This window comes from Salinisphaera sp. SWV1, from assembly GCF_052044155.1.
Classification (GTDB): domain Bacteria; phylum Pseudomonadota; class Gammaproteobacteria; order Nevskiales; family Salinisphaeraceae; genus Salinisphaera.
Genome location: NZ_JBQDYE010000007.1, coordinates 1 through 57,671 on the forward strand (window position 1 = coordinate 1; position 57,671 = coordinate 57,671).

The 57,671-nt window shown below is 65.0% G+C and carries 47 protein-coding genes, 1 pseudogene and 2 riboswitches (1 of these 50 running past the window's edge); of the genes and pseudogenes, 30 read left to right on the forward strand and 18 right to left on the reverse strand.

What is annotated here, in order from left to right; translation table 11 throughout:
* The 6 genes from ACS8YF_RS04775 to ACS8YF_RS04800 all read left to right on the forward strand — a co-directional run.
* On the forward strand, positions 1-478 hold a 478-nt coding region (locus ACS8YF_RS04775; protein ID WP_440849078.1), incomplete at its 5' end, for a vWA domain-containing protein.
* Positions 479-506: 28 nt separating this feature from the next.
* Positions 507-1,841, forward strand: a complete 1,335-nt coding sequence (locus ACS8YF_RS04780) for a cobyrinate a,c-diamide synthase (RefSeq protein ID WP_440849079.1) — start codon at positions 507-509, stop codon at positions 1,839-1,841.
* 24 nt (positions 1,842-1,865) lie between these two features.
* Positions 1,866-2,951: a cobalamin biosynthesis protein CobW gene (gene cobW, locus ACS8YF_RS04785; protein WP_440849080.1), complete on the forward strand. Its 1,086-nt coding sequence runs from the start codon at positions 1,866-1,868 to the stop codon at positions 2,949-2,951.
* Positions 2,952-2,974: 23 nt separating this feature from the next.
* Positions 2,975-6,775: a cobaltochelatase subunit CobN gene (gene cobN / locus ACS8YF_RS04790; protein ID WP_440849081.1), complete on the forward strand. Its 3,801-nt coding sequence runs from the start codon at positions 2,975-2,977 to the stop codon at positions 6,773-6,775.
* A 303-nt stretch (positions 6,776-7,078) separates the two neighbouring features.
* Positions 7,079-8,140: a proline racemase family protein gene (locus ACS8YF_RS04795; RefSeq protein ID WP_440849082.1), complete on the forward strand. Its 1,062-nt coding sequence runs from the start codon at positions 7,079-7,081 to the stop codon at positions 8,138-8,140.
* 90 nt (positions 8,141-8,230) lie between these two features.
* Complete coding sequence (locus tag ACS8YF_RS04800) at positions 8,231-9,598, forward strand: MFS transporter (protein WP_440849083.1); 1,368 nt, start codon at positions 8,231-8,233, stop codon at positions 9,596-9,598.
* Positions 9,599-9,778: 180 nt separating this feature from the next.
* Here the strand turns inward: ACS8YF_RS04800 and ACS8YF_RS04805 are convergent, their stop codons facing one another.
* Positions 9,779-10,156 carry a response regulator transcription factor gene (locus tag ACS8YF_RS04805; RefSeq protein WP_440849084.1) on the reverse strand — a complete coding sequence of 126 codons (378 nt, stop codon included), beginning with the start codon at positions 10,154-10,156 and terminating at the stop codon, positions 9,779-9,781.
* A 149-nt stretch (positions 10,157-10,305) separates the two neighbouring features.
* Complete coding sequence (locus tag ACS8YF_RS04810) at positions 10,306-14,379, reverse strand: CheR family methyltransferase (RefSeq protein WP_440849085.1); 4,074 nt, start codon at positions 14,377-14,379, stop codon at positions 10,306-10,308.
* Positions 14,380-15,355: 976 nt separating this feature from the next.
* On the opposite strand from ACS8YF_RS04810, the gene ACS8YF_RS04815 reads away from it, so the two are divergent.
* The gene (locus ACS8YF_RS04815; RefSeq protein ID WP_440849086.1) at positions 15,356-15,988 is read left to right on the forward strand and encodes a cation transporter; all 633 of its coding nucleotides are present in this window, start codon (positions 15,356-15,358) and stop codon (positions 15,986-15,988) included.
* A 145-nt stretch (positions 15,989-16,133) separates the two neighbouring features.
* Here the strand turns inward: ACS8YF_RS04815 and ACS8YF_RS04820 are convergent, their stop codons facing one another.
* Positions 16,134-19,178 carry an efflux RND transporter permease subunit gene (locus ACS8YF_RS04820; protein ID WP_440849087.1) on the reverse strand — a complete coding sequence of 1,015 codons (3,045 nt, stop codon included), beginning with the start codon at positions 19,176-19,178 and terminating at the stop codon, positions 16,134-16,136.
* Positions 19,179-19,669: 491 nt separating this feature from the next.
* Here ACS8YF_RS04820 and ACS8YF_RS04825 point away from each other — a divergent pair, with 491 nt between their 5' ends.
* The 8 genes and pseudogenes from ACS8YF_RS04825 (at position 19,670) to ACS8YF_RS04860 (ending at position 29,553) form a co-directional block, all read left to right on the forward strand.
* Positions 19,670-20,350, forward strand: coding sequence for a response regulator (locus ACS8YF_RS04825; protein WP_440849088.1), 681 nt, complete (start codon positions 19,670-19,672; stop codon positions 20,348-20,350).
* Positions 20,351-21,757 (forward strand): heavy metal sensor histidine kinase, encoded by a 1,407-nt coding sequence (locus ACS8YF_RS04830; protein ID WP_440849089.1) that lies wholly within the window; start codon positions 20,351-20,353, stop codon positions 21,755-21,757.
* A gap of 176 nt (positions 21,758-21,933) precedes the next feature.
* Complete coding sequence (locus ACS8YF_RS04835) at positions 21,934-22,989, forward strand: efflux RND transporter periplasmic adaptor subunit (protein WP_440849090.1); 1,056 nt, start codon at positions 21,934-21,936, stop codon at positions 22,987-22,989.
* Positions 22,990-26,037 (forward strand): efflux RND transporter permease subunit, encoded by a 3,048-nt coding sequence (locus ACS8YF_RS04840; protein WP_440849091.1) that lies wholly within the window; start codon positions 22,990-22,992, stop codon positions 26,035-26,037.
* Positions 26,038-26,253: 216 nt separating this feature from the next.
* Positions 26,254-26,856 carry a DedA family protein gene (locus ACS8YF_RS04845; protein ID WP_440849092.1) on the forward strand — a complete coding sequence of 201 codons (603 nt, stop codon included), beginning with the start codon at positions 26,254-26,256 and terminating at the stop codon, positions 26,854-26,856.
* Positions 26,857-27,037: 181 nt separating this feature from the next.
* Positions 27,038-27,310, forward strand: coding sequence for a metal-sensing transcriptional repressor (locus tag ACS8YF_RS04850; protein WP_440849093.1), 273 nt, complete (start codon positions 27,038-27,040; stop codon positions 27,308-27,310).
* Positions 27,307-28,287, forward strand: a pseudogene (locus tag ACS8YF_RS04855) (cation diffusion facilitator family transporter); the annotation flags it as partial. The gene ACS8YF_RS04850 and the pseudogene ACS8YF_RS04855, both read left to right, overlap by 4 nt.
* Positions 28,288-28,353: 66 nt before the next feature.
* Positions 28,354-29,553, forward strand: a complete 1,200-nt coding sequence (locus ACS8YF_RS04860) for an MFS transporter (RefSeq protein ID WP_440849094.1) — start codon at positions 28,354-28,356, stop codon at positions 29,551-29,553.
* A gap of 132 nt (positions 29,554-29,685) precedes the next feature.
* Here the strand turns inward: ACS8YF_RS04860 and ACS8YF_RS04865 are convergent, their stop codons facing one another.
* The 4 genes from ACS8YF_RS04865 to ACS8YF_RS04880 form a co-directional block, all read right to left on the reverse strand.
* Positions 29,686-29,997 (reverse strand): P-II family nitrogen regulator, encoded by a 312-nt coding sequence (locus ACS8YF_RS04865; RefSeq protein WP_440849095.1) that lies wholly within the window; start codon positions 29,995-29,997, stop codon positions 29,686-29,688.
* A 209-nt stretch (positions 29,998-30,206) separates the two neighbouring features.
* Entirely contained in the window at positions 30,207-33,311 is a 3,105-nt protein-coding gene (locus ACS8YF_RS04870) for an efflux RND transporter permease subunit (RefSeq protein WP_440849096.1), read from the reverse strand.
* A 13-nt stretch (positions 33,312-33,324) separates the two neighbouring features.
* Entirely contained in the window at positions 33,325-34,587 is a 1,263-nt protein-coding gene (locus tag ACS8YF_RS04875; protein ID WP_440849097.1) for an efflux RND transporter periplasmic adaptor subunit, read from the reverse strand.
* A gap of 3 nt (positions 34,588-34,590) precedes the next feature.
* On the reverse strand, positions 34,591-35,907 hold the full coding sequence (locus tag ACS8YF_RS04880) for a TolC family protein (protein ID WP_440849098.1): 1,317 nt from the start codon (positions 35,905-35,907) through the stop codon (positions 34,591-34,593).
* Here ACS8YF_RS04880 and ACS8YF_RS04885 point away from each other — a divergent pair.
* From ACS8YF_RS04885 to ACS8YF_RS04905, 5 genes are all read left to right on the forward strand, one after another.
* A complete protein-coding gene (locus tag ACS8YF_RS04885; RefSeq protein WP_440849099.1) occupies positions 35,906-36,319 on the forward strand; it encodes a hypothetical protein in 414 nt (137 codons plus the stop codon). The genes ACS8YF_RS04880 and ACS8YF_RS04885 overlap by 2 nt on opposite strands.
* A 300-nt stretch (positions 36,320-36,619) precedes the next feature.
* Positions 36,620-36,961, forward strand: a complete 342-nt coding sequence (locus ACS8YF_RS04890) for a cupredoxin domain-containing protein (protein ID WP_440849100.1) — start codon at positions 36,620-36,622, stop codon at positions 36,959-36,961.
* 20 nt (positions 36,962-36,981) lie between these two features.
* On the forward strand, positions 36,982-37,821 hold the full coding sequence (locus ACS8YF_RS04895) for an FTR1 family iron permease (RefSeq protein ID WP_440849101.1): 840 nt from the start codon (positions 36,982-36,984) through the stop codon (positions 37,819-37,821).
* Positions 37,822-37,842: 21 nt separating this feature from the next.
* Positions 37,843-39,300, forward strand: coding sequence for a 4Fe-4S binding protein (locus ACS8YF_RS04900; protein ID WP_440849102.1), 1,458 nt, complete (start codon positions 37,843-37,845; stop codon positions 39,298-39,300).
* A gap of 255 nt (positions 39,301-39,555) precedes the next feature.
* A complete protein-coding gene (locus ACS8YF_RS04905; protein ID WP_440849103.1) occupies positions 39,556-40,092 on the forward strand; it encodes an iron transporter in 537 nt (178 codons plus the stop codon).
* Between the two features lie 483 nt (positions 40,093-40,575).
* Here ACS8YF_RS04905 and ACS8YF_RS04910 read toward each other — a convergent pair whose 3' ends face one another.
* Complete coding sequence (locus tag ACS8YF_RS04910; RefSeq protein ID WP_440849104.1) at positions 40,576-41,820, reverse strand: S1C family serine protease; 1,245 nt, start codon at positions 41,818-41,820, stop codon at positions 40,576-40,578.
* A 559-nt stretch (positions 41,821-42,379) separates the two neighbouring features.
* On the opposite strand from ACS8YF_RS04910, the gene ACS8YF_RS04915 reads away from it, so the two are divergent.
* The 3 genes from ACS8YF_RS04915 to ACS8YF_RS04925 all read left to right on the forward strand — a co-directional run bounded on the left by ACS8YF_RS04915 (position 42,380) and on the right by ACS8YF_RS04925 (position 43,865).
* Positions 42,380-42,847 (forward strand): DUF302 domain-containing protein, encoded by a 468-nt coding sequence (locus ACS8YF_RS04915; protein WP_440849105.1) that lies wholly within the window; start codon positions 42,380-42,382, stop codon positions 42,845-42,847.
* Positions 42,848-43,070: 223 nt separating this feature from the next.
* A complete protein-coding gene (locus ACS8YF_RS04920; protein ID WP_440849106.1) occupies positions 43,071-43,670 on the forward strand; it encodes a hypothetical protein in 600 nt (199 codons plus the stop codon).
* A gap of 66 nt (positions 43,671-43,736) precedes the next feature.
* Positions 43,737-43,865, forward strand: coding sequence for a hypothetical protein (locus ACS8YF_RS04925; RefSeq protein WP_440849107.1), 129 nt, complete (start codon positions 43,737-43,739; stop codon positions 43,863-43,865).
* Between the two features lie 426 nt (positions 43,866-44,291).
* Here ACS8YF_RS04925 and ACS8YF_RS04930 read toward each other — a convergent pair whose 3' ends face one another.
* From ACS8YF_RS04930 to ACS8YF_RS04970, 9 genes are all read right to left on the reverse strand, one after another.
* Positions 44,292-44,963 (reverse strand): TIGR04282 family arsenosugar biosynthesis glycosyltransferase, encoded by a 672-nt coding sequence (locus tag ACS8YF_RS04930; protein WP_440849108.1) that lies wholly within the window; start codon positions 44,961-44,963, stop codon positions 44,292-44,294.
* A 21-nt stretch (positions 44,964-44,984) separates the two neighbouring features.
* On the reverse strand, positions 44,985-45,692 hold the full coding sequence (locus ACS8YF_RS04935) for a TIGR04283 family arsenosugar biosynthesis glycosyltransferase (protein ID WP_440849109.1): 708 nt from the start codon (positions 45,690-45,692) through the stop codon (positions 44,985-44,987).
* Positions 45,689-47,869 carry an FAD-dependent oxidoreductase gene (locus ACS8YF_RS04940; RefSeq protein ID WP_440849110.1) on the reverse strand — a complete coding sequence of 727 codons (2,181 nt, stop codon included), beginning with the start codon at positions 47,867-47,869 and terminating at the stop codon, positions 45,689-45,691. The genes ACS8YF_RS04935 and ACS8YF_RS04940 overlap by 4 nt, the downstream gene beginning before the upstream one ends.
* A gap of 24 nt (positions 47,870-47,893) precedes the next feature.
* On the reverse strand, positions 47,894-48,469 hold the full coding sequence (locus ACS8YF_RS04945) for a DUF3047 domain-containing protein (protein ID WP_440849111.1): 576 nt from the start codon (positions 48,467-48,469) through the stop codon (positions 47,894-47,896).
* 176 nt (positions 48,470-48,645) lie between these two features.
* Positions 48,646-49,014, reverse strand: coding sequence for a glutaredoxin family protein (locus ACS8YF_RS04950; RefSeq protein WP_440849112.1), 369 nt, complete (start codon positions 49,012-49,014; stop codon positions 48,646-48,648).
* A gap of 30 nt (positions 49,015-49,044) precedes the next feature.
* A complete protein-coding gene (locus ACS8YF_RS04955) occupies positions 49,045-49,170 on the reverse strand; it encodes a GDCCVxC domain-containing (seleno)protein (protein WP_440849113.1) in 126 nt (41 codons plus the stop codon).
* Positions 49,171-49,625: 455 nt separating this feature from the next.
* Entirely contained in the window at positions 49,626-50,597 is a 972-nt protein-coding gene (arsS, locus tag ACS8YF_RS04960; protein WP_440849114.1) for an arsenosugar biosynthesis radical SAM (seleno)protein ArsS, read from the reverse strand.
* A gap of 119 nt (positions 50,598-50,716) precedes the next feature.
* Positions 50,717-50,896 (reverse strand): hypothetical protein, encoded by a 180-nt coding sequence (locus tag ACS8YF_RS04965; RefSeq protein ID WP_440849115.1) that lies wholly within the window; start codon positions 50,894-50,896, stop codon positions 50,717-50,719.
* 83 nt (positions 50,897-50,979) lie between these two features.
* Positions 50,980-51,576, reverse strand: coding sequence for a sigma-70 family RNA polymerase sigma factor (locus tag ACS8YF_RS04970; protein ID WP_440849116.1), 597 nt, complete (start codon positions 51,574-51,576; stop codon positions 50,980-50,982).
* Between the two features lie 124 nt (positions 51,577-51,700).
* Between ACS8YF_RS04970 and ACS8YF_RS04975 the strand changes: the two genes are divergently transcribed.
* Positions 51,701-53,161 (forward strand): Na+/proline symporter, encoded by a 1,461-nt coding sequence (locus ACS8YF_RS04975; protein WP_440849117.1) that lies wholly within the window; start codon positions 51,701-51,703, stop codon positions 53,159-53,161.
* A 113-nt stretch (positions 53,162-53,274) separates the two neighbouring features.
* Here ACS8YF_RS04975 and ACS8YF_RS04980 read toward each other — a convergent pair whose 3' ends face one another.
* Positions 53,275-53,829: a carboxymuconolactone decarboxylase family protein gene (locus tag ACS8YF_RS04980; protein WP_440849118.1), complete on the reverse strand. Its 555-nt coding sequence runs from the start codon at positions 53,827-53,829 to the stop codon at positions 53,275-53,277.
* Between the two features lie 160 nt (positions 53,830-53,989).
* Between ACS8YF_RS04980 and ACS8YF_RS04985 the strand changes: the two genes are divergently transcribed.
* The 6 genes from ACS8YF_RS04985 to ACS8YF_RS05010 form a co-directional block, all read left to right on the forward strand.
* Positions 53,990-54,592: a TetR/AcrR family transcriptional regulator gene (locus tag ACS8YF_RS04985; protein ID WP_440849119.1), complete on the forward strand. Its 603-nt coding sequence runs from the start codon at positions 53,990-53,992 to the stop codon at positions 54,590-54,592.
* A gap of 179 nt (positions 54,593-54,771) precedes the next feature.
* Positions 54,772-54,838, forward strand: a riboswitch (Fluoride riboswitch).
* 275 nt (positions 54,839-55,113) lie between these two features.
* Positions 55,114-55,635: a fluoride efflux transporter CrcB gene (gene crcB, locus ACS8YF_RS04990; protein WP_440849120.1), complete on the forward strand. Its 522-nt coding sequence runs from the start codon at positions 55,114-55,116 to the stop codon at positions 55,633-55,635.
* Positions 55,632-55,946 carry a DUF190 domain-containing protein gene (locus tag ACS8YF_RS04995; RefSeq protein WP_440849121.1) on the forward strand — a complete coding sequence of 105 codons (315 nt, stop codon included), beginning with the start codon at positions 55,632-55,634 and terminating at the stop codon, positions 55,944-55,946. Before crcB ends, ACS8YF_RS04995 begins: the two co-directional genes overlap by 4 nt.
* Positions 55,947-56,014: 68 nt before the next feature.
* A riboswitch (Fluoride riboswitch) is annotated at positions 56,015-56,083 on the forward strand.
* Between the two features lie 179 nt (positions 56,084-56,262).
* Positions 56,263-56,874: a histidine phosphatase family protein gene (locus tag ACS8YF_RS05000; RefSeq protein ID WP_440849122.1), complete on the forward strand. Its 612-nt coding sequence runs from the start codon at positions 56,263-56,265 to the stop codon at positions 56,872-56,874.
* Between the two features lie 102 nt (positions 56,875-56,976).
* Entirely contained in the window at positions 56,977-57,261 is a 285-nt protein-coding gene (locus tag ACS8YF_RS05005) for a DUF211 domain-containing protein (protein WP_440849123.1), read from the forward strand.
* Positions 57,258-57,671: the 5' portion of a hypothetical protein gene (locus ACS8YF_RS05010; RefSeq protein ID WP_440849124.1), read on the forward strand. The gene runs 120 nt beyond the window's last position; 414 of the gene's 534 nt are visible here — the first part of the coding sequence; the start codon lies at positions 57,258-57,260; the stop codon falls past the right edge of the window. Before ACS8YF_RS05005 ends, ACS8YF_RS05010 begins: the two co-directional genes overlap by 4 nt.

The following is a 57,671-nucleotide window of genomic DNA, read 5'->3' on the forward strand; positions in this document are numbered from 1 at the left end:
GGGCGAGGGCGACCCGGCCCCGGCGCGCCGCCCGGGCCGCCCGGCGCGCGCGACCCTCAACTGCGTACTGCTGGATACCTCGGCTTCGACGCTCGGGGCCGACGAACAATCGACGGCCCGTGCCGCGGTCGCCGGGCTGGCCGAACGCGCGCGCCGCCAGCGCGAGCGTCTGGCGGTGCTGGTTTTCGGCGGCGATCGCATTGATTGGCTGGTGCCGCCCGGGCGCGCGCCGCGGGCGATCGAAACCCGGTTGGCGGCGATCCCGGCGGGTGGCGGCACGCCCCTGGCACGGGCCGTTGCCATGGCCGGCCGGCGCCTGCAGACGCTGGCCCGGCGCGAGCCGGGGCTCGGTTTTCGCAGCTATATCTTCACCGACGGGCGCGCTCGCGAGGCGATCGAAGCCCGGGCCTGGCCCGGCGAACTGACCGTGATCGATACCGAGCGCGCCCGGGTGCCGCTGGGCCGTGCCGGCACGTGAAACTGGCCGATTTTCTGGCGGGCCCGGCATGAGCGCCGCCGGCGCGACACGCAGCTGTCCGGCCCTGTGCATCGCGGCGCCGGCCTCGGGCCAGGGCAAGACCACGGTCACGGCCGGCCTGGCGCGGGCAGCCCGCCGGCGCGGGCAGCGTGTGGCGGTGTTCAAGACCGGGCCGGATTATCTCGACCCGGCCATTCTGGCCGCCGCGGCCGGGGCACCGGTCGAGCCGCTCGACCTCTGGATGGCCGAGCCGGATTACTGTGCCCAGCGATTGTATGAAGCCGCCGGCGAAGCCGATCTGATTCTGGTCGAAGGCGCGATGGGGCTCTACGACGGCACCCCCTCGAGTGCCGATTTCGCCGCCGCCTTCGGCCTGCCGGTGGCCCTCGTACTCGATTGCAAGGGCATGGCCCAGACCGCGGGCGCGCTGGTGGCGGGGCTGCAGCAGGCGCGCGCCGATCTGGCCTTCGCCGGGCTGGTGGCCAACAGCGTGGGCAGTACACGGCATGCGGCGCTCGTGGCCGAGGCGCTGCCCGCCGCGACCGCGCTGCTGGCCCGGCTGCCGCGCGATACGGCCATGGCCTTGCCGCATCGCCATCTCGGTCTGGTCTCGCCGGCCGAGCAGGGCGAGACGATCGATACGGCGCTCGAGGCGGTCGCCGATCATATCGACGGCAGCGATCTGCTCGCAGCCGCGCAGCCGGTGGCGTTCGAGGCGCGGCCGGCGGCCGTGCCCGGGCCGTGGCTGGCGGATAAGACAATCGGCATCGCCCGCGATGCCGCCTTCAGCTTTGCCTATGCCTCGAACGAACGATTGCTGACGGCGATGGGGGCGCGGCTGACTTATTTCTCGCCGCTGACCGACCGGGCACTGCCGGCGGTCGATGCGCTCTGGCTGCCGGGCGGCTATCCGGAGCTGCATGCCGCCGAACTGGCCGCGAATACGGCCATGCACGCGGCCCTGAGGGCGTTTCACGCCCGCGGCAAGCCAATGCTCGCCGAATGCGGCGGCATGCTCTATGTCCAGGAATCGCTGACCGAACTGGATGGCCGCCGCCATCGCATGGTCGGGCTGATCGCCGGCGCCGGGCGCATGCGGAACAAGGGGGGCTGCCAGGGCATGCAGACCGCGCCGCTGCCCGAGGGCGGGATTCGTGCCCATGCCCATCATCGCTCGATCACCGAGGGTGGCGCCCAACCCCTGGCCCATGGCCGCCGGCAACGCCATCCCGCGCCCGGCGAGGCGATCGTGCGCGATCGCAGGCTGACCGCGACCTATCTGCATCTGTTCTTCGGTTCGAATCCGGCGGCGATTGCCCGCCTGTTCGGGGCCGAACCGGACGCCACGACTTCGGCGTCCTGATTCACGATTCATCGGAGCTCGCTCATGCAACTCGACAAGATCCATGCCACCGTCGTCACCGGCTTCCTCGGCAGCGGCAAGACCACGCTGCTGTCGAACCTGATCAGGAACGCGACCGACAAGCGCATCGCGGTGATCGTCAACGAATTCGGTGAAATGGATATCGATGCCGAGCTGCTGCGCGGCTGTCCGCTGGCCTGCGACGGCGAGGACGAAGCCGAGGACGGCATCTTCGAGCTGGCCAACGGCTGTATCTGTTGCACGGTCGAGGAAGAGTTCGTGCCGGTGATGAAAAAGCTCATCGAAAAGCGCGACTCGATCGACCATATCGTGATCGAGACCTCCGGCCTGGCCCTGCCCAAGCCATTGGTCCAGGCCTTCAACTGGCCGGAGATCAAGCAGCATTGCACCGTCGATTCGGTGATCGCCGTGCTCGACGGCCCGGCGATCGCGGCCGGCACCTGGGCGGCCGACCCGCAGGCGGTCGCCACCGCGCGTCTGGCCGATACATCGCTGGATCATGATCCGACGCTGGAAGAACTGCTCGACGATCAGCTCGCCGCCGCCGATCTGGTGATCGTGAGCAAGGCCGATCAACTGGACGACCGCAGGCGGGGCGCGGTGCGCGCGTGGTTGACCGCGCGCCTGCCGCGACAGGTCAAGGCCCTGTTCATCGAAAACGGTGAAGCCGATCCGGAGCTGCTGACCGGGCTGGATTCGGCCACCGAGGATCGGATCGAGGCGATCACCACCCATCACGATGCCCACCATGCAGCCGGCGAAGACCACGCCCATGCCCACGACCATTTCGATGCCATGGTCGTGGCCCTCGGCGCGGTCGATAGCCAGCGATTGATCGCCGGCATGCAGCAGTTGATCGGCGAACAGACCATCTATCGCGCCAAGGGCTTCGCGGCGGTCGGCGACAAGCCGATGCGCCAGGTCGTCCAGGCGGTCGGCGAGCGCATCGCGCATTATTTCGATCGCCTCTGGGAGGCCGGCGAGACGCGGGCCACGCGGCTGGTATTCATCGGCCACGATCTGGACCGGGCGCGGATCCGCGAGGTCCTGAGCGCGGCCGAAATCGATGCGGCGGCGACGCCGGCATAGCGGCCCGCTGAGCGCTTCGGCCTGTGCATCTGCTTGCAGCCCAGCCGGGCGGCTTCAGCGACGACGAAGGGATCGTCGATCTCGATCAGTCGCCGGGCGATGTCGTGATCATGGCGGCCGCCGACGGCGTACTGGGCCTGCTGGCCGAAGCCGCCGAGCGTGCCCCGGCCGATAGCCCGAGCCTGCGGCTGGCCAATTGGCGCCACCTGGCCAAGCCGGCGGCGCTGGATCTGTACCGGCACAAGACGCTCGACCGGGCCCGGGTCGTAATCGTGGCCCTGACCGGCGGGCGGTCCTACTGGCCCTACGGCGTCGAGCAGCTCGTCGAATGGGCCGCCGAGGCGCCCGATCGCGAGCTGGTCCTGGTACCCGGTGAGGATGTGCACGACGACGATCTGTTCTCGGCCTCGACCGTCGCCCATGCCCGGGCGCATCGCATCTGGCGCTATCTGCGCGAGGGCGGGGCGGCCAATGCCGATGCGCTGCTGCGCTATGTCGCCGCGGCATTCTTCGACCGGGCATACGACTGGCAGGAGCCGGTGGCTCTGGCCCGGACCGCGGTCTATCACCCCGAGCGCAGCCCGGCGGGATTGGCGGACTGGCAGGGCACCTGGCCGACAGGCTCCGACCGGCCGGTCGCCGTGGTGCTGCTGTATCGCAGCCATCTGCAGAACGGCAACATGGCGGTGTTCGACGGGCTGCTGGATGTGTTGGTGGAGTACGGGCTCAACCCGCTGCCGATCGCCGTGGCCTCGCTCAAGGAAGACGCCTGTCTGGCCGAAGTCGACGCCCTGATTGCGGCGGCGAATGCCCGCGTGGTGCTCAATACCACCGGTTTTGCCCTGCGCGCCGCCACCAATGCTGCGGCCGCTTCCGAGCCGGGCACGGGCCGGGCGATGTTTGCCCGCGATATTCCCGTATTGCAGCTGGTGCTGGCGAGCACGACCGAAGCCGTCTGGCAGGAAACCAATGCAGGGCTGCGCGGGCGCGATCTGGCGATGTATGTGGTGCTGCCGGAACTCGACGGGCGGATCGTCACCCGGGCGATCGGCTTCAAGAGCCGGGCCTTTCGCAGCGATATCTGCCAGATCGATGTCGTGCGTCATGAGCTGATGCCCGAACGGGCGGCCTTCGTGGCCGAATTCGCCCGCCGATGGGCGCTGCTGCAGAGCCGGCCGAATGCGGATAAACGGGTTGCGCTGGTGCTGGCCAACAACCCGGGCAGCGACGGGCGGATCGGCAACGGGGTCGGCCTGGACACACCGGCGGCCACGCTCAACCTGCTGCGCGCCCTGCGGCGCGCGGGTTATGTCACCGGCGAACTGCCGGCCGATACCGACGCCCTCATGCAGGCGCTGCGTGCCGCGTTGTCAAACGACGTCCGTGCCAACCACTTCAAGCCGACCGGGCAGAGCCTGGATATCGCGGTCTATGAACGCTGGTTTGCCAGGCTGCCGGATACGGCCCGGGCCGCGGTGCGCGCCCGCTGGGGCGAGCCGAGCGCCGATCCGCGTTATCGCGACGGGCGGATCGAGATCGCCGGCCTGCGTTTCGGCCATGTTTTCGTCGGGCCGCAGCCGCCGCGGGGCTTCGATATCGACCTCGCGGCCAGTTATCACGATCCGGATCTGGCGCCGCCGCACGGTTATCTCGCGTTCTATGCCTGGCTGCGCGAGGTCTATGCCATCGATGCCCTCGTGCATGTCGGCAAGCACGGCAACCTGGAATGGCTGCCCGGCAAGGCGGTTGCGCTGTCGGACCGTTGCTGGCCGGATATCGTGCTCGGTCCGCTGCCGCAGCTCTACCCGTTCATCGTCAACGATCCGGGCGAGGGGGCCCAGGCCAAGCGGCGCAGCCAGGCGGTGATCATCGATCACATGACGCCGCCGATCGTGCGCGCCGAAAGCCACGGCGCGCTGGCCGAACTGGAAGGCCTGGTGGATGAATACTTCGAGGCGATGGGGCTGGATTCGCGTCGCGAGGATTGGTTGCGCCGCGAGATCCTGGCACTGGCCCGGCGCAGCCATGTGGCCGAGGAGATCGCCGGCACCGACGGCGACGACGACGCGATCCTCAACCAGCTCGATACCTATATCTGCGACCTGAAGGAGGCCCAGATCCGCGGTGGGCTGCATCGCTTCGGCGAAATGCCCGAGACGCGCCAGCTCGCGGAAACGCTGGTGTCGCTGGTGCGCTTGCCGCGCGGCGAGTCAGCCGCCGATCGCGGCATTCTGCATGCGCTGGCCGAGGATCTGGGGCTCGCCGGTTTCGATCCGCTGGCCGTCCGCGGCGAGCCCTGGACCGGCCCGCGACCGGCCGTGCTCGCGGCACTCGATACGACCACCGGCTGGCGTACCGACTGGCACACCCGGACCCGCCTGGAACAGCTTGCCGTGCAACGGGTAGAGCACTCGGTGCTGGGCGATGCGCCCTGCGCGATCGGCCCGGCAACGACGGCGCTGCTGAGCTACATGCGCGAGGTCTTGCTGCCGGCCCTGAAACAGGGCGTGGCCGATGAAATCGAACACACGCTGGCCGGCCTTGCCGGCCGGTTCGTCCCGCCCGGGCCGAGCGGGGCGCCGACCCGCGGCCGGCTGGATACGCTGCCGACCGGGCGCAATTTCTATGCCGTGGACAGTCGCGCGATCCCGACCCGCACCGCCTGGGCGCTCGGCCAGGCCTCGGCCGATTCGCTGGTGCGGCGTCATCTTCAGGACCACGGCGACTACCCGCGCGAGATCGGCCTGTCGGTCTGGGGGACCGCCACCATGCGCACCGGCGGCGACGACATCGCCCAGGCATTCGCGTTGATGGGCGTGCGTCCGATCTGGGCCGCCGGCTCCAACCGGGTGGTGGATTTCGAGATTCTGCCGGCGTTCCAGCTGGGCCGGCCGCGGGTGGATGTGACGCTGCGGGTGTCGGGCTTCTTCCGGGACGCCTTCGCCAATCTCATCCGGTTGTTCGATGCCGCGGTGCAAAAGCTTGCCGTGCTCGATGAGCCGGGCGAGACCAATACCCTTCGGCAACGCATCGAAGCGCGCAGCGCTGAACTGATCGCGCAGGGTGGCGACCGCGACGAGGCCGCGCGCCAGGCGGCCTTTCGCGTGTTCGGTTCCAAACCGGGGGCCTACGGCGCGGGCGTGTCCGAAGTCATCAACGCCGGGCAGTGGCAGGGTTCGCAGGATCTGGCCAATGCCTATATCCAGCGCGGCGGTTACGCCTACGGCCAGCACGTGCATGGCGAACAGGCCCACGAGGCCTTCGTCGACCGGCTGGGCCGGATCGAGGCCGTGGTGCATAACCAGGACAATCGCGAGCACGATATTCTGGATTCGGCCGACTACTACAGCTTTCAGGGCGGGATGGCGAACGCGGCGGGTGCGGCCCGCGGCGGCGCGAGGCCGGCGATCTATCATGCCGACCACAGCAATCCCGCGGCGCCCCGGGTGCGGACCCTGGCCGAGGAGGTCGGCCGGGTGGTGCGCAGCCGGGTGACCAATCCGAAATGGATCGCCGCCATGCAGCGCCATGGTTACAAGGGTGCTTTCGAGATGGCGGCGAGCGTGGATTACCTGTTCGCCTACGGCGCCACTGCGGACGTGGTCAGCGATTACCAGTACGCCGCCGTCGCGGAGGCCCTGATTCTCGACCAGGCCAACCGTGCTTTCGTCGAGCAGCACAATCCGCAGGCCCTGCGCGACATGGCCGAGCGCATGCTCGAGGCCATGCAGCGCGATCTCTGGCAGCAGCCGGGGGATTACCGCCCGGCGCTGGAGGGGGTGCTGCTGGATGCCGAGGCCGGTTTCGAGCGTCCCCTGCAGTAGCAACGCATCCCGAACGGCCGCGGCCGGAGCAGCCCGTCGTGGCCCGGGAGCGGATCATGGCGCGGCGTCTCCTATCAATCCCGGTTGGTAATTCCCCGGATTGGCTTGCCGCTTGAATGCGTTAGCGTAAGAACAGGCGATGCGGCCACTTCCCGGCGCGGCCCCGGCAGCGGTATCGAGGTCTGTGACGACAGACCCGAGCCGGCCCGGCTCAGGCGTCATCGATGCCGTTTCTGCCGCTTGTAACCCGCAGGATGCGCGCGTTCGTTTCGCCGCGGCGAGGTCAGCAACACGGAGTGTGCCATGTCGGATGATCAACCGGACAAGAAACCCAGCCGCGTACGCTCGCTCAGGGTGATCGATATGCAGGCCGGCGGCGATGTCAGCCGTATCGTGCTCAGTGGCGTCGAGGCCTTGCCGGGCAATACCGTGCACGAGCAGCAGCAATATCTGGAAGCCCACGGCGATGGCCTGCGCCGCCTGTTGCTGTCCGAGCCCTACGGCGACCCGGCGATGTCGGTGAACCTGATCGTGCGGCCGTGCCATCCCGACGCCGAGGCCGGCTACATCATCATGGAAGCCATGGGTTACCCCATGTATTCCGGCTCCAACACGATCTGTACCGCGACCGCATTGCTGCAAAGCGGTCGCATCCCGATCGAAGACAGCCAGCAGACGGTTTTGCTGGAGTCGCCGGCCGGCATCGCCCGCGGGCAGGCGCGATGTGCCGACGGCTTCGTCCAATCGGTCACGACCCAGGGCGAGGCGGCCTATGTGGCGGTCCCGGATATGGAAGCCGAGGTGCCTCGCTACGGCAAGGTTCGCTACAACGTCGTCTGGAGCGGCGGGTTTTACGCGATGATCGATGCACAAGCGCTGGGTTTTCAGCTGGTTCGCGACGAGGAACCGGCGCTGGCGGCCTTCGCCGACGCTTTTGTAAAGACCGTGCGTCCGGAGTTCATCGAGAATCATCCCGGGTTCGATGATGTGACGCCGCTGTCGTTCGTGCATTTCATGCGCACGGCCCACGCGGTCGATGGCGGATTTCGCGCCCGCGGCGCCACCTATGTTCACCCGGGGGTGATCTGTCGCAGCCCCACCGGTACCGGCACCTCCGCGCGCATCGCGCTGATGGCGGAACGCGGCCAGATCCGGGACGGGCAGTGGCTGGAAACGCTCTCGCCGCGCGACAGCAGTTTTATCGGCACCCTGCTTGGTCAGACTACGGTGAACGGACAGCGCGCCTGGGACACCCACATCACCGGCCGCGCCTGGACCCTGACCCGGTCCCGGGTCGAAGTCGAGCTCGACGACCCTCTGGTCGATACCGCCGACCTGGAAAATATTCTGGTCGAACCGGGTTAGCGCGGGGTTTCGCGGTCACGGTTTCGCGCATTTTTACGAGTGCTGCGACAGCCCGGCTGTCGCGCAGAATTCGACGACACGAGTTGCACCATGAGTACCCGGGTTGCGGACACAGGCCAAGACAACGAATCCGACGGCGTTGCACTGACCACATCGGGGATTCGCCGATCAGTGGCCGCGGCGGCCATGGGTAATGCCATGGAGTGGTTCGATTTCGGCGTGTACGGCTATCTCGCCACGACGGTCGGCGATCTTTTCTTTCACGGCCAGGGCGGTTCGTTACTCAAGTCCTTCGGCGTATTCGCGATATCTTTTCTGGCACGGCCGTTGGGCGGTCTTTTCTTCGGCCCGCTGGGTGATCGCATCGGGCGCAGCAAGGTGCTGGTGATAACCATTCTCATGATGGCCGCCGGGACCACGGCTGTCGGTGTGCTGCCGACCTACCAGACCATCGGCGTCTGGGCCCCGGTTCTGTTGATCGTCACCCGCCTGGTTCAGGGGTTCTCGACCGGCGGCGAGTACGGTGGCGCGGCGACTTTCATCGTGGAATCGTCCCCCGACGACCGCCGTGGTTTTCTGTCCAGTTTTCTCGAATTCGGCACGTTGGGAGGCTACACCCTCGGCGCCGGGCTGGTGACCGTGATGACCGTCTCGCTACCGGATTCGGCGATGCACAGCTGGGGCTGGCGCGTTCCGTTTCTATGTGCAGCGCCTCTGGGCCTGTTCGGGCTCTATCTGCGACTCAAGCTGGAAGACAGCGCGGCATTTTCATCGGCGGCCGAAAAAGGCGAAACGTCCCGCTCGCCGCTACGCGAGATCTTCACCGAACACTGGCGGCGGATGCTGCAGTGCATCGGTTTGGTGGTGCTGCTGAACGTGGCGTATTACACCGTACTGACCTATCTGCCGAGCTATTTCGAGAAACATCTGAATTTCTCCAGCACGCAATCGCTGGAACTGCTGATCGCGGTGTATATTGGCATGATGCTCGTCATCGCGCTCGTCGGCTGGCTGTCGGACCGCGTGGGCCGCAAGCCGGTGATCATGGCATCGTGCATTGGCTTCCTGTTGCTTGCCTATCCGGCCTTCTGGATGTTTCAGTTGCATGGCATGGTCTATACGGCCGTGGGGCTGGCGATTCTGGCGATTCTGGTGGTGTTGCTATCCGGTACCATGCCCGCCACTTTGCCCGCTATTTTTCCGACCCGTATCCGTTATGGCGGGTTTGCGATCTCGTACAACCTGTCGACATCCGCGATTGGCGGCACGGCGCCTTTCGTGATCACGGCGCTCATCGGCGCGACCGGCAATCTTTATATGCCCGCGTTCTATCTGATGGTCGCCGCTGCGGTTGCGCTGCTGACGTTGTTCACGGTCAAGGAAACGGCTGGCCAGCCACTGGCCGGTTCCGCAAGCCTGCGTAGTGCGCGCGGACATCGGAGGCGGGGCAAACGCTGAGCGCGTGCTGATCCAGCCGCGCAGCCGGCCGCCCAAGCGCCGTTACCAGTCCGCCTGCGACGGGGACGTCGATTCCTTTCCCCGCAGCCCGGGCGTGGCGCCGCGTGAAACCGGAGGTTGGCACATGATGCACGGCCACCGGGCGTGTGGCCGGTCTTTGGCGCCTATTGGCGTGGGCGCTTAGGGCCCGGCGGTCACGCGCGCAATCTGATCGAGCAGCTGATCGGGGTCGACCGGTTTGTGCAGGAATGCAGCGGCCCCGCCGGCCCGGGCCTGACGCGCGTCATCTTCGCGGCCACTGCCCGTCAGGAAGACAATCGGCGGATCCGAGGCCTGCGTGCGCATCATGCGTTGGAGTTCGAGGCCGCTCATGCCCGGCAGCTCGATGTCGAGCAGAATACAGCCGGGCCGACCGGCGGCTGCTCGCTTGAGGTAGGCCTCGGCCGATCCGTAGCTGGCACATACGTAGCCCGCGGCCGCCAGAAGCATTTCCAGGGAGGCACAGAGGCCGGCATCGTCATCGACGACGATGACCGTTGTTTTCGTGTCGTCGAACATCGCCCGCGCTGAATCGGAATATTTATTGCCAATACGTCTATGTCGGCCTCTGAATGCGGCCGCTTGAACCGCCCTGGAAACAGGGGCGCCCCGGCCCGCCCGGCCACGCCGGGCCGGACGGAAAGAAACCGTGCGGCGCGCGAAAAGCCTCAACCCAGTTTACCTTCGACGGCGCAGGTTGGAAGGCGGACGAAGAAGGTGGCGCCGTGGTCGAGCGTCGATTCCGCCCAGATCCGGCCGCCGTGCCCCTCCACGATCGAGCGTGCCAGCGACAGTCCCAGCCCGGTGCCTTCGAGCTTGGAGGTGTAGAACGAATCGAAGATACGCCCGAGCTTCTGGCGGGGAATGCCTTCGCCGGAGTCCGTCAGGCCGAACTCCACCTCATCATCGACCAGACGTGACCGGATCGTCAGGTTCCGGCGTCCCCGATCCACCGACTCCATGGCATCGACTGCATTGACGATCAGATTGATGATCACCTGTTCGATCTGGATCGGGGTGCACTGGATCGCCGGCAGCGGCGAATACAAATCGAGATGGGTATCGATGTGGTTCTTGCGGACCAGGCTTTCGACCAAGGCCAGCGCCTGGTGTATCAGCGTGTTCAAGTCGCTGTTGCTGGTCTCGCGGTCGCCGACGAAATCGCGCGTGACCGTGACGATCTCGCTTGCATGCTGGACTTGTTCCGCAATCTTGCCCAGCGTGGGCGTGACCTGATCGATGGGCCGCCCGGCATGCAGCATGCGCTTGATGGCGCCTGCGTAGTTGTTGATCGAATTCAGCGGCTGCTTGATGTCGTGCACCAGGGTGGTGGTCAATTCGCCGAGCGTCGCCAGTCGCTGCATGTAGACCAGGCTGGCTTGCCGGTCGATATGGTCGAATGCCCGGCGGCCGTCGGCTTCATTTTCGCGTAGAAGAAGACACAGCTCGGGCGCGGTATCGTCGCTGACCCGGTCGTGGCTGAACTGGGGAATGAGGCTGACCGTAAAGCCGTGAACCCGGCCGGCGGTGTCCGTATGGGTCACGTGCGATGTCGCCTCTCGCCCGGCCATGGCGGCCGCCAGGCAGGGGCGAAGCTCGGCGTAGGTGGCCGGGCCAAAGATCTGTTCCAGTTTATGGCCGGTAATGTCCTGCGGCGCGTGCCCGAACAGGGCACTGAATGCCTGATTGGCGAAATGGAATGTTTCGCTCGCATCGGCGTAGGCCACCATCTGCGGTATGGAATCGGCCAGCGATTCCAGCCGCGCCTGGGCCTGTACGACGTACAGGTGGGCCAGTTTTTGTTCGGTGATGTCGCGTTCGATCCCGATCCAGCGTACGGGCCGGTTTTCGTCGTCGCGTATCACGGTGCCGTTGCTGGCGAACCAGCGAATATTGCCGTCGCGATGACGGATACGATAGTGCAGCCCCCCGTCACCGCGGGCCACGCGCCGATCGATCGCGCTGAATCGTTCGCGGTCCGGCGCGATGACGCGTTCCTCCCAGGCCTGCAATGAATTGGGGAATTGTTCGGGCTCGAAACCCAGCAAATGCTTCAACCGGTCCGATATGTAGATGTGGTCGGGCTGGGCATCCTGGGTCATCGGGTCGAGCGCCATATCCCACATGCCGCCGTTGATCGCGCCCATGGCCAGATCCAGGCGCTGTTCGCTCTCGGCCGAGGCCAGAGAAGCCTGCTTGATCTCGGTGATGTCGGCGAAGGTGATCACGACGCCGTTGATGGCGTTGTCCTGCGTGCGGTACGGCACGATACGGCGCAGAAACCACTCGCCATGCCGGGTCTGGACTTCGCGCTCGCGCTGGCTCAGCTCGCGCATGACGTTCTCGGCATCGGCTGCCAGTGCCGGATCGTCGAATTTCAGCGAGATATCGCTCAGTGGGCGGCCGATATCCGATGTGATTAGACTCAGCAACCCCTTGATCGCGGGCGTGAAACGCTTGATGCAGAGCGCCTTGTCGAGAAACAGCGTCGCGACGTTCGTGCCGGCGAACAGGTTTTCCAGGTCATTGTGGGCGGTTTCCAGCTCGGCGACCTTGTTTTCGAGCTCGGTGTTGACTGTGGTCAGCTCCTCGTTGACCGACTGCAATTCCTCCTTCGAGGTTTCGAGCTCCTCGTTGGTCGATTGCAATTCCTCGTTCATGGAGAGGATCTCTTCGTTCGAACCCTTGAGATCCTCGTTCGAGGCCTCCAGCGCCTGAATGGTGGTGTTCAGCTCATTCCGGGTCGCTTCCAGTTCATCGGCCAGTTGCTGCTGCTCGTGGTCGCTGGTGGCGCCCGGTTTGGTGCGCGCCGCTGTCTTGAGGCGTTCGAAGGTGACAAACAGAAGCCCCCGTGCCGAGGCCGGGCGATGCAGCGGGCGGGCGGTGATACGAACCGCGTAGTCGTCGTCGTCATGGGGCACCGCGGTGACGTCGCATTGGCTGTCGTCGCGAAAGGCGCGGTGGATAATGGCGCGCAGATGGCTGCGGTACTCCTCGCGCACCATGTCCATGAGCGATAGCGACGACGGGCCGAACGGCAGCGTGAGAAAATCGCGCGTCGGCCCGTAGCTGCAAAGGATATCGAGTTTGCGGTTGATCAGTACGCAAGCCGGGACGAATTCACGCAGCAGGATCGAGCGCGCGAGTTCCTGGGCGTCGGCGTGCGGGGCGGTGCTCTGGCGTGGGGTGCGCGGTTCATCGCCCGATCGCCCGGGACCGGCGCCCGGAGCGAACGGGAGGTCGGCGCGCGACGCGTATTGCGTGGTGGCGCGCTTGAACAGGCGGCTGGCGGCGTCGAGCGGCTCGAAAAGATCGACCTGGCCGGCGACCGTTTCCGAGGAGCCGAGAAACAGCAACCCGTTGGGTTTGAGAGCGAAATGAAAGGTCGCGATGACCCGTTGCTGCGTCTCCGGGGCCAGATACATGAGCAGATTCCTGCAGCTGATCAGGTCCAGCCGGGAATAGGGGGGATCCTCGATCATGTTCTGGGCGGCGAAGACGACCATCTCGCGCAGGCCGCGCTTGACCCGGTAGTGATCATCGATCTTGTCGAAGTAGGTGCGCAGCTGACGCTGGGTGAGATCGGTACGGATCGACTCCGGGTACACGCCGGCGCGCGCCTGCGCCAGGGCCCGCGTATCGATATCGCTCGCGAACACGATGAAGTTGTACTCGCGGCCGGTCTCGCGTATCGCCTCGTCCAGCGCGAACGCAATGGAATAAGCTTCCTCACCGGTCGCGCAACCGGGAACCCAGGCGCGGATCGTATCCGCCGCGTCGCGATCCTTTAACAAGGCCGACAGCCCGTCGCAGCGCAGTGCGTCATAGGCGGCTGTATCGCGAAAGAAATCGGTCACGCTGATCAGGAAGTCCTGGGTTAGATTGGCGCGTTCGCTGGCATCCTTCTCCAGTCGGGCGAGATACGCCTGTGGGTCGCGCGCGCCCAGCAGCCCCATGCGCCGCCGGATACGACGCTTGAGCATGTTGGGCTTGTACGGGAAAAAATCGCGCCTGTTTTCGTTCCTGCGCAGCAGATCCAGCGCTTGATGCAGGATCCTGTCCCCGATTTCGATATCCGGCGGCCCGGTATCGCCGGGGCGCGGTCGATGGTTGTCGGTGCCGGTCGCGCCGGGCGGTAATGGCGGCATCTTGATGTTATGCCGCAGGTGGTTGCACAGCGGCTCGATGAGCGCGCGCGTTTCCAGCACGTAATCCGGCGATGCCAGTTCCATGGCCGCTCGCGGCATGTGGCCGAATTCCGCGGTTTCCGGGTCCTGCGCCAGGGCCAGGCCGCCGTGCAGCTTGATGGCCTTGAGCCCCAGGGCGCCGTCCTGTCCGCTGCCCGACAGGATGACCCCGACCGCTCGCGAACCCTGTTCCTGCGCCAGTGCGCGCAGAAAACCATCGATTACCGTCGGCGCAGGCTCCTGGTTTTTCGGCAGCAGCCGAAGCTGCGCGCCCTCGATCCCCAGCGCACACCCCTCGGGCATGACATACACATGATCGGGTGTGACCGTCATGCGGTCCTCGATCGTCACCACGGGCAACGCGGTGGCGCGGCCGAGCAGGCTCGGCAGCTGCGAGGTATGCCGGCTCGACAGATGCTGAAGCACCACGAAAGCGGCGCCGGTGCCGGCGGGTATGCCGCCCAGCAACGTGGAGATCTGACGCAGGCCACCGGCGGAAGCGCCGATCGCTACGATGGGTGTCGTGGTGGCGGCCCCGGAGGGCACATTGTCCATAATAGTTCCTTTCGAACGGATACCCGGTCGGGTGTCGCGCCGGGATCGTTCTTGCAGCCGCTCGACCCCGCAGGGCCGACAAGAAGATCATCCCATTCGATTATGCCGCTGAAGCCGACCGCAGTGCGCCGGGCGTCGCCCTGAGGGATCGGCCTCGGCCGGGTCACCGGCTGGCCATCGTCCGGCCCCGACGAAATGCGCGGGCGGCGCGCCTGGGCTGTTGTGACCGTTGTCAACGTGATGAAGCTCGAGTGCGTGCGGCACGATCCTGTCGATGCGGGCAAGAACCGGGTTCGCGGGGCATGAGAAAGACGGCCTCGCCGGACGCGACCCATGCATGACGCGTTGGTGGCAAAAGATGCCTGCAGCGTTCCAATGCAGCTTCCACTGTGCCGCGTGCGCCCCCAGGTTACAATTGTGGTGAAAATGCAATGGACTAGGGTCTGTTGCCGTTTCGTACGCGCCCGCGCCAAGCGCTGTTTTGCGGCAAGACGAGGCATAGCGAACGTAGCGTAGGCGTTCTACGTGAGAGAGCACCAACGCTGGATTGCCGCAAAACAGCGCTTGTCCCTTCGGGTTGGGCCGCCCATAAAATCAACCAGGGCGCCGATACGGCGTTGCGCGTCTTGATCGTGGCACGCCACGACCGGCGACGCGCGCCTTGTCTCGACGGATTTGCGGTCTCCAACGCGGCACGTGTACGAAACGGCAACAGGCCCTAGGCAGTATTCCGCATGGCGGCTCATTGCGGTGTATGTCTGTCGAACGAAGCGCGGGGCTGCGCTCATCGATACGGCGTCCCCCGGTGCCGTGCCGGGCACGAAAAATTGCCGCCAATCCATGGCGCGAGCCCGGCCGGCACGGGGCCATATCCTTGCGCGCCGTACGGCGCGGCGCGTGGGGCTGCTGTTGTTATCAATCGCATTGGCGACTACCGTGTGCACGGCCCCGCCCTCAACGAGCGAGACAGGCAATCATGACCGATAGCTGCTGCGGCTGTAACGCTGGCGACCTGAGCCAGGCGTCCGGCGCCCAACGACGCGCCCTGATTGTGGCGCTGGTCATCAATGCGTTCATGTTCGTCGCCGAGATGAGTGTCGGGCTCTGGGGGCACTCGAGCGCGCTACAGGCCGATTCGGTCGATATGCTGATCGACGCCGTGGGCCTGGGGATCGGATTGTTCGCGCTCAACCGCACGCTTCGTGCCCGTGCCCGCGCCGGGTTCACGAACGCCTTCATCGAACTGGTACTTGCGGCCGGCATCGGTGCCCAATTGATTCACCAGATCGTGATCGGCGCCTTGCCGATCGCGGCTGTCATGGTCGGCATGGGCGCCGTGGCGCTGGTGGCAAATCTGGCCGCCGCCGGTCTGTTGCTGCGCTATCGCCATGAAGATATCAACATGCGGGCGATGTGGCTGTGCACGCGCAACGATGCCATCGGCAATGCCGCGACCATCGGCGCGGGCGTTCTGGTGCTCGTGGTGGGTGTGCCGTGGCCTGATTGGATCGTGGGCGCGTTGGTCGTGCTGTTGTTTGCCTATACGGCCATCGGGATGCTGCGCGAGGCCTGGGTCGAGCTGCAATCGCAATCAGCGACGAACGCATAGCCCGCCACACCTGCCGGGGTTGCAGGCGGTTCACGCGGGGCGGCGCCGCGGCCCAGGCGTGTGTCGGCCGAGGTGCAGGGCGACACCGCATTCGTCGCGCCCCGGCCTCGCGAAAGCGCGGTGCGTGTCGGGCGATGCCGGCCCATCAACGCGACGAACGCCCGGCAAGCAGTTTGTAGAGCACGGGCAGGAATAGCAGCACCAGCGGAATCTGCACCAGCAGACCGGAGATGATGGCGATGGCCAACGGGCGCTGCATGCCCGACCCCTGGCCCAGCCCGAATGCCAGCGGCATCAGCGCCAGCGCGAAGGCCAGCGCGCTCATCACGATCGGCCGCATCCGGTTGCGCCCGGCGCGGATCAGGTTCCAGGCCAGGGGCAGGTCATTCCTGATCAGGCGCAGCTCCGAGAAATAGAAGATCGCGATTTCGGTCACGATGCCGATGACCATGGTCATGCCCATCATGGCCGTGATATTGAGTTCGACGCCGGTGACCCAGAGCCCGATGAATACGGCGCTGGCAGCCAGTAGCGGCTGGATCAGAATCGCCAGCGCCACGCGGAAACGCTCATACAGGAACAGCAGCAGCAGGAATATCAATGCCACCGCGGCCACGAAGACCGTGATCAGGCCCTTGAAGGCCTGTTGCTGCTGCTTGTACAGCCCGCCAAGCTGATAGTAAACGCCGTCGGGAATAAGGCCCGGTTTCTGCAGCACCTGCTTGACATCGGCCACGGTCGAGCCCAGGGAGCGTCCGCTGATGCGGGCGGTCACCGCCACGTCGCTCTTGAGGTTGTAGCGGGTCAGTTGTGGTTGCCCGGAAACGATCCGCACGTTGGCCACCCGTGCCAAGGGGACGAGGTGGCCGTCCGGTGCCCGCAGCAGCATCTTGCCGATTGTGTTCACCTGGTCGCGCTGGTTTTTCGGTATCCAGACCCGCACGCCGACGAACTTGACGCCCTTGCGCACCTGCGTCGTGACGACGCCGCTCAGATAGGCTTGCAACTGCTGGGTGACGGCCCGGGGTGACAATCCCTCGACGGCGGCCTTGATCCGGTCGACGTGAATCGTCAACGCCGCACCGGCGATCACGACCCCGTCCTTGACACCCACAACGCCGTTGACCTTGCCGATGGCCTGCGCCACTCGGCCGGCGACCCGGCGCAGCTGGCTCTCATCGTTGCCGAACAGCCGGATATCGATGGGTTCGGGCACCGAGGTGAGATCGCCGATTTCGTCCTCGATGAGCTGATACAAATCGATGTCCAGGCCCGGCACCTGTTGCTGGATCGCCTGGCGAACCTGGGCCATCACCGCTTCCGTCGAGGGGCGTGGTAACGGCGTGAGCCGTGCGAACAGGTCGCCGGAATTGGTCGTGGTCATGGCGCCGCCCAACTGCGCCCCCTGGCGCCGCGACCAGGTTTGCACATACGGGTTTTTCTTCAATATCTCGGCCACCTGCATCATCAGACGGTTGGTTTCGGCCAGCGATGTACCGGGCGCCGAGCGGTAATCGAGCGTGAACCCGCCTTCGTCCATGGTGGGTATGAAGCCCGACCCGACATTGGAAAACGCGACATAGGCGAGTACCAGCAGCGGTACCAGGCCGGCCAGTACCCATGCGGGGCGCCGCAGCAGCCGCACCATGAGCTTGGTATAGCCGCGGTTGACCCGGCGCGTGATCCAGCCGAGCTTCTCGCGCTCGGTATCCCTGGGGCCCAGCATGAAGTCGGCGAGCAGGGGCACCACCAGCCACGCCACCAGAAACGAGATGAACAGGGCGACCGCCATCGTCAGCGACAGCGCCTTGAAGAATGCGCCGGTCACACCACTTAGAAACGCCAGCGGCAGGAAGATGATGATGGTGGAGGCCGAGGAGCCGATCTGCGGATGGGTGAACTCGCGGGCGGCGGCGAGCACGCGCTCGATGCCGTGTTCGCCTGTTTCCTGCACCCGACGCACCACCTGCTCGATCATCACGATCACGTCGTCAATGATCAGGCCGACCGCAGCCGCCATGCCGCCCAGCGTCATGATATTGAGCGTCATGCCGAGCGTGTACAGCGCCAGCATGGTCGCCGCCAGCACGGCCGGCACCGCAATGATCGCGACCAGCGTGATCTTCCAGCTGCGCAGGAACACCAGCAGCACGACGGCGGCCAGGATGATGCCGATGACAATCGCCTCGACGACGCTGCTTCGGGAAACGCTGACCAGCTGGCTCTGGTCGTACCACTGATGCAGTTTTACCCCCGCCGGGATCTGCGGTTGAAACTGTTTCAATCGCGCCGCGAGGTCGCGCGAGAGTTTGATCACGCTCGCGCCGGGCTGCTGGTAGACATTCACCAGCACGGCCTGTTTGCCGTCGGCGGTAAAACGGGTGTATTTGGGTGCGGTTGCCCGACGCACCCGGGCGACGTCTTCGAGCTGTACCTGGCCGTCACTGCCGCTCCTGAGCACCGTGTGGCGGATTTGTTCCAGGCTCTGGAACCGGGTGTCGGAAACCTCGAGATACAGTTTGTAGTGATCCTGTACACGCCCGACCGCCGTGAGCACGTTCGATGCCGACAGCGCCCGGGCCACATCGCCGATGGAAAGGCCGAGCGCATTGAGCCGCGCCGGCTCCACGTTCACCCGGTATTCCGCCACATCGCCGCCCTGTACGGTGACCTTGGCCACCCCGGACACGCTGGATAGAAAAGGCGCCATCTGATACTTCGCCAGATCGCGCAGTTTGATCTGGCTGACATCGGCCGAGGTCAGGCTATACGCGATAACGCCGGTATAGTTGGACGGGTACATGCGTTTCGCGGTGAAGTGCGTGCCCGCCGGCAGGCCGGACTTGATCTGGTTGATCGCCGATTCCACCTGCAACAGCGCGTTGACCATGTCGTGGCCCCAATCGAAATCGATCGAGATATCGGTGCTGCCGCGGCTGGTCGTCGAGCGCACGGCGCGTACCCCGGGTACGGCGCGAACCGCGCGTTCGACCGGGCGCGTGACGCGCAGCATCATCTCCTGTGCCGGACGCGCGCCGGCATCCAGCGATACCCGGACCCGCGGGAAGGCCACCTGTGGAAACAGCGCCGCCGGCAACTGGAAAAGACTGGCGGCCCCGCCCAGCGTCAACAACGCCAGCAGAAAAAGAACCGAGCGGCGGTGGCTCTGGACCCAAGTAGCGAAATTCATGAAGAGCTCCCCATCTCCCTACCATCCGAGCGCTCGTGATTGCCCTGGATAACGACCGTGGCCCCCTGTCAGATGGCGTTCGACGCGCGCCAGGCGCTTGTTCCCGATCCCGGTCCGAGCATGAATGCGCCGGACCACCCCGCTGGGCCGGGCACGAACATATGATCGCCGCGGCCATCGGCCGCGAAGCCGTCAAAAAACAGCTGATTTTCCGTTGTTTTGTGCTGGGTTAATATCGCGGCGGATGACCGGCCACGGCATGAGCGGCGTCCGACGGCTCACCGCGACCCGGGTATGGTAGCCGCATCGCCGTGTGGCGCGCGTGCTTGCCGGCCTCAAGTGCGGCCGATGGCCGCAATGCCGCACGGCGCGAAAACGCGGGTATCCTGCGGGGGTTGGGGTAACGGCCTGTCCGGACGGCCATCCTGCCCAGTGACAGGCCTGGCTCCGCGTCGCGGGTGGTATGGATGATCGATGGCAGTCAATGACGCATGCGCATACTCATCGCTGAAGACGATGCCAAGACGGGGCACCTCCTGCGGACGGGGCTGTCCGAAGCCGGGCATGTGGTGGATCTTGCCGCGGACGGCGAGCAGGCCCTGGAATGGCTGTTCAGTGAGGAATACGACGCGGCCATTCTGGATTTGATGCTGCCGCGTCGCGATGGCTGGTCCGTGCTCGCGGCGTTGCGCGATGCGAATGACCATCTGCCGGTGTTGTTGCTGACCGCGCGCGACGAGGTATCGGACCGGGTCCGCGGCCTGGATCTGGGCGCCGACGACTATCTGGTCAAACCCTTTGCCTTCAGCGAACTCGTGGCACGGCTGCGTGCCATTGCCCGGCGCGGCGACCAGATCAAGCCGGAGCGTTTCGTCATCGGCGACCTGGTGGTCGACCCGATACGCCGGCATGCGGCCCGTGCCGACCAGACGCTGCGTTTGACGCCGAAGGAGTTTTCCCTGCTGACCCTGCTCGCCGGGCGGGCCGGCCAGGTGGTCAGCCGGGCCGTGATCGCCGAAAAGATCTGGGAAATGAAGTTCGGCAGTGATCTCGACATGAATGTGATCGACGTGGCGGTGGCGCGTCTTCGTTCCAAAGTGGATGTCCCGTTCACGGACCGTTTGATCCATACCGTGCGCGGCGTGGGGTATCTGCTCGAGTTGCGGCACTGAATGGTGTCGCTGCCGCGATCCATAACGCTGCGGCTGAGCCTGTTGTATGCGGCCTCGACCCTGGCCGTATTGTCGGTCTGCGGCGTGGCGCTGTATTTCTATCTCGTCCACAGCTTCAATTACGAAGATAGCCAGTTCCTGATCGCCAAGGTGCACGAGCTGCACGCCGATCTGGCCGACGATGGCCACCGCACCCGGCGGCTGGTCAAGGAGATCCATACCGAGACCGAATCCACCCGCTTTCGAGACTACGAAGCCCGTCTGTTACTCGCGCAGAACAAGGTGCTTGGGGAAACGCCCGGCATGGCGGCGCATCTGCCCGCGACAGACTTCCCCGCGGCACAGCCGTATCGCCGGTTCACCAACGGGCCGCGCATGGCCCGGGTCGACCGGCAGGGACATTATCTGCTGGCTGCGATCGATCTTGGGGTGGACGCGACCACCGGCCAGCCGGTGATACTCCAGCTCGCCATGAACGTCGCCCATGATCGGGCGGTCTTGGCGGACTATCGGAATATGCTGATCGTCGTATTGGCGGTGGGCACGTTATTGGCGGTTTTGTTGAGCATTGCCGCGGCGCGCAAGGGGCTGGCCCCCATGCGGGCGCTGAGCCGTGTCGTGGCGAATCTTTCCCTGGAGCAGCCGGACCGGGACGCGCTCAGACAGCAATCGTGGCCACGCGAAATCAGCGGGTTGGCCGATACGCTGGATCGCGTGCTCGACCGCCTGGCCCGTTCGTTCGAGCGGCTGCGCCAGTTTTCGGCCGATGTGGCCCATGAGCTGCGCACCCCACTCGGCAATTTGCGCAACGAGGCCGAAATCGCCTTGTCGCGTACCCGGGACGAGCAGGATTACCGTCGCACCGTCGAATCCATGCTCGAGGAAACGCTGCGCCTCGAACGCATCGTGGATAGTCTGCTGTTTCTGGCCCGCGCGGAGCAGGATCGGGCGCCGCACCTGCACAAGGCGATCGCGCTCGATGAAATCGCGGCATCGGTGGTCGAATACTATGCGCCGCTGGCCGAACAACAGGGTGTGGCCCTGCATGCACGAGGTGCGGCGCGGGCGCATGGCGACGACGACTTGCTGCGTCGCGCGGTGGCCAATCTGGTGGCCAATGCGATCCGGCATACGCCGGCCGGCGGCCGGATCGTGGTGGAGGTGGTGCCGGGTGAGACCGCCGCCATTCGGGTGATCGACAATGGCAGCGGTATCGCGCCCGAGCATCTGCATCGGGTGTTCGACCGCTTCTATCGCGCGGATGAGTCGCGCACGGATTCGGTTCAGGGCAGCGGTCTCGGTCTGGCCATCGTCGATTCGATCATGAAACTGCACAACGGCCGCGTATCGATCGAGAGCGATCTGGCGCAGGGCACGACCGTGTCGCTGACCTGGCCGACGGCTTGATGACGACGGCGCCGCAGGGAATACAGGCCGTCCCCGGGTGATGGCGTCGCTCCGATCCGGCATCCCATCCTGTTCTGAACCCTGACGTTCGCTGGGCGGCACGGGCGCGGCGAACCTGACAAAAATGTCACTGGCATGTCAGGCGAACGACAGGTGGGCTTGTCAGACTGGCCGCCATGTCTATGCTCGCTCGTCCCATGGTTGGGTTCCCCGCGGCGCGTCTTCTGGGCCTGGCGGCATTGTTGTGCTGTGCCCCGGCCTGGAGCGCGCCGCCGGGTACGGTCACTGCACAATCGCGCACGGTCACGCGGGATCTGACGGCCTATGCCGAGGTCGTGCCGATTGCGCAGGCCCGGCTGCAGTCCGCGCAGACCGGCCGGATCGCCGGTTTGAATATCGATCCGGGCCAGCACGTCACCGCCGACGCGGCGCTCGGCAAATTAAAAGGCCCGGAAATCCGGGCGCTGCTGGAACAGCGGCGCACGGCGGTGGCGGCGGCCAGGGCAAAACTGGGGGCGGCTCGGCATACCCTGGCGATCACGCAGAAAAAACGCGCCGCCCACCTGAGTACCCGCCAAGACCTGTATAACGCACAGGCTACCCTCGCGCAGGCGAGGGCACAGCTGTCCGCCGCCCGGGCGGCGTTGCAGGCCGTCAAGAAAAACGCCGTGCTGCGGGCGCCGGCCACCGGGACGGTGACGGCGGTTGCGGCCGCCAATGGCGAACGTGTCGCCGCCGGGCAGACAGTGTTGACGGTCCAGCCGACCCATGGCCTGTGGCTGAAGGCCACCTATTACGGCGCACGCGCCGCGGCCGTTCACGTCGGCATGCGCGGGCGGTTCATGCCGGCCGATGGCGGCAAGCCGATCCCCGTGCGGGTGGCGCGTATTCTCGCCGTGGCCGACGCGGACGGCGGCCGCCCGGTGGGTTTGCGCTCGCCTGCGAAAAACAACCGCTGGATCAGCGGCGAAGCCGGCACGGTCGTGCTGAGTGGCGCCCACGAAACAGGCGTGATGGTACCGACCCGCGCGTTGATCTTGTATCAAACCCACTGGTGGGTGTTGATCAAGACCCCGAAAGGCGATCGACGGCAACGCGTGACGTTAGGTCCCAGCCGCGGCGACGACACTTTGATTACCCGCGGCTTATCGGCCGGTACGCCAGTGGTCGTCGACCACGCCTATCTGACGTTCCATCGTCATTTCGCACAGCACTATCAGAAGCCCGGCTGAATGAGTCCGCTGATGTCGTCAATCCGGCGCGTGCTCGCGCGGCCCTTGCCGTGGGTATTGTTGTTCGGCGCGCTGATCGTCTACGGCGTCTACGCCTGGCTGCATATCCCGGTCGAGGTGTTGCCCCGTTTCGACTATCCGCAGATCAGCATCATCACCCGCGATCCCGGCGCCACCGCGCAGGAATTGGAGGCCCGGATCACACGACCGATCGAAGGCCAGATTCTGGCCTTGCACCATCTGGCGAGCCTGCGTTCGAGAATGGGCCACGGGGAAGTCCAGACCACCGTGCGCTTTACCACCGACACCCATCCGCAGCAGGATCTTCAGTCCGTGTATAGCGCGATCGACCGCGTTCGCGGCCAGCTGCCCGCCGCTGCACATCCGTACGCGGAACTCATGGGCAACGCCATCAACGAAGTCGCCGACTACGCGGCACAGATTCCGGCCGGCGTGGCGCCGGTGGCGGTACAACGCGCCATCCGGGCGAGCATCGAGCCGGCCCTGCGGGCACTGCCCGGCGTCCAGCGCGTCGAGGTCTACGGAACCGGGCACGACGCGCTATGGGTTCAGCCCGATCTCCCGGCAATGCATCATTACGGGGTCCCGGTAACGGCCCTGACTGCGGCCTTGAAACAGCACGTCCTGCTGCGCTCGGGCGGGTATATCCACGCCGGCCACCAGCACGTGCTGATCGAGGCGCGCAACCTGCCGCGCCATGCGGCGGCGCTGGGGCAGATACCGGTCCAGACCCGGCACGGTCCGGTGGCCTTGCACGATCTGGCGCACGTCGAGCGTGCCCCCGAGCCGACCCGGAACGCGATCAAGCTGGATGGTCGGGCGAGCATCGCACTCACCGTGTTCAAACAACCCGGTGCTTCCACCCAGCCCGTCGACCGGGCGGTGCAAGCCAAGCTGAAACAGACGCTCGGGCAACTCCCGCACGGCGTGCACTGGGTGCGCATCTACAATCAGGGCCATCTCGTGGGCCTGATCGGTGCAGACCTGGGCCGGAACCTGGTCATCGGCGCAGCGCTGGCGATCCTGGTGCTGTTCTGGATCCTGGGCGCTGGACGCGGCATCTGGGCGCTGGCGCTGAGTATCCCCTTGTCGCTGCTGCTGGGCATCGCCGGGCTCTATGCGTTCGGCGAAAGCCTGAACCTGTTGACACTGGGCGCGCTGTCGGTGGCTGTGGGTCTGTTGGCCGATGACGGGATTATCGTGCTGGAGGCGATCTATCATCGCTGGGAAGCCGGTGATGCCCACTGGGCGGGCATACGCCAGGGGCTGGCCGATATCGCCAGTCCCGATATCAGCGGCAGCCTGACCACGGTCTCCGTGTTCCTGCCGCTGCTGTTCGTCGGCGGCCTGGCGGGCTTGTTCTTCATTCCGTTCGCGCTGGCCATGGCGCTGGCAATTGGCGCCTCACTGTTCATTTCCCTGACCGTGATTCCGCTCGGGCTGGGCTTCATTGGGGCCCGCCCGCGGATGCGGCCGACCGCGGCGGCCCGTGCGCTCGACCGCCTGCAAGGCCTCAACGAACGGCTGTTCGATCGGGTCACCCGCTTCCCGCGCGCGAGCCTGGCGGGCTGTGTCGCCCTGTTGCTCATCAGCGCCGCCGGCCTGGTGTTGGTGTCGGTCAATTTCCTGCCGCTGCCCAACGAAGGGGACATGCTCATCGGTTTTTCCTTACCGCCGGGCACCAGCCTGCACCAGACCGAGGCCGCAGTGGACACCATTACCCAGCGGCTGCGCGCCGATCCGGCCGTGGCACATACCTATGCGCGAATCGGATCGGCGTCGGCCACGGCCTATACCGAGCCGGGATACGCGGGCGAAATCCAAACGGTACTCAAGCCGGGCATCGGCGTGAACAGCCTCAACCAACTCGGTCAGCGTCTGCTCAAGGAGGGCCGGATACCGGGCGTCGAGATGGCGATCGACACGCCCACCATCGAGCGTCTCGGTGAAAGCCTGTCGGGTTTGCCGCAACCGTTTGTGCTGCGCGTGTTCGGCCACGACATCAGCAAGCTGCGCTCGCTGGCAAAGAAAATCGGGGCACGACTGCGCCACGTACCGAGCCTGACTTCCATTTTCAATAACGACAGCTACCCCATCCCGCAGCTGCAACTCAAGCCCAAACCCGGCGCGATGACCGCCTACGGCCTGACCCCGAGCACCCTCTATGCCCAGATCGATCCCCTGCTGACCGGCGACACGGTCGCCCAGATTCCCGACGGCAATGTGCCCCTCGATCTCTACGTCCGTCTGGCGCAAGCGCCGGATCTCTCGTTAGCGGGCCTGCGGCAATTGCCGATCCATACCCGCCACGGCTGGACCCCGCTCGGCCAGCTCGCCCAACTCAAGCTAATCGATGCGCCCAACCAACTGCGCCATGTCGACGGCGCCCGGGCGCTGGATATTCTCGCCACGCCGACCGGGTCGCTCGGCAGCGCGGTCTCGGGCGCCAGAAAAGCGATCCAGGGCCTGCATCTACCGCCAGGTTATCGCATCGGCTTCGGCGGGCTGTATCCCAAACTCATGCACGCGGCGATCGGCATCGGCATCGCAGCGATCGCCGCATTCGTGCTCATGGTCGGGATCCTGATCATCCAGTTCGACGGGCTGCTGGCACCCGGATTGCTGTTACTGCAGATCCCGCTGGCATTCACAGGCGGCGTACTGGCGCTGGTGCTCAGCGGCGTCGGCCTGAACGCGACCGGGCTGGTGGCGTTTCTGGCCCTGCTCGGTTTGAGCCTGAATCACGGCATCGTCTTGCTGTTTCGAGTGCGACGGAACGAAGCGGCCGGGCAGCCGGTGGCGGAGGCCGTGCGTGAAGCGGTGCGGGTGCGTTTCCGGCCGATCGTGCTGACCACGCTGACCGCCGTGCTCGGCATGTTGCCCACCGCACTCGGTTGGGGGCAGGGCGCCGCACCCGAGCAAGGGCTGGCCATCGTGATTCTCGGCGGCATGATATGGAGCGCGCTGCTGACGACCAATCTCATTCCGGCGCTGTATCTGTCTCGACGGCAAAAGCAGGCAGGCTGAAGCAGGGATGCCCGGGGAACGGCAAAATGACTTTCGTTCGCCGGGGTCGAGGCCATTCACCCAGGCCTGCCGGGCCCAATCGATTGCAACGACCATGAACCCGGTGTTTTTGTTGACCGGCGTAGCCATCAGATAGCGTCGTAGGCAGGCGGGTCGAGGCGTTGCCATGCCGATAGGCCTCGGGTCGGCGTAAACCGCCGAAATCACAGGTACCGCATGTCGCATATCACGTCGATGATCAGCCAGTACGGGCCTTGGGCCGTATTCGTGATCGTACTGGTCGAGGATTTCGGTATTCTGCTGGCACCCGGCGAAACCGCGCTGGTCTCGGCGGCATTGCTGGCCTCGCAGGGCCAGCTGTCGATTGTCGGGTTACTGCTCGCGGCCTGGGCCGGCGCGGTTCTGGGCGACAACATCGGGTATGCGGTCGGCCGGTTCGGTGGCCGCAGGCTCGTGCTGCGTCGCGGCGCTCGGGTCGGGATCACCGAGCAACGATTGGCCCGTGTCGAGCGTTTCTTCGCGCGTTACGGGCGGGTGATCGTGGTTTTCGCGCGGTTCGTGTTCGGCCTGCGGCAGCTCAACGGCATCGTCGCGGGTGTGGGCTCGATGCCGGCGCCGATGTTCACGCTCTATAACGCCATCGGCGCCGCGTTATGGGTTGGCGTCTGGGGCTTCGGCGTGTACTGGTTCGGCAAGCAGTTTCGGCATTTCATCGATGCCGCGGGGCCGATCGCGCTCTATGTCGCGGTCGGGGTTGGCGTTCTCGGGGCTGCGGGCTATCTGTATTGGCGCTTCAAGCGTCCCGCGAGTCGAAGTTAGGGGCGTTCACACCCAACGACATGCCGAATCGCGGCATGCGGGATGTCGATACAGGCCGCTTGTGCCAGCGTTGCCCGGGGCTCGTGGGTAGCCGCGCTACTTTCGGTGTCGGGCGATCGGCCAAAAACAACCGCCTCGTCATTTGTTGTCAATATCCTATCCAGGGGGATAGGATATTGGCATGAGCAAGCACGAATCCCACCCGCAGATCATCAATCGCCTGAAACGCGCCCAGGGCCATCTGGGCCGTGTGGTCAAAATGCTCGAGGCAGAGCAGGGCTGTCTGGAGATCGCCCAGCAATTGAGCGCCGTGGAGAACGCGATCACGAATGCCAAGCGCACGCTGGTACACGATCACGTCGATCATTGCTTCGACGTCGAGCTGTTCGAAAAGGACCGCGCGCAGGCACGCGTGCTCATGGACGAATTCAAGTCGATCACGAAATATCTATGAGTAAACCCTCGATCAAGGCCGTGCGGGATTGGCTCGGCTTCGGCGCGAGCGATGACGGGGCCCATCCCCATCACGGGCATCATGCGCATGACGGCGCCGGCCACGGCCATACGCATGGCGTGGTCGATCCGAGCCTGGCCGCGGCCGAGCGCGGGATCTGGGCGATCAAGTGGTCGTTCGTCATTCTGGCCGTGACCGCGCTGGGTCAGCTGGTGATCGCACTGTGGTCCGGCAGCGTGGCGCTATTGGCCGACACCATTCACAACGTCGGCGATGCGGCCACCGCGATTCCGTTGTGGGTCGCCTTCCGCCTGGCGCGCTGGCCGACCACGCGGCGCTTCAGCTACGGCTATGGCCGGGTCGAGGACCTGGCCGGTGTCGTGGTGGTGCTGATCATTCTGTTCAGCGCGCTGGTCGCGGGTTACGAGGCCATCAACCGTTTTGTGCATCCGCAGCCGATCGCGCAGCTCGGCTGGGTGGCGTTGGCCGGCGTGCTTGGTTTTGCCGGCAACGAGATCGTGGCGGTGTTCCGGATCCGCGTGGGTCGGCAGATGAACAGCGCGGCCCTGATCGCCGACGGCTATCACGCGCGTACCGACGGGCTGACCAGCCTGGCGGTCGTGGTCGGGGCCCTGGGTGTATGGCTGGGTTTCCCGCTGGCCGATCCCGTCATCGGCCTGCTGATCACGATCGCCATCTTCGGCATCGTCTGGCAATCCGCGCGTGCCGTGTTCACACGTTTGCTGGACGGCGTCGAGCCGCGGCTGATCGACGAGATCCACCATGCGGCCGAGCATGTCGAAGAGGTACAGGGCGTAACGGATGTGCGCGCGCGCTGGCTGGGCCACGAGCTGGCAGTGGAGCTGACGATCCGGCTCGATGGCGCGCTGTCGGTCGCCGAAACGGATCGCATTGTGGAGGCGGTGCGGCGCGCGCTGGCCGATCATCTGCCGACCCTGCATTCGACGCGCATCGAAATCGGCTCGTGAGTATCGGTGCTGCGCGCTCTGCGCGGACCGCTCATCCATAAGGAATCGATCGTTATGAACGCAGTAAGCGCGCAGCGCAACCGCCTGACCGCCCGCCAGTTCGTGATCGCCTTCGGCCTGGTCAGCATGCTCGCGGACATGGTCTACGAAGGTGCGCGCAGCGTCACCGGGCCGTATCTGGCCACGTTCGGTGCCTCGGCGATGACGGTGGGCCTGATTACTGGCCTGGGTGAAGCGGTCGCGCTGGTGTTGCGGCTGGCCAGCGGTCCGCTATCGGATCGTACGCAGCGCTACTGGACGCTCTCGATCGCCGGTTATGCCATCACGCTGGTCGCGGTGCCGGTGCTCGCGATCACGTCCACGCTCGCCCAGGCCGGCGCGCTGGTCGTCGGCGAGCGTTTCGGCAAGGCCGTGCGCACGCCAGCGCGCGATACCATGCTGGCGGCCGCGAGCCATGCCTCGTTCGGGCGCGGCCTGGCGTTTGCCGTGCATGAAGCCATGGACCAGTCCGGGGCCTTCGTTGGGCCGTTGCTGGTGGCCGGCATGATCGTGCTGTCGGGGTATCGCGCGGGCTTTGCGGTGCTCGCCGTGCCCGGCGTGCTCGCGCTGCTCACGCTGATCTGGCTGCGCCGCCGTGTGCCGACGCCCGTGGATTACGATGCCGGCCACGCCGCCAGTGCTACTCCCGCCCCAGCGGCGAATGCCAGCGGTCTGTCGCGCGCGTTCTGGCTGTATACCGCCTTCACGGCGGTGGCGATGCTGGGTTTTTCGACCTTCGCCGTGCTCGCCTATCACGACCAGGTCGCCGGGGTGATCGCACCGGCGCTGATTCCGGTCACCTATGCCGTGGCCATGGCCGCCGCGGCGCTGGCCGCCCTGGGCTCCGGCTGGCTGTACGATCGCGTGGGCCTGCGTGCACTGATGGTCGCGCTGCCCCTGGCCGGCCTGGTGCCGATGTTCGCATTCACCGACTCCGCCCCGGCCATATGGATCGGGGCGGCGCTGTGGGGCGCGGCCATGGGCATCCACGAATCGACCCTGCGCGCGGCGGTGGCCGATCTGGCGCCGAGCGCGCGGCGGGGCACCGCCTATGGCCTGTTCACCGCGGCCTACGGTATCGCGTGGCTCGGCGGCTCGACCATCATCGGCGCGCTCTACGGCCTGTCGTGGGTGGCGGTGATCGCGTTCGTCGTCGCCACCCAGCTGGCCGCATTCGGACTGTTGCTGATCTTGTTGCGCGAGCGGGGAGGTTAGACGCCGGGGTCGTCCCAGACGACATCGGGTCGGTCTCACGGCTCGGGAAACAGCGCCCTGGTCGTGTGCTCTCGCGAACGCGCCGGCCCGATCGGGCCGTGCCGCAAGACGTGCGGGAGCGGTCGTGGTTGCTCACAACACGTGCCCGGTCGCAATATCGATGGCCGTTGCGACGTCACTCACATAGACCTTGCCATCGCCGGGATGCCCGGCGCCGGTGCGTGCGGCCGCCAACACGATCTCGACTACGGTGTCGGCTTGTGCATCCGGCACGTCGATTTCCAGTTTCACCATGTCGACCGTCCGGATGTCGTTGCCGCCGGCGCGATGACCGACTTCCTTCAATGCCACCACAGCGATGCCGGGCCGCGCCGGAACCTCGGCCAGGGCGTCGATTACAGGGTCGGTACGGTGGGCACGAATGTAGGCTTTGATCTCTTTCATGGTGGTCTCTCCTTTGTCTATCGCATGAAAAGACGACCCACGGGCATCGCCTGAGGGGGTAACAGAGCCGGATGCCCGCGGGTCGAATGGCGACGGCGCCGGTGCGAACGGCGCCGCCGGTGACACCCTGGTCGAAGGGGCGCTACCAAGGCGTCTGGCCTGAACGCCTGCCGGAACAGGGCGGTGCATTTGCGTTACAGGCCACAGGGTTAGACGTCGATGTCCCGGCGCGGCTCGGCGAACCAGCGATACACCGCCGGAAGCACGAGCAACGTCAACAAGGTCGACGTGATCAACCCGCCGACGACGACCGCCGCCAACGGGCGCTGCACGTTGGCGCCGATGCCGTTGGCCAGCAGCAGCGGAACGAGGCCGAGAATGGCGACGGTCGCCGTCATCAGAACCGGCCTGAGCCGATGCTCGGCACCCACACGCACGGCTTCATCGATCGACATCCCCTGCGCGCGTAACTGGTTGATATACGAGACCAGCACCACTCCGTTGAGCACGGCGACGCCGAATACGGCGATGAAGCCGACGGCGCCGGCCACCGACAGATACAGTCCGGAGACCCAGAGCGCGAATATCCCGCCGGTAATCGCGAACGGCACGTTGAGATAGATCAGTGCGGCATAGCGCAGGCTGGAAAAGGCGATGAACAGCAACAGGAAGATCAGCGCCATGGTGATCGGCACCACGACATACAGTCGGGCCATCGCCCGCCGCTGATTCTCGAACTGGCCGCCGTATTCCACGAAATAACCGGGCGGCAGTTCGACGTCGCTGGCCACACGCTTCTGGATATCGCGCACCACACCGCCCATGTCTCGTCCGCGCACGTTGAGTTGCACGAACAGGCGCCGGCTGGCCTTGGCCCGCGAGATCTTCTTCGGCCCGCGGTAGACCTCGACGTCGGCCACGCGGGATAGCGGGATCAAGGCGCCCTGCGAGGTGCGGAAGGTCAGGTCGCGGATGGCGTCGACCCGGTTACGGGCCGTCTCATCGAAGCGCAGAAAGATGTCGAATCGTCGGATGTTTTCGAACACCTGGCCGACGGCGGCACCGCCGATGCCGGTCTCGACCACACCCAGGACCTCGTCGAGCGGAATGCCATGGCGTGCCAGCGCGGCGCGATCGGGTCGGATCACGATCTGTGGCTTGCCACCTTGTTGCTGAACCCGTACGTCGGCTGCCCCGGGTACCGCGCGCGCAATCGCCGCGATCTTTCGGCCGGTGTCGGCCAGCTTGGTCAGATCGTCACCGTAGATGCTCACCACGACCTGGGCGAGTACGCCGGAGAGCAACTCGTCGGTGCGCAGCTGGATCGGCTGCGAGAAGTTGTTGGCCAGACCCGGCAACGACTCGCCCACGCGCTCGGCCATCGCCGTCTGAAGCTGTTCGTAGTCGCGGCCGCTCGCCCAGGCATCCAGGGGTTTGAGATTGACCAGCGAGGCAATGACGTTGACCGGCTCCGGGTCGCCGCCGACTTCGGCACGCCCCACCCGTGAATACACACCCCGGACTTCCGGGAACTCGCGCATCACGGTTTGCACGCGTTTGGCGTATTCCCTGGCTTTGTCCAGGCTGGCGCCCGGCGGGAGGGTCGAGCGCACCATGAACGTGCCCTCCCGCAGCGTCGGGATGAACTCGGTGCCCAGCGTCGGGAAGATCGCCAGGCTGGACAGGAACAGCACGATTGCCGCCCCCAGCACGGCGACCGGCGCCTTGATCGCCGCATCGCGAATCGGTCGGTAGCCGGCTTTGAGCCAGCCCACGAGCCGGGGTTCGCCGTGTGCGCTGCGTCTCCTGAACAACAATGACGCCATCACCGGAACGAAGGTCAGCGCCATGACCAGCGCGCCGGCCAGCGCGAACGAGATGGTGTAGGCCATTGGCGAGAACAGCTTGCCTTCGGTCCCCTGCAAGGTGAACAGCGGGGTGAAGACCAGCACGATGATCGCGATGGCGAAGGTGATGGGCTGGGCGACTTCGGCGGCGGCTTCGCCGACCAGGCGCATGTGCGATACGTCTTCTTCCGCCCGTTCTTCCATGTGCCGAAAGATGTTTTCGATCATGACGACCGAGCCGTCGACCATCATGCCGATACCGATCGCCAGGCCCCCGAGGCTCATCAGGTTGGCCGAGAGACCGACATGATCCATGGCAATGAACGCGATCAGGGCCGACAAGGGCAGGCTCGCGATCACGATCAGGGTCGAGCGCAGATTGCCGAGGAACAGGTAAAGCAGCACCAACACCAGAAGCGAGCCTTCCAGCAGGGCGTCCTCGACCGTTGCCGAGGCCTTGTCGATCAGGCTGGCCTGGGAATAGTAGGGCTTGGCCCGCATGCCTTCCGGCAAGGCCGCGTTGATCGTGTCGATCCTGGCCTTGACGTTGTCGAGCAGGGCCTGCGTGTTGCGACCGATCAGCTTGAGAACGAAACCGCCGACCGCTTCCTTGCCGTCGGCGATCAGGGTGCCGCGCCGGATGGCCGGGCCGAAGCCTATCTCGGCGATGTCATCGAGATACACCGGTGTCCCGTTGTTTTCGGTCACCTGAATCTTGCGCAGATCCGCAAGCCCCTTTTCGCCGGGGTCGACCCAGCCATAGCCGCGGATGATGTATTCCTCGCCGCCGCGGTTGATGAACGAGCCGCCGACGTTGCGGTTGTTCTCGGCGATGGCGCGACGCACGTCGGCCACGGTGATATTGCGAGCCGACAGGGCGTTGGGGGCGAGGGCGACCTGATACTGCTTTTCATAACCGCCAATCGACAGCACGCCGGTCACGCCGGGCACCGTGCGCAGCTGGGGCTTCACGATCCAATCCTGCGCGGTGCGCAGGGCGGTCGGCGAGTGCAGGCCGCGGTCGGTGTTTTCGACGGTATACATCATCACCCGGCCGAGCCCGCTGGTGATGGGGCCGAGTTGGGGCTCGCCGAGGCCCTTCGGAATCTGCTGTCGTGCCTTGGCCAGGCGTTCCATGACCAGCCGACGGGCGAAATAGATATCGGTGCCGTCCTCGAAGTAGACGTTGACCCGGGACAGTCCGAAGATCGAGGTGCTCTGTACCCGCTCCAGTCCGGGCAGGCCGTACATCGAGATCGAGACCGGATACGACACCTGGGTCTCGACATCGACCGGCGACAGCCCCGGGCTTGACGTATAGATCTGCACCATCGGGGGTGTGACGTCGGGGTAGGAGTCGATCGGGACGTTCTGAAATGAATAGACACCGGCCAGGGCCAGGGCTGCGATCGCCACGAGGGTGAGCACCCGGTTGGCCAGCGCCTGTCTTACGAATCGAGCAATCATGTCGATCTCCCGATCAGTGGCCGTGGGCGGCGCTGCGCGAGCCGCTGGTCAGCACCGACATCAGGTCGAAGGCACCGGCGGTGACCACCAGATCGCCCGGATCGATCCCCTGACGAATCTCCACCCGGCCGTTGTTTTCGTCGCCGGTGGTCACGGCCACGGCCCGAAAATGACCGGACTCGTCGCCGGGAACAAAAACCACCGGCTGATCCCTGTCGAGGGTCTGCACCGCGTCGGTGGGCACCAGTGCGTAGTCTTTTTCGCTTGCGGTCTGTACGGTCGCGGTGCCGAACATGCCGTCGCTGAGCCGCCCGTCCGCGTTGCTCACGACGGCGCGCACCGTCAGCGTGCGCGCGTCGTGATCGAGCGCCCGGGAGACCCAATCGGTCTTGCCCGCGAACCGGCGATTGGGTAACGCCCGCACGCGGAGCGAGACCGGCAGCCCCGGGCGCATGCGTGCGGCGTTATTTTCGGCGACGTGCAGCATGACCCACATTCGCGACGAATCGACGATCTGAAACGGGGTCTCGCTGGACGCGACGGTCTGGCCGGTGACCACATCACGACGCTGAACCGTGCCCGCAATCGGCGCGGTGAGCGCGAACCGTGAGAGCGGTGTGTCGTCGTCGCCGGGATCGATGGCTTCGATCTGGGCCGCGGTCAGCCCATAGAGCTTCAATTCAGCACGCGCTGCGTGTCGCGAGGCGCGCGCGGACTGATACCTGGCACGGGATGCGTCCAGTGCTGCCTGGCTGATAATCCGGTCGCCGGCCAGGTCGCGCTTGCGTCGATAAGCCGCCCGCGTGTTTCTGTAATGCGCGGTCGCTGTCAGATAACGGGCCTTCGCCTTGCCGAGCGCCACGCTGTCGAGCATCGCCAGGGTGTCGCCGATCTCGACCCGATCGCCGAGATCTGCTTCGACCGCGACGACCTTCGACTCCAGCCGCGGCCCGACCCGAGCCACCCGGTCGGCATCGAAACGGACGTTGGCCGGGGCTTTGACGGTATCCGCCGCCGCCCCGCCGGGAACCGCGGTGACGCGAATGGACAGCGGCTCGAGTTGCGCCGGTGTCAGGTGGACTTCGCGTGGTGTCGATTGATGTTTTTTGTCGGTGCCGTTTTCATGACGACCGGAGTTCTTGGGCGCGGAAGTCGCGGTTTGCTGGGGTCGGTCGGTCGTCTTGCCGGCGGACTGGGAGGCGTCGCAGCCGCTCGCGACCCATAGGGTCGCCAGTAAAACGCCGAGCGTTGCACGGGAATGATTGAATGCAGGCATGGGTTAGTTTCCTTCGCGCGTGTGGCCGGCCGAGATGGCGATCAGGCCCCCGGTCGCGCGTTCGAGATCGGTCATGGCGTTGATCAGGGCGTCCAGGGCCGACAGGTATTCATTACGCACGGCGATCAGGTTGTTCTGGGCCGCGGTAATGGCGGGCGCACCCACTTCACCGGCCCGGAACGCGCGTCGGGTCAGATCGACCGATTGCCGGGCGGCATCGAATACGGCGCGGTCGAGCGCCTTGACCTGACGGCGCGCCGAGCGATAGTCCGATAGCGACCGCACAACCTGGAGCCGGACCTCGCGCCGCAGGTTCTCCTGCTCGAGCCGGGCCTGATCGAGTTCGGCGGCGGCCTGTTTTCGCTCGCCTTCATAGCGATGGAGAATCGGCAGTTCGAACGACACGCCACCGCCGGCGATCGTCGCGCCGTTGCCATTCGGCCCCCGGCCGTTGCCGCCGTTTTCCTCGCGATAGAAGCCGAACACGGTGAGGTTGGGAATGATCTGACGATCAGCCAGTTTCAGGCGTTGGCGTGCCGCCGCGACGCGTCCGGCCGCGGCGGCCAGATCCGAGCGTTGACGAACGGCACGCTCGAGCAGGGCGGCGCGATCCGGCAGTTGCAGCGGGTCGAGATCCAGCCTGCCCTTCACTTGAAGACGGCGGCGCGGATCGATGCCCAGCAGTTCGTCCAGGGCCAGACGTGCCCGCTGCAGCCGATTCTTTGCCCGGGCCTGCAGGGCCGTGGCGCGGCTCACCCCGAGCTGAGCCGCATTGAGCTCGAGCTGGGTCCCGGCCCCGGCGGCCATCCGCCGCTGCGCATAATCGTAGAGTTCGCGGTTGGCCTGCACGATCCGGCGTGCCGTCGCGACCGCCTGGTCGGCCACCAGTACCGACAGGAAGGCGGCACGCACGCGCGCCGTCGTGGCCGACACCAGATAGCGGTACTGGTCCCGGGCCGCGGCGAGCTCGCGATCGGCCGCCGCGGCGCGCAGCCCGCCCTGGCCGGCGACCCAGAACGACTGGCTGAGTTGCACATTCAGGTCGGTCCCGGAACCGGCCGGGGTCGAACGCTGGCCCGCGCCGACTTCGAGCCGCGGGTTGGAGGGGACCGCGACATCGGCGTGAATCGCCTGACCGGTCAATTGCTCTACGCGAATTTTGGCAGCGCGCAGCGTCGGGTTGTAATCGCCGGCCCAGTCCAGGGCGGCGTCGAGCGTCAGGGGTTGGGGGATCTCGGTGACCGCCGTTGCCGGGGCCATGAACCCGCCCAGCCCGAGGCCGAGCGCACAGGCGCCCAGCCGCAAGCGTATTGCAGACATGCATGAATCCTCATCGCAAAAAACAGAAAAGCGAGGGGATTCAGGCTATGGGCGGGGTTATCAGGGGGTCGGGGCGCGGGCCGGCGTAATGCGGGCGCGGGGCGCGATTGAGCATGCCGCGCACCGACGCAACGGCCGCATTCAGGGACGGGATGATGCCGAGGAAATGCAACTCGCCGTGGCCGCAGTGATCGGTCAGATCGTCGCCAGCGGCATCGGCCGTGGGCGTCGCCGCATCGACCGTCTCGCCATCGGCTTGCACGATCGAGTGATCGGCGCCCGCGAAGCTCGCGGCCTGGGCATGAAGCGACCAACCCAGCGCGTTGCAAAAAAGGCAAAGCGCCAGCAAGCCCTGCAGGAGGGCCGAAAATTTGGCTGGGTTACGCGACATGCGATTTATTCGAGCATGTGAATTCGTCAAGCGCAACCGCGAATACCCGCGTGTTGTCGACGAACGGGACAGCGACGTTCCCGCTCAGGCGTCGCGCTAGGCGCAAAGGGCATTGGCAACGGCTTCGTTCCCGGCGCATTCGGCATTGCGCGTATCCGCCCGCGTGGCTTGACCGTCGGCGCCAACGCGCGATTAAGCCACGGCCCCGATGGCCCGGTTGACCGCCGCAATTTTCGGGGAACCGAACGGCGTACTTGCATCAGTTAATGCGAATCATTACCATTCAATCTGTTTTCCGCACGCCGAGGCTTGGTGCTTCCCATGCACGCTTTTAACAACCGCGCTGTTTTCGCGATTCTGGTGGTCCTGCTGGTCGGGCTGCCGACCGTTGGCTTGGCCAAGGACGCCGATTATCGACTGGCGATTACCAAGCAGGGGTTTCAGCCGCAGGCACTCAGCATACCCGCGGGTAAACGGGTCAAGGTCCTGGTGCACAACAAGCTGGTGCGGCCGGCCGAATTCGAAAGCTACGACTTCACGGTGGAAAAGGTGGTCCCCGGCGGCACCACCGTGCCGGTTTACATCGGTCCGCTGAAAAAGGGCCGCTATAAGTTCTTCAACGACTTCGCCCAGAACATGCAGGGCAAGCTGACGGTTCGCTGACCGTGTTTTCAGGAGCAGCCATGTTTCCGACCGCCATTATCGTTTTTCGTGAGGTGCTGGAAGCCGCACTCGTGGTGTCCATCGTGCTCGCTGCGGCCAAGGGTGTGGCCGGGCGCCGTCGCTGGGTTTCGCTGGGCGTGTTGCTCGGCATCGGCGGGGCCTGTCTGGTGGCTGCGTTCGCCGGCACGATCGCCGGCGCCGTACAGGGCCGGGGGCAGGAATTCCTCAACGCGGGCATTCTGCTCGTCGCGGTGGCGATGCTGGGCTGGCACAACGTCTGGATGACCAAACACGGCCGGGAACTCGCGCAGCACATGAAGGCCGTCGGCCATGATGTGGCCAGCGGCCGAAAACCACTGTACATGCTCATGGTCGTGGTCATGGTTGCGGTGCTGCGCGAAGGCTCCGAAACCGTGCTGTTCACCTACGGAATCTACGCCAGCGGCGTGCAGGCGCTTCCCATGTTGTCCGGGGGCGCCCTGGGTGTGCTGTTCGGGGTCGTGGCGGGCGCTCTGCTTTACAACGGCTTGCTGCGTATTCCGACGCGCTATCTGTTCAGCGTCACCAGCTGGATGATCCTGTTGCTGGCGGCCGGGATGGCGGCCGATGCCGCGGGTTTCCTGACCCAGGCGGGCGTGCTGCCGACGCTGGGCAACTCGCTATGGAATACCTCCGGACTGCTGTCCGAGCAATCGCTGGCCGGCCGTGTGCTGCATATTCTGATCGGCTATACCCAGCGGCCCTCGGGCATGCAACTGCTGTTCTATCTCGCCGCTCTGGCTCTGATCGGCGGGGCGATGTGGCGGGTCAACCGGCGTCGCGGGCGCCCCCGCGCCGCCAGGCAACAGGCCACGACCTGAGTTGGCGCGGAGTTGATGACCATGACCAATGCACAGGGACGGCTACAGCAGATACCCATTCGCGTCGACAGTCCGGCCGGCAGCCGTCGCCAGCCCCATCAAGGCCCCTGGGCGCGGCGTGTGGAAGCGGTTGTCAGCCGTCATCGCAGTCTGCTCGATTTCGTGCATGCGGGCATGTTCATCGGCTTTCTGGCGCTGATGCTGGTGCCATTGTTTCTACCGCTGCCGGCCGAAGGCGCGACTTTTTACAACAACTTCACCCTGTTCGCGAATTTCGTGATCTGGGGCCTCTGGTTCCCGCTGGTGTTCGTGTCGGTGATCTTCACCGGTCGCAGCTGGTGTGGCGTGCTCTGTCCGCTGGGGGCCAGTTCCGAATGGGCCAACCGGGTCGGATTGAAGCGGCCGATCCCGGCCTGGGTGCGCTGGCGCGGCACGCCGATCGTCAGTTTTGTGGTCATCACCGTGCTGGCTCAGACGGTCGGCGCCCGCGACTATGCGCTCGGTATCGCCGAGGTGTTCGGGCTGACCTTTGTCTGTGCGATCCTGCTGGGGCTGGTCTATGGTCGGGGCGCGCACAAGCGGGCCTGGTGTCGGCATATGTGCCCGATCGGCCTGATGCTCGGCGTGTTCTCGCGGCTGGGTGCCGTCCAGTTCGCGCCCAAGAAGCCGCGCGGGCAGGACGATGCCTACGCCGAACGCGGCATCTGCCCCACCATGATCGATATCAACCGCAAGGCCGAGTCGCGCCACTGTATCGAGTGTTTTCGCTGCGTGAATCCGAAGGCGCGCGGCGGGTTGAAACTGCTGTTCCGGCGGCCCGGGACCGAAGTCGCCCATATTCGCCAATACAATCCGAACGCCGCGGAGATCTGGTTCCTGTTCGTGGCGACCGGGCTCTCCCTGGGCGGCTTCCTCTGGCTGGTGCTGCCGCAGTATCAATGGCTGCGCCAGGCGGTTGGCAGCTGGGCCATCGATCACGGCTGGTACTGGATCGGCACGTCGGGCCCGGCCTGGCTCATGGCCGTGCATCCGGCCGCGCATGAAGTATTCACGTGGCTCGATTTCTTCATGATCGTGGGTTTCATGCTCGGCTGCGCCGCGGGGTTCGGTATTGCGCTCACCGTGATCACGGCCGCCTCGAGCTGGCTCGCGGGGCGGTTGGGCGCGGATCTTCACCTGCGCGGCCGGCTGGTCGAGCTTGCGTATGCGTACATGCCGGTCGCGATGCTGTCGCTGGTCATCGGCCTGGGCGGGAAGCTGTTCGACGCCCTGGCGCTGACTGGCTTGCCGGGCAGCGCGATTGCCGGGATCAAGGCGGCCTTGTTCGCGCTCAGCGTGTTGTGGAGCCTGCAGTTGGGCTTTCGCCTGCTCGGTCAGCAGAAGCTGGCCGGTGTGCGCCGCATGGTGGCGCTGGCGCCGATGCTGGCCGGCATCGCGCTGGTCGGGGTCGCCTGGAGCCCCGCGCTGTTCGGTTACTGAGCGTGTGTCGATACGCAGATGGGAAAAATCAGACCCAGGGTATTGATTAACCCGGCACAAGAACAGAGGATTTTTCGGGTTAATAGCGCGCGTATGCGACCGCATGCTCGCCGCGGCCATTGGCCGCAAAGCCTTTGAAAATAAAAGACGGACAGGCGCCGGCTTTTATTTTTGAAGGCGTTGAAAACAGCTGATGAAGTCAGCTGTTTTGATGCCGGATTAATAAAACGAATGGCTCTTTCTAAAAGGAAAAACATGCGACTTCACCTCGGTTCACTCGCTGCCGCGAGCGCGCTTTTTGCCCTATCGATGCCGGCGCTGGCCGCGGAGCATTCGCTCGGCAAGCCTCTGGTCACGGACGGGCTGATCATTCATCCGGTGTATCTCCAGGCCGTGGACATGGCGCCCGTGGTGCCCGGTTTGAACAGCAGCCAGGCCGATGTGCATCTGGAAGCGGATATCCATGCGGGCGCGCATGAAAAGCACGGCTTCGACCCCGGGGCCTGGATTCCCTATCTCACCGTCAGTTACGAGATCACGAAAAAAGGCAGCGATTGGTCGACCGTGGGCACGATGATCCCGATGGTGGCCAATGATGGGCCGCACTACGGTTCCAACGTGAAACTCGATGGGCCGGGCAAGTACACGGCGCATTTCAAGATCCTGCCACCGCCATACCAGGGTTTTTTCCGGCACACCACGCGCGATACCGGTGTGCCCAAATGGTGGTCGCCGATCACGCACGCATGGCAGTTCACCTATGTCGGCGTGGGCAAGAAAGGCGGGTACTGAGCCAGACGCCGTCCCGTGACGGCCTGCGTCGGGACGGGCGCAGGCCGTTTGCAAACCGGGGCGGGGCGTCGTTCGGCGGCGGGCGTGGTGTACCCGGCAGCGTTATCGTTGCGTTAACGTCCCCGCTGGCGCTTCGGCGCGTTGGTCGATAAGCGGCTGCTTGGCTATTTACAAAGCTCAGTCAAACACTTGACGATGCCAGCACTTGCGCAGCTGAAGCAGTAGTGCCTGGATCTTCGTTCTTGTTTACGCCCATTTGCGTGGATTTGCTGACAAAACAATGCGCGTGCTTATTCGGTCAGCCGGGCGTATTGAATCCATCACCCGTCGTGACTGGGCTTATGTCGATTAACTATCTATAGCCGTTGGCATTGCCCGCGATCCTGACCGAGGTGAATCGAGTCGTACGGGGCCCGAGCCCGAATGGGCGACCCCATGAACATTCACATCAGGTCGCTCATCCGGGATCATCACCGCATTGTTTTACTGGCTTTGCTGCGGATTCGATTTGAGTACCGCCAGCGTGACGGTGACTGTCTTCTTCTTGCCGTGGTGCAGAATCACGAGCTTGATATGAGCACCCGCGGATTTGCTCAACACAATTTTCTGCAGCGTCTGTGCATTTTCAATCGTATGACCGTTTGCCTTGATGATGATATCGCCGCCGACAGGCAGTTTATGCCCCGCTACATTCATCGTGTATTGCGCACCCTGGAGTCCCGCCTTATCGGCCGGGCTGCCCGGCTTGACTTTGGCCACCATCGCGCCGTGATCGGGCAGATTCAGTTGCTGACGCGCGTCCTTCGGATACTTTTTCAGCGGTATGATGGCCACGCCCATCATCGCCTTCTTGATGAATTTGCCGGCTTTGAGCGCGGAAAGGTTCTGTTTGACGAGATTACTGGGGATCGCGAAACCGACGCCGATGAATGTTCCGTGAGGTGCCAGAATTTCGTCGTTGATGCCGATGACCTGACCCTGTGAATTGAGTAGAGGTCCACCGGAGTTGCCCGGATTGATGGCGGCGTCGGTCTGAATATATTCAATGGGTATGCCGCTTACGGCGGCTGCCTGCTTACGGTTGACTGCCGATACGATGCCCTGAGTCACCGTCGACTGGAGCAGGAAGGGGTTGCCGATCGCGATCGCCGTCTCGCCGACCTTTATGTTGTCCGAGTCGGCAAGCGGGATGGGCTTGGCATCAGCCGGAAGCTGGTCTGGCTTTTTCAGCTGTAACAAGGCCAGATCGTGGGACTGATCCACACCGACAACTTTGGCGGGCGCGGCTTTCTTGCCCGGGAACTTGATGGTGACCGAAGCACCGTCGGCGAGTTGGGTCGACATCCCATGAAGGGCGGCAGCCACCACGTGATAGTTGGTCAGGATCTGGCCTTTCTGGTCGACGACAAAGCCGCTGCCGGCGGCCCGTTCGGTTCCCTTGTGCGAAGGGATCTGGCCTTGGCCGAATTGCTTGAGGAACCGACGCATTTGCGGCGGCAGGTTTTGCATCGGGTTGACTTGTTTGCCATGCACCGTGACCCGGATTGCCACCACACTGCTTTTGTATTTCTGGACGATGTTGACGGTGTTCTGCTCACCCGGCTGCAGCTTCGAGTGGCCGTTGTTCGTGGCTGCGGCGCTGTTTACTTGCGCGGTGGCTGTCGTTGCCACGACGCACAGAACAACAAGGTATCCGGCCAATGAGTGCGCGATACGTTGCATGCTCATGATTCTCCTAGACTAAGTTTTGGCGATCCCGTAACAGCCGAAGCGGTTTATACCGGGGCCGATTTCCCTGTCATGGCTACCATATTTGGCTTCATGATGCACGTTTGCCGTTATCGGCAAGGCACAGCTGTCTTGAGCTGGCGCTCGGTGGACAGGTGATCCAGCGCTTGGCGCTTTCACTGCGTAATCCGGTTCGAATGCACCGCGAACGGCTGCGCCAACGCCGCAATCGTCGCGTTGTCCTCGATCGTGGCGCGTGCCGCACGCCCCCTGGATTTCGGCGAATAGTTCCTGCGCTTACCCAGGTCATCTGCGTCTCTTGTCGGCTGACTCCCCTCTCGCGTCTGCCCAAATTCCGGAGACCGTTTCAGGAGGGGTTGCTACCGGAAGGCTGAGCAACATGGGCCCGGCAGGCCGGTCATGACCGCGGTCGACGATCCGATTACAGAAGCCGGGTCGTAAGATTCAGTGGCGATTGGCGACTTATCAAGTAGAGCGGCGGCTGAGTCGCTCGCGCGCTGAGCGCGTCATGGCTTTTCTGAATATCACAGAGGTTGTTATGTCAAATCACGTCATCGCTTTGAAACGGGTATTCGCGCTTTTGCTCGTTGCGGGCTTTCTATTCAGTGCGTCGAGCTTTGCGGCGACGAATTTCGTCCAGGCGCAGTCGTCCCATTCCTTCAACTCCACCGTGTCCCAGCTCAAGCACGCCATCTCCGGCAACGGCATGATGGTTATGGGCCATATCAATCAGGCGAACGTATTGAAGATGACCGGCCTGCATCTGAAAGGCGCGGAGAGTTTTCTGGTGGGCAACCCGAAGGTCGGCAAGAAACTGTTCAAGATGTCGCCTGCCGCCGGGGCGGTATTGCCGCTGCGGATGTACGTCTGGGAAAACGGCGGCCAGACCTACGTCGGTTACTTCCAGCCCTCGGATCTGCTGACGGCTGTCGACAGCCAGTTTCGTAAACCCGGACAGATGATGGACAAGAAGTTCCACATGATTCTCAAGGGCGCCACGCAATAGGGTATCGGTTGATGGGGGCGGGGCTGCGCTGGACCGCGGTCTCGCCACCCCGCACACGATCCATGAGACACGCATTGGCCAAGCCCTCATCGGGCAGGAGCAAAACATGACTCACACCTCGGAACCGTCGAGCGTCGGGGAGCTGGTCGGCATCGCGATCGTGCTCGCGGCCGCCTCGGTGTCGCCTTTGATGTTCGTCGCAACTGCCGCCGGTTACTCGAGTATGAACTGGCTCGGCCTGCACGCGCTGCTGCCTGCGGTTATCGCGGTGTTCCTTGTCTGGGTATTGGCAGTCACCCGTGGCTGGCTGCGCCTGGCTCGTGGTGTGCCCACGGCGCTGGTGGCGGGTGTGCTGGCCACGGTCGGTCTCGAAATCGTGCGGCTCATCGGCTTTCGACTGTTCGATGCCATGCCGGGCTCGATGCCCGAGCTGATGGGGGTGAAGCTGCTCGACCAGTTCATGTCCGGGCCCGATGCGCTGTCGAATCTGGCGGGCTGGGGCGACCATTTCTGGAATGGTGCCAGCTTCGCCATGATCTATATCCTCATCCTTGGACGTCGAGCCTGGTGGATCGGCACACTTTATGCGCTGGGCATTGGCACGATTTTCATGCTCAGCCCCGTGATGTCGGGGATCGGGGCCGGACTTTTCGGACAGCAATACGCGCCGATTGCTTTTCCGCTGACCGTCTATATTGCCCATATCACCTTCGGCACCGTGCTGGGTATCACGGTCAGCCGCTCCCATGCGATGCCTGCGACTTTGTTGACCTATCTGATGGATATCATGAGCAGGTCGTCGGCAGGTCAGGTCGAGCGCTGATATGACGAGTGACTGCGGTGATCTCTATGCGACGTAACGGCACCGCCATTTGGCCAGGATAACGCGTTGCCGACGATCGCCTTTCTGCCCCAGGGCAGATACAGCATCAATTTTCAGGCCGGCGATTGGGTGATCGGTTGGCAGATGCGCGATATGCGCAAGCAGCCGGTCGCTTATGATGCCTGCGCGGGCTGAACGCATGGCATGGTTCGGGCGGGCCGCCCGAGCCGCGGTATCTGGATGCCGGGCGAATGGGCCCGTCGCGCGCGCTCAAGGTATTCATGGTTGAGAAAAGTTTCGCGGTCGTGCCGTTTTGCCGATATTAATCCGGCATCAAAACAGCTGACTTCACCAGCTGTTTTTAGCGCCTTCAAAAATAAAAGCCGGCGCCTGTCCGTCTTTTATTTTCAAAGGCCAATGGCCGCGGCGAGCATGCGGTCGCATACTGGCGCTATTAAGCCGAAAAATCATCTATTTTTGTGCCGGGTTAATAACACGGCCCGGATGTCGTGGTAATGCGCGGCAGTCGTGTCGATCCGACGCTATCGCTATGACATGTAGACCGGGCCGGCACAGGCCGCAGGTTGGAAACGATGCCGCTCGCAGCATGGCGCGCGATCTTCATTCGTGATCCCATATCCGCCGATCCAACACGTCCATTGCTTGGGCGCGTCGAAGATCCTCGGGCCGGTCCATATCCCATAGCGCGGGTTGTTCCGCCCAGCACAGCCCGGCCGCTGCGAGCCGGGCGCGGGTTTGTGTCATCACCTGGTCGGTACTCCAGGGGATGTCGCCAAAGACGTCATCGAGGACGGCTTGCTGGCGCTCGGGCCGGGCTTTGAGTCCGACCAACACGTAGCCGCCGTCTTCGACCGGGATGAAGACCGTGTCCGTCCGTTCCTCGTCGAGCGCCGTGGCGGCGCCGCGCAGGTCGTCGGCGGACAGAACCGGACAATCGCAGCCGACCAGCAACACCCGGTCGTGTGCCGTCAACAACATGGCCAGGGTCGAGCGCATTCTTGCCCCCAGATCGTCGCCGCGCTGGGCGTGAATCGTCAGCGCGAAGGCATCGCGAAACGGGCGCAGTGTCGGGTGCTCCGGGTCGCCCGCCACCCACAGGGAGACCTGCTCGCCGGCGACATCCCGGGCCACGGTCAGCGTATTCCAGAGCATGGCGCGCTGGAGTTCCGCGGCTGTTTCGGCGCCCACGCTCGGGATCAGCCGGGTTTTCACCTGGCCCGGTACGAGCGGTTTGGCGAAGACGGCGATGTGCAGATCGGGTACGGGTTTCATCGGGGTCCAGTGCGGCGATATTCAGCGGGTCTTGTCATACCCGTGGCCATACCAACGGGCGAGTCGGGCCGGCGATACGCCGCAGACGTAGGCCAGTCGCAGCGTCCACATGAGAATGATGGTGCGTAGTGCGCCGTTTTCGTCCCAGCGGCGGCCGGCGGTCGTCACGCGCTGGTGCAGGCAGGCCGGGCGCGAGAGGGTCTTGAGGCGGCGGGAGAGCGCGATGTCTTCCATCAACGCCTGCGGCGTAAAGCCGCCGACGCGATCGAAGGCGCGTCGCGTGACGAAAATCGCCTGGTCGCCGGTGGCGATGCCGGTCAGCCGCGAGCGCCGGTTCATCGCCCAGGCGATGACCGGCAGCAGGGCGGCGCGGCCCTCGATGCGCACGTCGAATCGCCCCCAGACATGGCGGCCGTCGGCCAGGGCGTCATGAATGCGGGTGTCGGCGTCGTCGGACAGCCGGGTATCGGCATGCAGGAACAACAGCACATCCGCGCCGGCGGCCCGGGCACCGGCATTCATTTGCACGGCGCGGCCACGGGCGGACCTCAGCGTCCGGTCGGCCAGCGGGGCGGCCTGCGCGAGCGTGTCGTCGGCGCTGCCGCCGTCGACCACGATCACTTCGGCGCCCCGCCGGCGCAGCCCGGCAAGCGATTGCAGGGCGGCCGCGATGCCGGCCGCCTCGTCGAGAGCCGGCACGATGATGGACAGGCTCGGGCGCTCGCTCATCGCTCGGCATCGGCGGCGCGTTCGCTATCGACCCCGCCGCGCCCGTCGCGGCGCCAGCCATGAAAACGTTCCAGCCAGGCCAGGATGCGCGCGGGCGCATGGGCCCGTTTCCATTCGCCGGCGGCGTACTTGTTGGCCTCGATCAGGGTGGGGTAGGCGTGGATGGTGCCGAGAATCTTGTTCAGGCCCAGGCCGTGGCGCATGGCGGTGACGAATTCGCCGATCAGCTCGCCGGCGTTCTCGCCGACGATGGTCGCGCCCAGGATTTTGTCCTTGCCGGGGACCGTCAGCACCTTGACGAAGCCCCGCGCTTGGCCTTCGGTGATCGCGCGATCAAGTTCGCCGAGGTCGTAGCGGGTGACTTCGAAGGCGATACCGTCCTCTTCGGCCTGGGTTTCGTTGCGCCCGACATGGGCGATCTCGGGATCGGTGAAGGTCACCCAGGGGATGACCGAATAATCGGCCTTGAACCGGCGGATGCCGAGGAACAGCGCATTGACCGAGGCATACCAGGCCTGATGGGCCGCGGCATGGGTGAACTGGTACGGGCCGGCGACATCGCCGCAGGCGAGGATATTGGGGTAGCGGGTCTGCAGGAACTCGTTCACCGCGAGCGTGCGGGTGGGCGAAGTCTCGATGCCCAGTTCTTCCAGGCCGAAACCCTGGATATTGGGTGTGCGGCCCACCGCGACCAGAATGCGGTCGAACGCGAATGCCACCTCGCGGCCCTGGTGTTCGCAGACCAGCACCGGGTTTCCGTCGCGGCGTTCGACGGCCTTGGCCGTGTGTCCGGTTCGCACGTCGATGCCTTCGGCGGTGAGGCGTTCGAGCAGATGCGCGGACACCTCCGGGTCTTCGCGCGCCAGCAAGCGAGGCGTCATCTCGACCTGGGTCACCTGGCTGCCGAAGCGGGCGAAGGCCTGGCTGAGCTCGCAGCCGATATTGCCGCCGCCGAGCACGAGCAGGCGCTCGGGCAACTCGCGCAGGTCCCAGACCGTGTCCGAGGTGAGATAGTCGATGGTATCGAGGCCCGGAATGGGCGGCACCAGCGGGCGCGCGCCGGTGGCGATGACGATGCTGCGCGTGGTCAGCTCCCGGCCATTCACCGCAACCGTATAGGGCGAGGTGATATGGGCCTCGCCCTCGATCGTGTCCACGCCGAGGCCGCGATAGCGCTCGACGGAGTCGTGCGGGGCGATTTCGGCGATCACGCGCTGGATGCGTGCCATGACCTCGGCGAAATCGACGCGTACGTTGTCGGCGTGGACGCCGAACTCGGCGCCGCGCCGCATCAGGGCGGCGACGCGCGCCGAGCGGATCATGGCCTTCGAGGGCACGCAGCCGTAGTTCAGGCAATCGCCGCCCATGCGGTGCTTTTCGATCAGGGTGACCTTGGCGCGCACGGCGGCGGCGATATAGGCGGTGACCAGCCCGGCCGAACCGGCCCCGATGACGACCAGATTGCAATCGAAACGGCGCGGTTTCGGGTGGCCGCTCAGGGCCTTGCGGGCCTGCACCCGGTCGATGATGCGGCGCGCGACGAGCGGGAATACGCCGAGCAGCACGAAGGCGACCAGCAGCCCGGGCGAGAGCACGTCCGACAGGGTGTTGATCGCGGCGATCCGCGTGCCGGCATAGACGAAGACCAGCGTGCCGGCGAGCATGCCGAGCTGGCTGACGATATAGAAGGTCGCCAGCCGTATCGGCGTCAGCCCCATGACCAGGTTGATCACGAAGAACGGAAACACCGGCACTAGGCGCAGTGTGAACAGGTAGAACGCCCCGTCCCTGGCGATGCCACGGTTGATCGCCTCGAGGCGTTGGCCGTATTTCTTCTGCACCCAGTCGCGCAGGATGAACCGGGCGGTGAGAAACGCCAGGGTGGCGCCGATCGAGGAGGCGAAGGACACCAGCAGCGTGCCCCAGAGCATGCCGAACAAGGCGCCGGCGATCAGCGTCATGACCGCCGCACCCGGCAGCGACAATGCGGTGACCGCCACATAGATCAGAAAGAACACGGCGCCCGCGAGCATCGGGCGTGCAGCCACGACCGACTGAAGGCGGTCCTGCTGCGCCTTGAAATAGGCCAGATCGAGATACTGGCCGAGATCGAACACGAAGAAGGCGGCAACGGCCGCGCAAACCAGGACAAGCAGCGCGATTCTCGATTTGTTCATGGCGGGCGCCTTCGCGGTATGCGGCTAGTGGGCCGTGAAACGGATGTTGCGATACTCGGCCCGCCCCGAACGGCCGCTGTTGTCGCAGTCGGTCATCAGGGCCACGCCGTCGATTTGGTCCAGGTCAAGGCCATAGAAGCGCTTGAAATCGGCGCGGACATTGCGCGATTCGGCCACCCAGGCGCCCGGATCGGCCGGCGGCCCGGACTGGACGGCCACCATCATCGCCTTATCGGTGAAGGCGTTCGGCCAGTGCGCGCCGCGCGGCTCGCTGTTGGCCCAGACATAGTTGACCGCGCGCGTGCGCCAGAGCATGACCCCGCCGTCGTGGATCACGTAAACCCGGGCCGCATAGTCGTCGCCGGCGCGCGTGGTCCCGTCCAGCCCTGGGTAGATGTGGTCCACGCGCCATTCCCAGCGCAGTATGGGCTTTCGTCGCAGATCCACCTTGTGGCGCAGTGCGATCGCCGAAGCGCTGGCCTCGCAGGTCGCCTCGAGCGCTCGCGCGTCGCCGTGTCCGACGAGGCGATAATGCGTCTCGCCCTTGAAGGATTTATGTTCCCAGGCCGCCAGGCTGCCGGGGGCGAAGCGCCCGATCATGACGGTGGGCGCCGCAGCGGCCGGCGTTGCGGGGAGCACTGCAAGCACCGATCCGAGCACGCCGAGAACCGTCCGAAGATGTTGAGCGGTCCGATGCCAGGCATGGGTGACGGGCCTGTTGCCTCGCCATGCGCCGGTCGACAAACCGGCCTGTGGCCGAGCCGGCCCGCCCGCGGTCATCGCCTGCCCCGCGCCGGGGCGAAGCGTCGATTCAGATCGTCGATGATGTCGGCGGACTCATAGAGCCAGTCGCCTCCGGCCGGATCGTCGATGTAGAGACAGGGCACGGTCGGGCGGCCGCCACCGGCGAGCAGCGCCCGGTGGGCGGCCGGGTCGATGTGGATATCACGCAGGGCGATGGGAATATTGAGACGGTGCACGGCTCGCCGCGCCCGCAGGCAATGGGGGCAGGAGCGGAAGTGATACAGCGTCAGCTGCCCGGCCGCCTGATCTGCCGCACGCTGTTCTTCGGCGGATCGCCGAACCTGCGTCACGCCGCGGGCGGGATGGACCAGGTCGAGGGCTTTCTGAAACCAGACGTGCATGAGGATTCCCTGCGATGATGTGGTCGGCGGTTACTGCCGGGACGGGCAGGGGACGGTGCCGAACGAACAGAAAACACAGCAGTCGCCCGGCTTCGGCTTGAGCACGCGACCGCAGGCGGGGCACTGGTAAAAGAACTGGCAGCTGTCGGTGGGCATGGTTTAGGGCCTGTTGATGTTTCGTACGAGCGCCGCGTTGGCGTCCGCAAATCGTGTCCGGCAAGGCGCAAGTCGCCGCGTCGTGGCGTGCCACGATCCAGACTTGCAACGCCGCCGGGCGCGATTTGCGGCCCAACCCTTCGGGACAAGCGCTGTTTTGCGGCAATCCAGCGTTGTAGCTCTCTCGCGTAGAACGACTACGCCACGTTCGCTACGCCTCGTCTTGCCGCAAAACAGCGCTTGGCGCGGGCTCGTATGAAACATCAACAGGCCCAAGTCTCGCGATGACCGCATTCCGGACACGTGAGGGTGGATTCCAGTTTGACTGCGGGTTTCATGGCTTGGCTCCAGAAGTGATGACGTTCGGATTACGTGGCGACGTCCGCAGTTGTTGCAAACAGCGGGTGCGGCGACTCCGCCGCCAGAGGCGCGGGCGATCCGGGCCTGCAGCCGGGTCAGGCCGCACCGCTCAGCGCGCCGCCGCAACTGCTGCCCTGGCCGGCGGTGCAGCCGTAGCAGTGATCGGCGACCCGGATCGGCGTGTTGGCCAGATCGGTATCGAGCAGGTCGCGCAGGTGGATGGCGCCTTCGCCCGCGGCGCCCAGTGGCATGTCCAGCATCTGGTTGAAGTCGCAGTCGTAGACATGGCCGCGCCAGTCCACGCTGACAAGATCCCGGCACATGACGTCGGCCAGATTGTCCGGGCGATAGGCATTCTTGAGTAGCGTCATGTAGTCGCCGAACTGATGTTTCGACAACAGAATGCTGCCGAAGCGCTTGATCGGCATGTTGGCGAGCGTGAACAGGCGGTTGAACTCGATGCCGTGTTCGTCACGCAGGTGCTGCCGGTAGTCTGCCTCCAGCGCCTGCTGCGGCGGCGGCAGCTGCGGGCCGGCGGGGTTGTAGACCAGGTTGAGCGTCAGGCCGCTGCCGGGCTGGCCGTAGCCGAGTCCGTTGAGCGTCTTGAGGGCGGTGATGCTGCGCTGGAACACGGATTTGCCGCGCTGACGGTCGACCGTTTCCTCGGTATAGCAGGGCAGGGAGGCGATCACCTCGACCTGCTGTGAGGCCAGAAAATCGGCGACCCACTCGTAGCCGGGTTCGTTGACAATGGTGGGGTTGCAGCGGTCCATGACGTGCACACCCATGGCCCGCGCGCTGCGCACCAGGTCGCGAAAGTGCGGATTCATTTCCGGCGAACCGCCGGTTACGTCCAGCGTCTGGATGCGATGGGCGCGCAGAAACGCGATCGCGACCTCGATAGTGTCGCGGTCCATCAATTCGGTCCGCTTCGGGCCGGCCGCCACATGGCAGTGGGTGCAGGCGATATTGCACAAATAGCCGAGATTCATCTGCAGCGTCTGCAACGGTCGGCGCCGGATAGCCGGGAAGTCGGTCACGGTGAGCTGCGGTTTGGTCTCGTGCATGCTGGGTTCACCCTTGCAGTTGTTCGCCAGGCGGATCGCGTACCGGGCCGGGCCCGGTGCTGGCTACGGTTTCGCCCGATAGCCGCTCTTTGGGATGAGTCGTTCCGGCGCGACGAAACTTACACCGGCGGGCGCGGGTGTTCGTTGCGCAGCCGGTTTCGGATCCGGGCGCGGGCGGCGGCCGGGAGTCCGGGCGTGGCAACATCGGCGCTTCGCGCCAGGGTGAGCGCTTGCTGCATCCAGGCCAGTTGCCGGGCGTAACGACGACAGTCGCGGCACATCAGCAAATGCAGTTTCATCGGGCGCGACCGGGGATGAAACCCGGGTACGTCGTGTTCCCGCGACAGCTCAGCCGCCACTTCGCGGCATGTTGGAAGCCCCATCATCGAACACGCTCCGCCATGAAACCACTCCTTTCCAGGCACCGCCGCAACCGCAGCCGGGCCCGGTGCAACAATACATAAAGATTGTTCGGTGTCACCCCCATCTGCGCGCTGGCCGCGTCGGCATCGAGGCCGTGCAGTTCGCGCATGACGAAGGAGTCGCGCTGCGCCTCGGGCACGCCGTCCAGACAACGCCCCAGCGCGGTGATGAAGGCCTCGCGCTGGAGCTGTTGCAGCGGTTCGTCCGCCCAGGCGGCCGGCGGTTCGCGCCAGCGACCGTCGGGCCGGAACAGCTGTGCTTCCACGTCGTCGGCATGGGGCTCCCGGGCACGCGCCGAGCGCGCGCGCCGGCGTATCTCGTCGATGCACTTGTGCTTGAGGATGCCGATCAGCCAGCTGCGCTCGCTGGAATCGGCCCGAAAGCTGTCTTGCTGGCGAAGTGCCGCGAGCAGGGTGTCCTGCACCAGATCCTCGGCGCTCGCGCGGTCGAACACACGGGCCAGGGCGAAGGCATAGAGCGCATCGCCATGGCGTTGCAGCCAGTACTCTGCGGCGGACGGCGTGGAATCGCTGCTCGGGCGCATGGCGTCACTCATCAACGGGTGCCGGCAGAATGGGGTTCGGCCGGGGTTGCTGCAACCGCCGTACGTAAGATTCGTTCGGCCGTTGACGACTCATTGCTTGCGCGAAGCACGACGCAGACCTTTCCGGAGAATCGATGTGAGCACGACCCTGTGGGCCCCCTGGCTGGTATTGGCCGCTTATGCGGTACTGATCTGGATCATGACACCACGCGCGACCAGCGCGGCACAATTTTTCGGTGGGGGATCGGCGCGCGGTGTGCCACCCGGCGCCTGGCTTCTTGGCGTAAGTGCGGCGATGAGCTGGGTCATGGCCAAAAGTGTATACAACGCCATGGGCCTGTCGGCCAGCTACGGCGTGATCGGCGGCATCGCCTACGGGTCGTACTGGTTGAGCTTCATCGTCGTCGGCGCCGCGGTCTATTTCATGCGCACCCGGGGCGGGTATACCTCGCTGCCGCAGTTCCTGCGTTCCCGATATGGCGCCGCCGCCGCCAGGATCTTCATGATCGTGATCGCCATTCGCCTGTTCAACGAGGTGTGGTCGAACACCAAGGTGACGTCGCAGTTCTTCGGCCCCGAGGGCAGCCCGTCGTACTGGACGGCGGCGATCGTGATGACTGCGTTCACCGCCTACTACAGCCTGCGCGGCGGCTTGCGATCGAGCATTCTCACCGATGCCATGCAGACGTTTCTGCTCGCGGTATTGTTGGTCGCGACACTGGCCGTGCTCATCCCCGGGTTTGCCGAACACGGTTTCCCGACCGTGAGCAACGGCGGTGTCACGCCGACCATGCAGGCCGGCGGCCTGACCTTTCTGGCGCTCGCGCTGGTGCAGTGCCTGAGCTACGGCTTTCATGATCCGGTGCTCACGGATCGCGCCTTTCTCAGTCGGCCGGCCAGCATGATGCGCGCATTCGTCATTGCCGCGATCCTGGGCGGCCTGCTGATCGCCTTGTTCAGCCTGGCCGGGGTCTATGCGCTGGCAGCCGGCGTGCCGGGTAATGCGCCGGTCGCCGTGGCCGTGCCGGCCGCGATCGGCCTGTGGATGGCGCTGTTGTTCAATGCCGTGATGCTGACCAGTGCCGGCTCGACCCTGGATTCGACGTTCAGCTCGAGCGCGAAGTTCGTCGCCCGCGACTGGCCGCACCGTACGGGCGAATGCACCGAGGCCCAGGTGTGTCGCGGTCGCTGGGCCATGGCCCTCATCGCGACCCTCGGCAATCTGCCGCTCCTGAGCCTCTACATCAAAGGCGTCGGGCCGGCCGTGATTGCGGCGACCACGATCAGCGGCACGGCCATCATGGGCCTGGCGCCGATCTTTCTGCTGGCCTGGCTGCCGCGGGTCGGGCCCTGGAGTTTCTACTTCGCGATCTGGCCCGGCCTGGCGATCGGCGTGCTCAAGGCCGTGGATGTCTTCAGCGGCATCACGGTGTTCCCGTCGTTTGTCGATATCGGCACGGGCACCTATGCCGAGGATCTCGGCATCAACGTCTGGGGCCTGGCGATATGCACCGTCGGCTTCCTGTGCGGCACGGTATTGGAAAGCCGCCGCAGCGTGGCGGCCCGGCCGGCAGCGATGATGGCCGGGGGCCGGTAGCGAATCCGGGCCACGGCGGGGCACCGTGTCGCCCCGGCCGCGCCCGCTAACGCCGCCCGGCGCGGGGACCGATGGCCCGGGACGCGTCGCGACCCGGGCGGGGGTCGTTCGCTTTATCCGGCCTTGTGCCATTCGAACTTCTGAAACGGCTTGTCGACCGGCGTTTCGGCCAGGTGATTCACGTAGTTGCTCATGGTCTTCTGCGCGACACCGAGCACCACCTCCAGAACCTGGCGCCTGGTATAGCCGGCATCGAGGAAACGTTGCACCGCATCCTCGCCGACGCGACCGCGCTCACGCACCACGCTGAGCGTGAAGTCGCGCAGCGCTTCCAGTTTGGCCGTGGGCAGGGCGGTTTCGTTGCGCAGCGCCTCGGTGATGTCGTCGTCCACGTTCATCTGCTTGGCAATGCCCGTGTGCGCGGGCACACAGTAGTGACACGCGTGTTCCACGTTGATGCTCTGCCAGACCACGGTCTGTTCGTCGGCATCGAAGCTGGTCTCGGTGAATAGCTGATGCAGCTGCTGATATCCCGCCAGCAGACCGGGCGCTTCGGCCATCACCGCATGCAGATTCGGAATCATCCCGAATCCATCCAGCGAGTTCTGGAGCAGGGGTTGGCTGGCCTCGGGGGCGGTGGTCTTGTCGTGCAGTGTGAAGTCGCTCATGGCCGATCCTTTTCGGGTTGATGCGTTCCCGGCCTCGCGCTTTTCCTGTCGAGGCCGGCCAGTGGTTGAAACCATACTCGTAATTGAGTGATCACTCAAGTTAAGATTTGCGCCAGATTTCTTGCCACGTAGGCTCCGTGAACGAGCCCGGAATGACGCCATGCCAAGACAACGGCTGTATGACCGCGAGCAGAGTCTCGACAAGGCGGTAAACCTGTTCTGGCAACAGGGCTTTCACGCCACGTCGCTCAAGGATCTGGAGCACGCCCTCGATATGCGGCCCGGCAGTATTTACGCGGCATTTGGAAGCAAGCAGGCGCTGTTCGAAGCGGCGCTGGACCGCTATGCGGCCCTCGGAATCGAGGATCTGGAAAAACAGCGGGCGTGCTACGCCTCGCCGATCGACGGGCTCGCCGCCTACGTACGTGCGCTCGGGGCGTTACGCGAGCCCACGGTACCCAGCCGGGCCTGTCTACTGGTCAAGAGTCTGCTCGAACTCGGCGACCGGGCGTCGCTCGCCGGAAACAAGGCCGATCACTGGCTGGCGGCCATGGAACAGCAGTTTGTCGAAGCGTTTCGCACCGCACAGATGCGCGGCGAACTGGGGCCGGAGCAGGATCCGACGCGGCTCGGGCGACGCCTGCAGGCCGAGGTCATGGGCTTGCGTTCCTATGCCCAGCGTGCAGTCGCGAGTTCCGCCGTCCAACAACTGGCCGACGACATCGCCGACTCGATCGTCGCGTATCGCCGGCGGCCGAGCTGATCGCCCGGAATCGACATGCGATGCGGTGGGTAGCCGCCACCCATGGGTGACGGCCGGCGCCGGGCTCGGCCTGATCCAACTTCGTGCCCCGCTATATTCATTCGTCATTGATACGGGTGGCCACCCTGCATTGCGGGGTTTCTTGACATCCTCTGCCTCCGGCGACATATTTCAGTCGTACAACTAAAGGCGATGGAGTTCGCCTTGAATTGCCTCATATCCGAGGCTGATGACTCCTATTCAATCCACGTGTTGGAGGTAGGAGTGTTGTCGTCCCTGCTAGGCGCTCGCGTATTGGCGCCCCTCGCTTTTGTGCTACGCCTGTTCTCGGCCAGGATCGATCCGGCTCCGCGGCTGTTCGATCGACTGGCGAGGGCCTATCCCGATATTGCGCTGACCCGGCTATCGCCGTCGCTGAACCGCTTGCGTTCAAGCGACTCGGGACCGGGCGCCCGATGGGCTGCCGGCCATGTATTCCCCGCGATGCCGGTCGTCCCTGAGCGCTGCGGAGTGATCGCTCGATGAGCCCGTCGGAATCCTACGATCTCGATCACTCGGAATACGAACCCGAAAGACATCACTCTCAAGGCCAGACCATCGAGTCTGAGGATGGCGCGGAATACGAGCAGGACAAGACAATGCCGATCATTTATTCGATTCTCGCGATCGCTGCCGGTGCAGCCATTGGCGCGAATATACGCTGGTTGCTGGGCATCGCTCTGAACGCTTATCTGCCGGATCTGCCGCCCGGGACCTTGGCGGCGAATCTGCTTGGCGCTTTTTTGATCGGTTTGGCAATCGCGACCTTCTCGGCCATCCCCGAGCTGTCGTCGTTCTGGCGCTTGTTCGTCGTTACGGGGTTTCTCGGTGCGCTGACCACGTTCTCGACATTTTCCGGTGAGGTATTCAGCGAGTTGCAAGCCGGTCGCTTCATCTGGGGCTTTGCCGGCATCGTGGTTCACGTCGTCGGCTCGCTGTGCATGGTGGGGCTCGGCATGGCCTCGTTTGCGCTTCTGCGCCAACTTTTCGGAGGTGGGCAATGAAAGGATTCGAAGTCATCTTCATGGCGCCGCGATCACGCCGTCATCACGGCAAACCGGTGCTCGACGCGGTCGCCGGCATCGCCAAATCGCATGACATCAAGCGCCATACGCGCCGTGTGGATGCCGAGGGTACGGGCGCCAGCGGGCATACCCATTCCGCACACTTCTTCGAGCTGGCCGATGAGCCGGAGGAGCTGATGTTTGTGCTCGACGGCGACAAGGCCGATGAACTCATGCGTGCCGTGGAAGAGGAGAAGCTACACGTGTTCTGCATACGCCGAACCATCGAGTACTGGGAGTTCGGCCACTGAGCTATAGAGCGCGTGCCGGTGATGGCTGGCCGCGCGATCCGTTGGTCGCGTAGTGGGCGTGTGATCCGCGACGCGAAGGCGATGGAGTTCGCCTGGAACCGCTCCGCTCGGCCGGGGCTGATGACTCCTGATCCGTTCCTTTAATGGAGATAGGAGTCATGGCATTACGTATCAGAAACCTGGGAAACCGTCTGTCACAGTGGCGTGATCGAGCGACGCGCTGGCTGGTTCCCGAGCAGCCCGAACAAGCGGCGCTGCAACCCATCCCGGTTCGTTCCACAGCGGCACGACGCGTACGTCGGCGAGGCGGCCGGCGATGAACGCAGATGCTGAAATCAATGGGGTCGCAACGGTCTATCTCATGCGCCACGGCCGCACCGCGCACAACGTATCCGATCGTCTGCGCGGGCGTAGCGATCTCGAACTGGATGATGCCGGGCGCGCCCAGGCCGAGGCTTTGGGCGCGCTGTTTGCCGAGGTCAACCTTTCCCGCGTTCTGGCGAGCCCGTTAAAGCGGGCGGTCCATACGGCCGAGCCGGTGGCCCGTGCCGTCGGCCTGCGTGTGGAACCCGTCGAGGGGCTCAACGACCGGGATTATAGCGAATGGACCGGGGTCGAGCGCTCCGAAGTCATTGATCGCTATGGATCGATCGAGTCCGCGCCGGGCGTGGAAAGCTGGGAGGCGCTGAGTGCGCGGGTGACACAGGCCTTCGATGACCTCGTGGCCGAGTCCGTTGGTGCGACGATCGCCATCGTCGGTCACGACGCAAGCAATCGCGCGTTGCTTGCGACGCTCGCGCCAGATCTGGCGTCCAACCCTGAAGATATCCCGCAGTCCACCGGCTGCTGGAATTGTCTGCAGCGTGATACGGGCGGATGGACCGTGGCCGTGCTCGATGCCACCCCGGGCGATGGGCGATATCCGTGATCGAAGTGGCCCGGCGGCCGGCAGGCCGGCCGCCGGTTTGCCGCGCTCCGACGGCGCCCGATTGCACGAGACGGCCACTGAACGACAAGGGAAACGAAACCCATGAATCTGCGTCGCGTGATGCTCGATGTCGATAAGGCACGCAGCCGCCCCGATATGACGGAAATCGCCGCAGCCATCGAGGCCGCGCCCGGTGTCGAAGCCGTCAATATCACCGTGACCGAGATCGATGTCGAAACCGTCGGCATGGAGGTCACGGTCATCGGGGAGCGTATCGATTACGTCGCACTGGTCGATGCGATCAATGGTACCGGGGCCGTCGTGCACAGCACCGATGAATTGGTGGCGGGCGATCGGATCGTTGAACGTGTTCCGCGATCAAGATGAAGCAACGGCACCGTCGTTTGCTGTTGCCCGTCGCACTCGGTCTATCCGACGGCATCCTGAATGCTTTGATGCTGGCCGCCAATCGCCTGCATGGCCATACCGAACCGATGACGCTATCGCTGTCGGTGCGCATCGCGGTCGCGACCGCCGTAGCCAGCATCTTCATGCTGTTCGTTGCCGAGTACACCCAGCTTCGCCAGGAGCTCGAACACGCCGATATGCAACTCAACGTGCTGGCACCGGGGCGTATGGCGACGTCGCGCCAGGGTCGGGCCGTGGCCCGCGAAGCGGGGCTGGTGGCCTCGATCGCCGGCGTTTGTGCGTTCGTGGGTTCCGGCGCGCCCTTGCTTGTGGCCGCGGTGCTGGATGCCAGCGGTCTATGGGCACTGGCCATGGCGGTGATTGGTCTC

What these genes read in the sequence shown, in the direction of transcription:
- ACS8YF_RS04905 (WP_440849103.1), top strand. Translation starts at nt 39,556, where the DNA reads ATGCGACTTCACCTCGGTTCACTCGCTGCCGCGAGCGCGCTTTTTGCC.
- crcB (WP_440849120.1), top strand. Translation starts at nt 55,114, where the DNA reads ATGAGCCCGTCGGAATCCTACGATCTCGATCACTCGGAATACGAACCC.
- ACS8YF_RS04850 (WP_440849093.1), top strand. Translation starts at nt 27,038, where the DNA reads ATGAGCAAGCACGAATCCCACCCGCAGATCATCAATCGCCTGAAACGC.
- ACS8YF_RS04835 (WP_440849090.1), top strand. Translation starts at nt 21,934, where the DNA reads ATGTCTATGCTCGCTCGTCCCATGGTTGGGTTCCCCGCGGCGCGTCTT.
- ACS8YF_RS04915 (WP_440849105.1), top strand. Translation starts at nt 42,380, where the DNA reads ATGTCAAATCACGTCATCGCTTTGAAACGGGTATTCGCGCTTTTGCTC.
- ACS8YF_RS04950 (WP_440849112.1), bottom strand. Translation starts at nt 49,014, where the DNA reads ATGCACGTCTGGTTTCAGAAAGCCCTCGACCTGGTCCATCCCGCCCGC.
- ACS8YF_RS04885 (WP_440849099.1), top strand. Translation starts at nt 35,906, where the DNA reads ATGCATGAATCCTCATCGCAAAAAACAGAAAAGCGAGGGGATTCAGGC.
- ACS8YF_RS04860 (WP_440849094.1), top strand. Translation starts at nt 28,354, where the DNA reads ATGAACGCAGTAAGCGCGCAGCGCAACCGCCTGACCGCCCGCCAGTTC.
- cobW (WP_440849080.1), top strand. Translation starts at nt 1,866, where the DNA reads ATGCAACTCGACAAGATCCATGCCACCGTCGTCACCGGCTTCCTCGGC.
- ACS8YF_RS04980 (WP_440849118.1), bottom strand. Translation starts at nt 53,829, where the DNA reads ATGAGCGACTTCACACTGCACGACAAGACCACCGCCCCCGAGGCCAGC.
- ACS8YF_RS04815 (WP_440849086.1), top strand. Translation starts at nt 15,356, where the DNA reads ATGACCGATAGCTGCTGCGGCTGTAACGCTGGCGACCTGAGCCAGGCG.
- ACS8YF_RS04930 (WP_440849108.1), bottom strand. Translation starts at nt 44,963, where the DNA reads ATGAAACCCGTACCCGATCTGCACATCGCCGTCTTCGCCAAACCGCTC.
- ACS8YF_RS04890 (WP_440849100.1), top strand. Translation starts at nt 36,620, where the DNA reads ATGCACGCTTTTAACAACCGCGCTGTTTTCGCGATTCTGGTGGTCCTG.
- ACS8YF_RS04830 (WP_440849089.1), top strand. Translation starts at nt 20,351, where the DNA reads ATGGTGTCGCTGCCGCGATCCATAACGCTGCGGCTGAGCCTGTTGTAT.
- ACS8YF_RS04865 (WP_440849095.1), bottom strand. Translation starts at nt 29,997, where the DNA reads ATGAAAGAGATCAAAGCCTACATTCGTGCCCACCGTACCGACCCTGTA.
- ACS8YF_RS04965 (WP_440849115.1), bottom strand. Translation starts at nt 50,896, where the DNA reads ATGAAACTGCATTTGCTGATGTGCCGCGACTGTCGTCGTTACGCCCGG.
- ACS8YF_RS04880 (WP_440849098.1), bottom strand. Translation starts at nt 35,907, where the DNA reads ATGTCTGCAATACGCTTGCGGCTGGGCGCCTGTGCGCTCGGCCTCGGG.
- ACS8YF_RS04920 (WP_440849106.1), top strand. Translation starts at nt 43,071, where the DNA reads ATGAACTGGCTCGGCCTGCACGCGCTGCTGCCTGCGGTTATCGCGGTG.
- ACS8YF_RS04875 (WP_440849097.1), bottom strand. Translation starts at nt 34,587, where the DNA reads ATGCCTGCATTCAATCATTCCCGTGCAACGCTCGGCGTTTTACTGGCG.
- ACS8YF_RS04820 (WP_440849087.1), bottom strand. Translation starts at nt 19,178, where the DNA reads ATGAATTTCGCTACTTGGGTCCAGAGCCACCGCCGCTCGGTTCTTTTT.
- ACS8YF_RS04825 (WP_440849088.1), top strand. Translation starts at nt 19,670, where the DNA reads ATGCGCATACTCATCGCTGAAGACGATGCCAAGACGGGGCACCTCCTG.
- ACS8YF_RS04955 (WP_440849113.1), bottom strand. Translation starts at nt 49,170, where the DNA reads ATGCCCACCGACAGCTGCCAGTTCTTTTACCAGTGCCCCGCCTGCGGT.
- ACS8YF_RS04945 (WP_440849111.1), bottom strand. Translation starts at nt 48,469, where the DNA reads ATGATCGGGCGCTTCGCCCCCGGCAGCCTGGCGGCCTGGGAACATAAA.
- ACS8YF_RS05000 (WP_440849122.1), top strand. Translation starts at nt 56,263, where the DNA reads ATGAACGCAGATGCTGAAATCAATGGGGTCGCAACGGTCTATCTCATG.
- ACS8YF_RS04840 (WP_440849091.1), top strand. Translation starts at nt 22,990, where the DNA reads ATGAGTCCGCTGATGTCGTCAATCCGGCGCGTGCTCGCGCGGCCCTTG.
- ACS8YF_RS04935 (WP_440849109.1), bottom strand. Translation starts at nt 45,692, where the DNA reads ATGAGCGAGCGCCCGAGCCTGTCCATCATCGTGCCGGCTCTCGACGAG.
- ACS8YF_RS04910 (WP_440849104.1), bottom strand. Translation starts at nt 41,820, where the DNA reads ATGAGCATGCAACGTATCGCGCACTCATTGGCCGGATACCTTGTTGTT.
- ACS8YF_RS04810 (WP_440849085.1), bottom strand. Translation starts at nt 14,379, where the DNA reads ATGGACAATGTGCCCTCCGGGGCCGCCACCACGACACCCATCGTAGCG.
- ACS8YF_RS04870 (WP_440849096.1), bottom strand. Translation starts at nt 33,311, where the DNA reads ATGATTGCTCGATTCGTAAGACAGGCGCTGGCCAACCGGGTGCTCACC.
- ACS8YF_RS04780 (WP_440849079.1), top strand. Translation starts at nt 507, where the DNA reads ATGAGCGCCGCCGGCGCGACACGCAGCTGTCCGGCCCTGTGCATCGCG.
- arsS (WP_440849114.1), bottom strand. Translation starts at nt 50,597, where the DNA reads ATGCACGAGACCAAACCGCAGCTCACCGTGACCGACTTCCCGGCTATC.
- ACS8YF_RS04800 (WP_440849083.1), top strand. Translation starts at nt 8,231, where the DNA reads ATGAGTACCCGGGTTGCGGACACAGGCCAAGACAACGAATCCGACGGC.
- ACS8YF_RS04995 (WP_440849121.1), top strand. Translation starts at nt 55,632, where the DNA reads ATGAAAGGATTCGAAGTCATCTTCATGGCGCCGCGATCACGCCGTCAT.
- ACS8YF_RS04805 (WP_440849084.1), bottom strand. Translation starts at nt 10,156, where the DNA reads ATGTTCGACGACACGAAAACAACGGTCATCGTCGTCGATGACGATGCC.
- ACS8YF_RS04985 (WP_440849119.1), top strand. Translation starts at nt 53,990, where the DNA reads ATGCCAAGACAACGGCTGTATGACCGCGAGCAGAGTCTCGACAAGGCG.
- ACS8YF_RS04970 (WP_440849116.1), bottom strand. Translation starts at nt 51,576, where the DNA reads ATGAGTGACGCCATGCGCCCGAGCAGCGATTCCACGCCGTCCGCCGCA.
- ACS8YF_RS04795 (WP_440849082.1), top strand. Translation starts at nt 7,079, where the DNA reads ATGTCGGATGATCAACCGGACAAGAAACCCAGCCGCGTACGCTCGCTC.
- ACS8YF_RS04845 (WP_440849092.1), top strand. Translation starts at nt 26,254, where the DNA reads ATGTCGCATATCACGTCGATGATCAGCCAGTACGGGCCTTGGGCCGTA.
- ACS8YF_RS04895 (WP_440849101.1), top strand. Translation starts at nt 36,982, where the DNA reads ATGTTTCCGACCGCCATTATCGTTTTTCGTGAGGTGCTGGAAGCCGCA.
- ACS8YF_RS04900 (WP_440849102.1), top strand. Translation starts at nt 37,843, where the DNA reads ATGACCAATGCACAGGGACGGCTACAGCAGATACCCATTCGCGTCGAC.
- ACS8YF_RS04940 (WP_440849110.1), bottom strand. Translation starts at nt 47,869, where the DNA reads ATGAACAAATCGAGAATCGCGCTGCTTGTCCTGGTTTGCGCGGCCGTT.
- ACS8YF_RS05005 (WP_440849123.1), top strand. Translation starts at nt 56,977, where the DNA reads ATGAATCTGCGTCGCGTGATGCTCGATGTCGATAAGGCACGCAGCCGC.